The following is a 51,888-nucleotide window of genomic DNA, read 5'->3' on the forward strand; positions in this document are numbered from 1 at the left end:
CGCTGGCAACTCGCCCCGGCCACCGCATAGCGAACAGGGGCTGCCCGGCCTACGGCCGGACAGCCCCTCACCAAGATCTTCATCAGCCCTCTAGGGTGTGTTGCGGACCATCTCGGCGGTGATGGCCCAGCGTTCGTGGTCGCGCCAGGCCCCGTCGATGTAGATCATGTCCGGTGAGAAGCCCTCGAGGCGGAAGCCGCAGCGCCGGGCCAGGGCGATCGAGGCGGTGTTGCCGGGCTGCGCGTTGATCTCCAGTCGGTGCAGTCCCATCGGCCCGAACGCGTGCCGCACCACCAGGCCGAGGGCCTCCGCCATCAGTCCCCGGCCGGCCGCGTGCGCGAAGGCGCCGTAGCCGAGTGCTCCGCACAGGAAACCGCCCTCGACGATGTTGTTGATGTTGATGAACCCGGCGATGGCCCCGCTGTCCTTCTCGCACACCAGGAACCCGGCCTTCGCCGGGTCGTCGATCAGCCGGCCCGCGTAGGCCGCGTAGGCCCGTTCGGTGTCCGGCGGGAAGAGCCAAGGGTGGTGCAGGTCCTTGCTCTCCCGCGCCCTGGCGGTGAATTCGGCCTCGTCCTCAAGGCTGAAGGGGCGGATGCCCACACGGGGGCCCTCGGCGAGATAGGCACGGTTCACAGGCACACCACCACCCTATGTGACCCGCAGGCCGTCGCGCCGAGTACTGAGAACCCCAGGCCGGGGACCTACGCCAGCGCCGGCTCGTCCAGGGTCAGCGTCCCCGCCTCGGCGTCCAGCTCGGCCGCCACGCCGAACGGGATCGTCAGCGCGCCGTCGCAGTGCCCGAAGCCGAACTCCTCGACCACCGGTACCCCCAGTCCGCCGAGCCGGTCGGCGAGGACCCGCCGCAGCAGTGCGTAGGAGCCGCACTCCTTCCAGGACCCGAGCGCGATCCCGGCCACCCCGTCGAGCCCGCCGGAGCGCAGCAGCTGGGTGAGGGCCCGGTCGACGCGGTACGCCTCCTCGCCGATGTCCTCGATCATCAGCAGGCCGCCCCGGGCGCCGGACCGGGCGTGCGGGGTGCCCAGTTCGGCCCCGAGCAAGCTCAGACAGCCGCCGAGGGTGACCCCCCGCGCGCGCCCGGGCACGAGCGCCGTCCCGCCGCTCGCGCGGATCGTCGTCACGGACTCCGGCTCGAAGAGCGTGGCCCGCAGATGCTGCTGCGCCCGCTCGTTCTTCAGGAAGTCCAGAGCCGACACCATCGGCCCGTGCAGGGTCGCCAGGCCGAGGCGGACCGCGAAGGCCTCGTGCAGCGCGGTGATGTCGCTGAAGCCGACCAGCACCTTGGGCCCTGCGGCCCGCAGTGCGTCCCAGTCGAGCAGGTCCACCATGCGCTGTGCCCCGTATCCGCCGCGGGCGCACAGGACCGCGGCGATGTCCGGGTCGCACCACGCGGCCTGGAAGTCGGCGGCCCGGTCGGCGTCCGTGCCCGCGAGATAGGGGAAGTCGGGGTGCCGGTCGAGGACGTGCGGGCCCACGACCGGGTCCAGTCCCCAGGCGCGCAACAGGTCGAGCCCTGCGGCGAGCCGTTCCTCGACCACGGGCCCGCTGGGCGCGACAACGGCCACACGGGCACCGGGGGCGAGTCGGGACGGCCGTACGAGCGGCATCATTCGCTGAGCTCCAGGGTGGGTATGCCGGGCGGGTTCAGCCCGAAGACCTGCGCGTACAGCGACAGCTCGGCCTCCAGGGCACGCACCATGGTCTCAGCCCGCCGAAAGCCGTGACCCTCGCCCTCGAAGGTCAGGTAGGCGTGTGGGATGCGCCGCCCCGCCAGCCGGGCGAGGAACCGCTCGCACTGGGCGGGCAGGCAGATGGGGTCGTCGAGCCCCTGGAGCAGCAGGAAGGGGACCGTGATCCGGTCGGCATGCTCGACGGGCGAGCGCTCGGCGTACCGGTCGGGCACCTCGGAGTAGGGCCCCACCAGGGAGTCCAGATACCGCGACTCGAAGTCGTGGGTCTCCCCCGAGCCGAAGCTCTTCAGGTCGAGGACGGGGTAGCTGATCGTGCCGCAGGCGTAGACGTCCGTCGAGGTCAGGGACACCGCGGAGGTCCAGCCGCCCGCGCTGCCGCCCCGCACGGCGAGCCGCCCGTGGTCGGCGGTGCCCTCGTCGGCGAGGGCGGTGGCGACAGCCGCGCAGTCCTCGACGTCGACCACGCCCCACTGTCCGCGCAGCCGGTTGCGGTACTCGCGTCCGTAGCCGGTCGAGCCGCCGTAGTTCACCTCGACGACGCCGATGCCGCGCGAGGTGAAGTAGGCGATCTCCAGGTCGAGGACCAGCGGAACGCGGCTGGTGGGCCCGCCATGGGCCCACACCACATACGGTGGCCGCTCGCCGTCGGGCGCGGTGTGACCGGGGTGGTGCGGCGGATACAGATGGGCGTGGATCTCACGGCCGTCCGGCCCGGTGAAGGTTCGGATCTGCGGCTCGGGGTAGTAGGCGGGGTCCACCGCGTCCTCGTGGGCGGCGCCGATGACCCGGGCACGGCCGGTGCGGGCGTCCAGTTCGACCACCTCGTGGGCGGTGCGGGGGCTCGCGCCGACGGCGATGATCCGGCTGCCGTGCGTGGCGAGCGTGGCAACGAACTCGGTCCAGGGTCCGGCCGCGTCGACGACCTCGCCGCGGTCCGGGTCGAGGATCCCGAGCCGGCTCGCGCCCCGGCCGTGCAGAACCGCGATCAGCCCGCTCTCCAGCGGCGCGAACCACCGCATGCCGACCTTCCACAGCGGCCCGGCGAACTCCTCCTCGCGGGGGCACAGCGGCACGCCGTCCCGGTACAGATTCCACCAGCCGCTGCGGTCGCACGCGTACAGCAGGGAGCCGTCGGCCGCCCAGTCGGCCTGCGGGACCGACTCCTCCGGGCCACCGGCGACGGTGCGCGGCTCCCGGAGCGTCCCGTCGTCGCTCACCTCGGCGACGATCAGCTCGGTACCGTCCCACGGCATCCGCGGGTGGTCCCAGGCGATCCATGCCGCGCGCCGCCCGTCCGGGGAGAGACGGGGGCCGGTGACAAAGCGGTGCCGCGCCTCGATGAGCTCGCGCACGGCCTTCCGGTCCTGTGCCGCGGAGCCGTCCAAGGGTACGGCGACCGCCACCCGGCGCACGTCGCAGGGCCCCTCGCCGGTGAACTCCTCCAGCACGCACCAGACCTCGCCGCGCTCGATGTGCAGCTGCGGGTCGACCCAGCGCAGTCCGCCGCCCACCGGCGACAGGGGGGTGAGCGGGCGCGGCCCGTCGCCGGGCACCGCCGGCTCGTACACGTACAGCCGCTGGTCCGCGAAGTTGACGAAGACCAGCAGCGGGCCCTCGGGGCGCATGACACCGGCCCAGGGGTGTCCGCCGTACTCCACGACCCGGCTGCGCACGTTCCACGGCGGGGGCAGCACCGATTCCTCCGTGCCGTCCGCGGTGCGCCGTACCAGGGTGCGGCGGCCCCCTTCCAGGGGGCGCGGCTCGGTCCACCACGCCTCATCCCCCACGAAGTCCACCGACTCCGGCTGCCCGTCGTGCGCGGCGGCGAGCCCCGCGTCGATGGGCGAGGGCCATTCCCCGTAGGGCAGGGCCTGCTCCATCTCCCTCACTCCCCTCATTCCCCTCACTCCCCTTCGATCCCTCTCAGGCCGTCCGCAGAAAACGGTCGAGAACGCGGACGCCGAAGTGCAGGGCCTCGACGGGGACACGTTCGTCGACGCCGTGGAAGAGGGCCTGGTAGTCGAAGCCCTCCGGCAGCTTCAGCGGCGCGAAGCCGTAACCGGTGATGCCGAGACGGGAGAACTGCTTGGCGTCCGTGCCGCCCGACATGCAGTACGGCACCACATGCCCCTCCGGCGCGAACTCCTCCACCGCGGCACGCATCCGGGCGAACGTCGGCGCGTCCACCGGTGCCTGGAGGGCCACCTCACGATGGGCGAACTCCCAGTCCACGTCCGGCCCGGTCAGTTCGTCGAGGGTGGTGCGGAACTCGTCCTCGCCGCCGGGCAGATAGCGTCCGTCGACATGGGCGACGGCCTCGCCCGGGATCACATTGACCTTGTAACCGGCGTTCAGCATGGTCGGGTTGGCGCTGTTGCGCACGGTCGGCCGGACCAGCGCGGCGGCCGGGCCGAGCTTCTCCAGGAGACCGTCCACGGCGGCGGGGTCGTCCAGGCCGTCGAGGTCTGCGTCGAGGCCGTACAGGGCCGCGAGCTCGGTGAGCGCGGCCCGCACGGTCGGGGTGAGCCGCAGCGGCCACTCGTGGGCGCCGATCCGGGCCACGGCGGCGGCGAGCCGGGTGACGGCGTTGCTGCGGTTGGGCTTGGAGCCGTGGCCCGCGCGGCCGCGGGCGGTGAGCTTGAGCCAGGCGGTGCCGCGCTCTCCCGCCGCGACGGGGTAGATCCGCCGACCGCTGCCGTCGTGGAACGTGAACGCCCCGGACTCGCTGATTCCCTCGGTGCACCCCTCGAAGAGGTGCCCGTGGTGGTCCGCCAGGAACCCGGAGCCGTCCTGGGCGCTCGCCTCCTCGTCTGCGGTGAACGCGATGACGAGGTCGCGGCGGGGGCGCACGCCCGCGCGCGCCCAGGCCCCCAGAACCGCGAGGATCATCGCGTCCATGTTCTTCATGTCGACCGCGCCGCGACCCCAGACGACACCGTCGCGCACCTCACCGGAGAACGGGTGGACACTCCAGTCGGCGACCTCGGCGGGCACCACGTCGAGGTGACCGTGGACGAGCAGCGCGTCCGCGGACGGGTCGGTGCCCTCGATCCGGGCGACGACGTTCGTCCGGCCCTCGGTGCGCTCCAGGAGCGTGGGTTCCAGGCCCGCTTCGGCCAGTCGCGCCGCCGCGTACTCGGCGGCGGGCCGCTCCCGGCAGTCGCCGCCGCCGCGGTTGGTGGTGTCGATACGGATGAGGTCCGAGGTGAAGCGCACGACCTCGTCGAGTGCCTGCTGGTCAGCCATACTGCTCCTCCACCGCGGCCGAGACGATCGTGGTGACCGCCTTGAAGGTACGGATGCCCTCGTACATGGTGGCGCTCGTGTAGGCCACCTTCCGCTCACCGATACGGTCCACGCCCGGTACGACGGTGGCGGCCATCGCGAGGTGCTCGGCGTCGAATTCCAGCGCCACCGTGAACGGGCCGCCGTGGGCCGGCTCCTGACGCACCGCGAGAGCTGCCGCCTCCTTGGCGGCGGCGCGGATGTCGGCGGCGGTTCTGGCGGGGGTGCGGCACACGGCCGCGTACCGCGAGACGTGGTCCTTGACGGCGACCTTGAGCGCCTCGGGTGCGTATCCGAGAGCGTCCTCGCAGGCCACGTCGTCGCCGGTGACCAGGATCACGGGCACGCCGTACTCGGCGACGACATGAGCGTTCAGCAGGCCCTCGCTGGCGCGGACGTCGTTCAGCCAGACCCCGGTGACGGAGTTGGCGAGGTAGGTGTGCGCGAGCACGCCTTCCATCCCGGCGCCCGCGTGATAGCCGACGAACGCGATGCCGTCCACGTCGCCGTGCTGCACGCCCTCCACCATGGACAGGGACTTGTGACGGCCTGTGAGCATCTGCGCCCGGTCGTCGAGCCGCTCCAGGAGCAGATTGCGCATGGTCCAGTGCGCCTCGTTGATCAGCACCTCGTCGGCGCCGCCGTCCAGGAAGCCGAGCACCGCGGCGTTCACGTCCGAGGTGAACATCGCCCGGCACCGCTCCCATTGCGGCGTCCCGGGCAGCACGTCAGCCGGCCAGGTCACACCGGTGGCGCCCTCCATGTCGGCGCTGATGAGGATCTTCATGGCACGAAACCGTACGCGCTCGTGACGATGCGTGACCAGCCCTGTGGACAAGTGTCCGCGGCACGGCTGCCCGCACCGCGGCCCCCGGCCTGAGTCCGGCCGGGGGCCTGGGCTGTTCAGCGGTAGAGCGCCGGGCGTTCGACGAGTTCGACCTCGGCGCGGCAGCCCTCCCGCTGGGCGCGGACGCCCGCCTCGCAGACCGCCGCCGCGACGTAGCCGTCCCAGGTGCTCGGGCCGGTGACCTCGCCGCGCCGGGTGGCGTCGACCCACGTCTGCACCTCGTGGTCGTACGCCTGCGCGAAACGTTCCACGAAGTCCTGGGCGATGCCGCCGCCCCAGCGGCCCGCCTCGTTGAGGACCATGGCGTGCTCCTCGCCGATCCGGGCGGTGCCGCGCTCGCAGACCGCCTCGGCCTGCACCTGGTAGCCGAAGCCGCAGTTGACGAAGATCTCGACGTCGACGAGCGCGCCGCCGTCCGTCTCGAAGACGAGGAACTGGGGGTCCGCGAGGCCCTCCGGGGCGTTGGGGGACGGTGTGGGGCGCAGTGCCGTCACCGCCGTGATCTCCTGGCCGAGCAGCCAGCGCGTCACATCCATCTCGTGCACGACCGAGTCGTTGACGAGCATCGCGTCGGTGAAGCCGGGCGGGCTGGCCGCGTTGCGGTGCCGGTTGTGCAGCATCAGCGGCCGGCCCAGCCTGCCGCTGTCCAGCAGCGCCTTGAGCTTGAGGTACTCGGTGTCGTAGCGCCGCATGAAGCCGACCTGGACGCGCCGGTGGCCCAGCTTCTGCTCGGCCTCCAGGATCCGGAGCGCGGAGGCCGCGTCCGGGGTGAGGGGCTTCTCGCACAGCACCGGCAGGTCGCGCTCGAACGCCGTCAGGAGTGCGGCCTCGTGGGCGGCCCCAGGGGAGGCGATCAGTACGGCGTCGACGTCGTCCGCGGCCATGGCGGCGGCCGGGTCGGTGTAGGCGGTGCAGCCCTCGACCCCGGCCGCGACGGACTTGGCGCGCTCCGCGTCGACGTCCACGACGGCGCTCACCCGCGCCCCGCTCGTCACCTCGCTGAGGCGGCGCACATGGTCGGCCCCCATCCGCCCGGTGCCGATGACGGCGACACCGAGCGTTCCACGCTGGGTCATGGTGGTTGGTCGTCCCTTCCGGGGTCAGGCACCGCAGGAGCGGAGGAACGCACGGGTGCGGACGGCGATGGGCAGTGGCTTGTCCGGCGGGCAGGGATACATGTCCTGCTCGACGACGGCGAAGAGGTCGACGCCGAGGCCCTGGGCGGCGGCGAGGACCGGCTCCAGTGCGGGCACACCGGTCGGGGGTTCGCACATCACCCCGCGCTGCACGGCGGGCCCGAAGGGCACCCCGCCCCGCACGACGTCGGCGAGGATCTCCGGGTCGACCTGCTTGAGGTGCAGATAGCCGATGCGTTCGCCGTAGGTCTCGATGAGCTTGACGCTGTCGCCGCCGCAGTAGGCGTAGTGCCCGGTGTCCAGGCAGAGGTTGACGAGGTCCCGGTCGGTCGAGTCGAGGAAGCGCTCGACGTGCACGTCGGTGTCGATGTGGGTGTCGGCGTGCGGGTGGACGACGATGTCGAGGCCGTAGGTCTCCCTGACCTCGCGGCCGAGCCGCTCCATGCCCTGGGTGAGGTGCGTCCACTGCTCGGCGGTCAGCTCGGACGGTTCGATGATCTCAGCGGTCTTGTCGTCCCGCCAGAAGGAGGGGATGACGACCAGATGCCGGGCGCCCATCGCCTGGGTGAGCGCGGCGACCTGCCCGACGTGCTCCCAGGTGGACTCCCAGACGGCCGGACCGCGGTGCAGCGCGGTGAAGACGGTTCCCGCCGACACCTTCAGGTTCCGCTTGTCCACCTCGTCGGTGAGCCGCGCCGGGTCGGTCGGCAGATAGCCGTAGGGGCCGAGCTCGATCCAGGAGTAGCCGGCCTCGGCGACCTCGTCGAGGAAGCGTTCCCAGGGCACCTGCTGCGGGTCGTCGGGGAACCAGACGCCCCAGGAGTCCGGCGCCGAGCCGACCCGGATGCGGTCCAGGGCAGGGGTCATGTCAGGAGTTCCCTTCGGGAGTTGCCGTCACGGGCGCCTGGAGGTCCGCCGCCTCGGGGAGCCCCTCGACGTCGACGCCGCCCACCTGTGCCAGCTCGTGCTTGAGGGCGGCGAGTTCGGCGCCGCCGGCCATGTGGTTGGTCAGTTCCTCGAGGGTGACCTCGCTGCGGTCGGCGGACAGTTCCATGGTGCCGAGGCGCAGCACGCTGAAGTGGTCGCCGACCATATAGGCGTGGTGGGGGTTGTGGGTGATGAAGATGACGCCCAGGCCGCGTTCGCGGGCGGCGGCGATGTACTTCAGCACGACACCCGACTGCTTGACGCCGAGCGCGGCGGTGGGCTCGTCCAGGATGAGGACGCGGGCGCCGAAGTAGACGGCGCGGGCGATGGCCACGCACTGGCGCTGGCCGCCGGAGAGGGTGCCGATGGGCTGTTCCAGGTCGTCCAGGACGATGCCCATGTCGCGCAGTTCGTCGTCCGCGGTCTTCTTCATCCGGGCGATGTCCAGGCGGCGGATCGGCCAGGGGCCCTTGGTCATCTCGGAGCCGAGGAAGAAGTTCCGCCATACGGGCATCAGGGGGACGGTCGCCAGGTCCTGGTAGACCGTGGCGATGCCGCGGTCGAGTGCCTCGCGCGGGGTGGTGAAGCGCACCGGCTGCCCGTCGACGAGGAAGTCGCCCTCGGTGTGCTGGTGGAGGCCGGAGATGATTTTGATGAGGGTGGATTTGCCGGCGCCGTTGTCGCCGAGGACGCAGGTGACGGTTCCGGGGTGGACTGTGAGGTCGACGCCGTGCAGGGCGCGGATGTTCCCGTACGACTTGCCCGCGCCGCGCAGTTCGACGAGGGGGGCCCGGTCGGCCGGGGCCGGCGTGTCGTGCTGGTTGCCGAGTTCGGCTTGGGTCATGGGGATCACCTCCGGGTCGCCGACTGGCGGACCCACAGATTGATGAGGGTGGCGCCGAGGAGCATCACGCCGAGGAACGCCTTGAACCAGTCGGGGTTCCAGCCGGCGTAGACGATGCCCTGGCTGACCATGCCGAACATGAACGCGCCGAAGACCGGGCCGATCGCGGAGCCGTAGCCGCCGGTGAGGAGACAGCCGCCGATGACGGCCGCGGCGATGTAGATCAGTTCCTGGCCGACGCCCTCGCCGGACTGCACGGTGTTGAAGGCGAACAGCTGGTGCATGCCCACGAACCAGGAGCCGAAGCCGACCAGCATGAACAGGGTGATCTTGGTGAACTTCACGGGCACGCCGACGGCCCGTGCGCTGTCCTGGTCGCCGCCCACCGCGAAGATCCAGTTGCCGTACTTGGTGCGCAGCAGGACCCAGGTCGCGAGGGCCGCGAAGGCCAGCCACCACAGGACGGTGATTTTGAACTGGACTCCGCCGACGGTGAAGGAGGAGGCGAAGACCGCCTTGGCCTGCTGGAAGCCGTCCATGTCGCTGATGTCGTCGGTGGCGACGTTGCCGGTGACCAGCTTGGTGACCGCGAGGTTGATGCCCTGCAGACCGAGGAAGGTGCCGAGGGTGATCAGGAAGCTCGGCAGTCCGGTGCGCATCACCATCCAGCCGTTGAACGCCCCGATCGCGAGCGAGACCACGAGGGCGACGATCACGCCCACCCACACGTTCATGGTCAGTTGATAGCTCACCATGCTCGCGGTCAGCGCGGAGCTGATCACCGCCACGCCGGACGACAGGTCGAACTCGCCGCCGATCATCAGCAGCGCCACCGGGAGCGCCATGATCCCGATGGTCGACGACTGGTAGAGCACCGTGGCCATCGCACTGCCCGTGCGGAACGTCGGTGCCGCGACGAAGAAGAACACGAACACCGCGACGGCGCCGAGGAAGACGCCGACCTCGGGCCGGGCGAGCAGCCGGAGCACGAGGGATCGCCGTACGGTCCGGCCGTCACGCTCCTCGGGGCCGGAGGCCGGCGGTGCGGGCACCGCCGGCGCAGCCTGCTGACTCATGCTCATCACCTCGTGCCCTTCGCGGCGAACGCCGCGACGGCGCCGACGTTGGACTTGTCGACGAAGGCCGGGCCGGTCAGCACGGGCTGTTCGCCGCCACCGCTGTAGTTGCCGTTGTTCTTCTCGAGCCACAGGGAGTCGACCGCCAGATAGCCCTGGAGGTAGGGCTGCTGGTCGACGGCGAACTGGATGTCGCCCTTCTGGACGGCGTTGGTGAGGTCCTTGTTGAGGTCGAAGGTGGCGACCTTCGCCTTGCTGCCCGCGTCGCCCACCGACTGCACCGCGGTCAGGGCGTACGGCGCGCCGAGCGTGACCACGTAGTCGATGGAGCTGTCCTGCTTGAGCTTGGCGGTGATCGTCGACTTCACGGACGGCATGTCGGTGCCGTTGACGTAGAGGATCTGCGTCTTGCCGCTGAAGGTCTTCTTGACCCCGTCACAGCGCTGGGTGAGCCCGACGTTGCCCTGCTCCTGGATGACACAGACGGCGTTCTTCGCGCCGACCTCGTTCAGCTTCTTGCCGAACGCCTCTCCCGCCACGCCCTCGTCCTGCCCGAAGAACTCCAGCAGTCCCAGCTTCTTCCAGTCGCTCACCCCGGAGTTGAGGCCGACCACCGGTATGCCCGCCTGGGTCGCCTTGCCCACGACGTCCTTCATGGCGTCCGGCTTGGCGAGGGTGATCGCGATGCCGTCGACCTTCTGGTCGATGGCGTTCTGCACCAGGTTGGCCTGGTTGCCCGCGTTCGGGTCGCTGGAGTAGACGAGCTTGATGTTGTCCTTGGCCGCTGCCGCCTCGGCGCCCTTGCGGACGATGTCCCAGAAGGTGTCGCCCGGTGCCTGGTGGGTGACGAGCGCGACCGTCATCCGGGGAGTGGTGGCCTTGCCCGCGGCGGCTCCGGAACTCTTCTCCTCCGCCTTCTTGCCGCCCGAGCTGCTGGAGCAGCCGGCGACGAGCAGCGCGGACGCCGCGGCCAGCGCGACGAGGGGGGCGATTCTGCGGGAGCGGCGGGGGTGGAACGTGCGGTCCATCTGTCCTGCACCTCACTGTGCGGCCGGGGACGGGGAACGGAGAAGGAGAGGGACGGCGCCGGGCCAGGGCCCCACGCGGGCCCGGACAGGTGTCCGAGCCGGGTTTGCGGGTGAACCGGCGGTTTCGCTGGGACGGGATACAAACCCCTGCCGTACCCGCCTGTCAATACTTTGTTAAGACATTATTTCAGAAGCAGGTCCGAATGTAAGTACAAAGTATTGACAGCGGATCGGCCCGCGGCCTACACCTGAGAGGCGTCCGGGCCCGGGATGCTCCACCTTCCGGAGCTCGACGGCCCGCACCCCCCGCACGAGGAGCGACGCGCATGCCCGAGCCCGCCGACTGTTTCGATCTGATCACCATGGGACGCATCGGGGTCGATCTCTACCCACTGCAGACCGGTGTGCCGCTTCCCGAGGTCGAGTCGTTCGGAAAGTTTCTCGGCGGCTCGGCGGCCAACGTCGCGGTGGCGGCAGCCCGCCTCGGACGCAGCACCGCGGTGATCACCCGGACCGGCGACGATCCCTTCGGCACCTATCTGCACCAGCAGCTGAAGGAGTTCGGCGTCGACGACCGGTTCGTCACTCCCGTGGACGCCTATCCGACCCCGGTCACCTTCTGCGAGATCTTCCCGCCGGACGACTTCCCCCTCTACTTCTACCGCCGGCCCAAGGCCCCCGATCTGGAGATCCACGCCGACGAGCTGGACTTCTCGGCCATCCGCTCGGCCCGTATCTTCTGGATCACCGGCACGGGTCTGAGCGAGGAACCCAGCCGCTCGGCCACCCTCGCCGCCCTCAAGGCCCGCGACAAGGCCGGCACCACCGTCTTCGACCTCGACTGGCGCCCCATGTTCTGGGCCGACCCCGAGACCGCCCGTCCTTACTACGCCGAGGCCCTGCGGCACGCCACCGTCGCCGTCGGCAACCTCGACGAGTGCGAGATCGCCACCGGAGTGCGCGAACCACGGGCCTGCGCCCAGGCACTGCTGGCCGCCGGGGTGGAACTCGCGGTCGTCAAGCAGGGACCCGAGGGGGTGCTCGCCGTGCACCGGGACGGTAGGACGGCGGAGGTGCCGCCCGTACCCGTCGAGGTCGTCAACGGGCTCGGCGCCGGGGACGCCTTCGGCGGCTCGCTCTGCCACGGGATGCTCTCCGGCTGGCCGCTGGAGCGGACCGTCCGCCACGCCAACGCGGCCGGGGCGCTCGTCGCCTCCCGGCTCGCCTGCTCCTCCGCGATGCCCACCGAGCCGGAGGTCGCCGCCCTCCTCGCGGGTGGCTGACCGCCCTGCCGAGGGCCCCTCCCCACGGTCGGCCGCCGCGCCCGGGCCGCCCGCCCCGGCCGACCGCCGCCACCCCCCTGAACGGAGCCTGTCTTGACCATCAGCATCACCGACCTGGCCACGGTGCGCGCCCGGCACCCCGAGGCCATCGCCGAAGCCGCCGCACGCCGCGCCCGCCGCCCGCTGATCGGCGACGGCGGCCGCCTGATGATCGTGGCCGCCGACCACCCGGCCCGTGGCGCGCTCGGCGTCGGCGACCGCCCTCTGGCCATGGCGGACCGCGCGGATCTGCTGGAACGCCTGTGCATCGCGCTGTCCCGGCCCGGTGTGGACGGGGTGCTGGCCACTGCGGACATCCTGGAGGACCTGCTGCTCCTCGGCGTCCTCGACGGCAAGGTGGTCATGGGCTCCATGAACCGCGGCGGCCTCGCGGGAGCGTCCTTCGAGATGGACGACCGCTTCACCGGCCACCGCCCCGAGGACATCGAACGGCTCCACTTCGACGCCGGAAAGCTGCTGCTGCGCATCGACTACGACGACCCGGGCTCCCTCGCGACCCTGGAGTCCGCCGCCCGGGCCGTCGACGCCATGGCCGCGCGCCGACTGCCGCTGTTCATCGAGCCGTTCATGGCGCACCGCGTCGACGGCCGGGTGCGCAACGACCTGAGCACCGAGGCCGTCACCCGGTCCATCGCCATAGCCTCGGGCCTCGGCGGCACCTCCGCCTACACCTGGCTCAAGCTCCCCGTCACCGCCGACGCCGACGACATGGCCCAGGCCCTGGAGGCGTCCACGCTGCCCGCCGTGCTGCTCGGCGGCGAGGTCGGCAGGGACGGCAGGGACCAGGAGGCGGCGTACGAGAGATGGCGCAAAGCCCTGCGACTGCCCACCGTCCAGGGCCTGGTCGTCGGGCGGTCCCTGCTGTATCCCGCCGAGGGCGACGTGGAGAGCGCGGTGGACACCGCGGTCGGCCTGCTGTGACACCACCGCCGTACGGCCCCGGCGCCTGCCGTACCGCTCCCGCCCCGTGAAGCCCCCGCGAGAGAAACCCGTCCCTGTGAGGTCCCGTTGAGCCACAGCCACCCCACTCAGTCCGTGCGCCGCCTGACCGTCGCCCAGGCGCTGGTGCAGTTCCTGTCCGCGCAGTACACCGAGCGCGACGGCGCCCGGCACCGGCTGATCGCCGGCACCTGGGGCATCTTCGGGCACGGCAATGTCGCCGGCGTCGGCCAGGCGCTGCTGGAGGCCGGCGAGGACACGATGCCCTTCCACCAGGGCCGCAACGAACAGGCCATGGTGCACGCGGCCGTCGGCTTCGCCCGCCGGCGCAACCGGCTGTCCACGCAGGCGGTCACCACCTCCATCGGCCCCGGAGCCACGAACCTCGTCACCGGCGCCGCGCTGGCGACGATCAACCGCCTGCCGGTGCTGCTGCTCCCCGGCGACTACTTCGCCACCCACCCCGCCGACCCGCTGCTGCAACAGCTGGAGCACCCGGTGGAGGCGGACGTGTCCGTCAACGACTCCCTGCGCCCGGTCTCCCGCTACTTCGACCGGATCACGCGTCCGGAGATGCTGATCCCGTCCGCCCTCAACGCCATGCGGGTGCTGAGCGACCCGGCCGAGACCGGCGCGGTCACCCTCGCCCTGCCGCAGGACGTCCAGGCGGAGGCCCACGACTGGCCGGCGGAGTTCTTCGCCGAACGCGTGTGGCGCGTACGCCGTCCCGTGCCCGACCGGGTCGAACTCGCCGAGGCCGTAAGCGCGGTGCGCGCCGCCGGGCGTCCGCTGATCGTGGCGGGCGGCGGCGTCCACCACAGCGAGGCCGAGGGGGCGCTCAAGGCGCTCGCCGACGCCACGGGCATCCCGGTCGCGTCCACCCAGGCGGGCAAGGGCTCGCTGCGTCACGACCACCCCGCGGACCTCGGCGGCATCGGCCACACCGGCACCGCCGTCTGCGACGCCGTCGCCCGCACCGCCGACCTGGTCATCGGTGTCGGCACCCGCTACAGCGACTTCACCACCGCCTCCCACACGCTGTTCCAGCGCCCAGGCGTGCGGTTCGTCAATCTCAACATCACCGCCTTCGACGCCCACAAACTGGCGGCCCGCACCCTGGTGGCCGATGCGCGCAGCGGCCTGGAAGCGCTCGCGGATGGCCTGTCGGGCCATCGGGTGAGCGAGTCCTACGAGGCCGAGTACCGGGCGGGCAAGGAGCGCTGGGAGCGGGTGGTCGAGGCCGCCTACCGGGCGGACGACGAGAACGCCGTGCCGACGCAGACCCAGGTCCTCGGCGCGCTGGACTCCGTGGTCGGGGACGACGACGTGGTGATCAACGCGGCCGGCTCGCTCCCCGGCGATCTGCACAAGCTGTGGCGGGCCCGCTCGCCGCATCAGTACCACCTGGAGTACGGCTACTCCTGCATGGGCTACGAGATCCCGGCCGGGATCGGCGTCCAGCAGGCCGCGCCCGGCGTTCCGGTGTGGTCCCTGGTCGGTGACGGCACCTATCTGATGATGCCCACCGAGATCGTCACCGCGGTCCAGGAGGGCCTGCCCGTCAATCTGATCCTCGTCCAGAACCACGGCTACGCCTCCATCGGCGGCCTCTCCGAGGAGACCGGCGGCGAGCGCTTCGGCACCGCCTACCGCTACCGGTCCACCGACGGGACCTTCACCGGGGCCCCGCTTCCCGTGGACCTGGCCGGCAACGCCGCCAGCCTCGGCATGGACGTCCTGCGCGCCAAGACCGTACGGGAGCTGCGCGACGCCCTGGCCGCGGCACGCGCGTCCGACCGGCCCACCTGCGTCTATGTGGAGACCGATCCCGCACCGGCCGCCCCGCCCGCCGAGGCGTGGTGGGACGTGCCGGTCGCCGAGGTCGCCTCGCGCGAGGCCGCCCGAGCCGCCCGCGAGCGATACGACCGGCGGGCCGCCGACCGCCGCCACCACCTCTGACTCCCCCGCCACGCGTCAGGACAGGCCATGACAAAGGATTCCGTCAAGCAGCCGGGCGCGGCCCCCGCCTCGCCCACGGCCCTCGACTTCACCCTCGACCGCAGCAGTCCGGTTCCGCTCTACTACCAGCTGGCCCAGCAGTTGGAGGCGGCGATCGAGCACGGCGCGCTGGGTCCGGGCAGCCTGCTGGGCAACGAGGTGGACCTCGCCGCGCGGCTCGGCCTGTCCCGTCCGACGGTCCGTCAGGCCATCCAGTCCCTGGTCGACAAGGGGCTGATGGTCCGCCGCCGGGGCGTGGGCACCCAGGTGGTGCACAGCCAGGTCAAGCGGCCCCTGGAGCTGAGCAGCCTCTACGACGATCTGGAGGCCGCCGGTCAGAAGCCCGCGACGCGGGTGGTGCGCTCGGCGGTGGAACAGGCGTCCGCCGAGGTCGCGGCCGCCCTCAACATCGCGGAAGGCGCCGATGTGCACCATCTTCAGCGGCTCCGGCTCGCCCATGGCCAGCCGATGGCGTTCCTGTCCAACTACGTACCGACAGACATGATGGACTTCGACACCGACCGGCTGGAGGCGACGGGCCTGTACCGGATGATGCGCGGCGCCGGCATCATCCTGCGCAGCGCCCGGCAGTCCGTCGGCGCCCGCCGCGCCACCACCGGGGAGGCGGAACTGCTGGGCGAGCCGGAGGGGGCCGCCCTGCTGACCATGCGACGCACGGCCTACGACGACACGGGCCGCGCGGTCGAGTACGGCACCCACATCTACCGCGCCTCGCGCTACGCCTTCGACTTCCAGCTGCTCGTCCGCCCCTGAGCCGTCCGCGCTCGGCGCACTGCCCTCCCTCGGGTCAGCCCAACTCCACCCAGGTGCCCCGGCGCGCGGAGCGGCTCATGGCGTCCAGGGCGGCGGCGCCGCGTACGGCGTCGTCGAGGGTGGGGCCGTGCGCCGTGCCCTCGGCGACCGAGCGCAGGAAGTGGTACGCCTCGATGACCTTCAGGTCGTCGTAGCCCATGGCGTTGGCGGATCCCGGCTGGAAGGCGGCGTACTCGCCGTGGCCCGGGCCGACGTAGAGGGTACTGACGGGCTGGTCCTGGAAGGCCGTGCCGCGGCTGACGCCGAGTTCGCCCATGCGCCGGAAGTCCCAGAAGACCGCGCCCTCGGTGCCGTGCACCTCGAACCCGTAGCTGTTCTGCTCGCCGACGGCGACCCGGCTCGCCTCCAGGACGCCACGGGCTCCGGAGGCGAAGCGCAGCAGGCAGTTGACGTAGTCCTCGTTCTCCACCGGACCCGGCTCGCCGCCCGCCGCGCGCGTGTGGCCCGCGGTGGCGCCGGCGGGACGGGCCCGGTCGGGGATGAAGACGGCGGTGTCGGCGGTCAGCGACGCGATCTCGCCCAGCAGGAAGCGGGCCAGGTCCACACCGTGCGAGGCGAGGTCGCCGAGGACTCCGCTGCCGCCCCGCGCACGCTCGTACCGCCAGGTCAGCGCGGACTCGGGGTGGGCGGCGTAGTCGCTGAAGAGGCGGATGCGGACATGGGTGACGATGCCGATGCCGCCGGAGGCGATCAGCTCGCGGGCGGCCTCGACGGCCGGTGCGTTGCGGTAGTTGAAGCCGACCGTGCCCTGGACACCGGCCTTGGCGACGGCGTCCGCGACCGCGCGGGCGTCCTCGACGCCCAGTCCGACCGGCTTCTCGATCCAGATGTGCTTGCCCGCCTCGGCCATGGCGACGCCGATCTCCCGGTGCAGGAAGTTCGGCGCGGCGATGCTCACCGCCTGGACACGGGGGTCGGCGGCGATCTGCCGCCAGTCGCGCACCGCGCCGGCGAAGCCGTACCGCTCGGCGGCCTCCTCGGCGCGGCCCGGCACCTCGTCGGCCACGGCGATCAGTTCCGGCCGCAGGGACAGTTGCGGGAAGTGGTGCGGCAGACGGACGTACGCCTGGGTGTGCACCCGTCCCATCCAGCCGAACCCCACGACGGCGACACCGAGCGTACTCACCATGACTGCCCCTCTTTGGACCGGTCCAGAGCCTGCCGGGCCCACACTGCGACTCGTTCCGGCAGTTGTCAATCCTTTGACAAGGGTCTGGGCCGTATGGAACGGTCCAGACATGAGACCGCCGACGATCCGCGATGTGGCCGAGCGGGCCGGAGTGTCGAAATCGCTGGTCTCCCTGGTGCTGCGCGGCTCCGACCAGGTGCGTCCCGAGAAGCGGCAGGCCGTGCTGGCGGCCGTGGAGGAGCTGGGCTACCGGCCCAACGCCGCCGCGCGCAGCCTCAGTGAGCGGCGCACCCGCACGGTGGGCGTGCTGCTGAACGACATGCGCAACCCCTGGTTCGTGGAGCTGCTCGACGGTCTCAACTCCCGGCTGCACGACGCCGGGCTGCGCATGCTGATGGCGGACGTCCGACTCGGCCGGCGCCTCGGCGAGGACCTCCCCCGCACGTTCACGGACCTCGGGGTCGACGGTCTGATCGCCGTGGGCACCGAGACGCTGAGGACGGCGGCGGCGCGGATTCCCACCGTGGTCGCGGGGGCCCGCGAGCCCGAGCTGCCCGCGGTGGACATCGTCGCGGGCGACGACGAACACGGCGCCCGGCTCGCCACCGAGCACCTCGTCGGCCTCGGTCACCGGCGGATCGCGCACATCGCCGGGCAGGGGGTGGTCGGGGAACTGCGCCGGCGCGGCTTCGAGACGGTCATGCGCGAACACGGCCTGGCGGACACGGCGGTGGTGGAGCGGGGCGACCTCACGGAGGAGGGCGGCTACCGGGCCGCGGTCCGCGTACTGGCGGCCCGCGAACGCCCCACCGCCGTATTCGCGTTCAACGACATGGCGTGTGTCGGCGCCCTCTCGGCGGCCGAGCAGCTCGGCCTCCGGGTGCCCCGTGACCTGTCCGTCGTCGGCTACGACAACACCTATGTCTCCCGTCTCCGGCACCTGTGGCTGACCACGGTGGACAACGGCAGCCACGATGTCGGCCGCCGCGCCGCCCAATGTCTGCTCGACCGTCTCGCCGAGCCCGCCCGCCCCGCCGAACTGGTGCTCACCACACCCTCGTTGGAGATACGGGGGACCACGGCCGCACCGCACCGAGCGGTGCGGCCCTGAATCGCCCCGCAGGGGGAGACAGCCCGTCAGGCGGTCCGGCCCGCCACGATCCATTTCGACGGCACCTCGATACGGGAGCCGTCCGCCGTGTGCTCGGTGGTGACCAGGGGCAGTTCGCCACTCGCCAGCACCGTCAGACCCGCGGCGCGCAGATACTCCGGCACCACGGCATCGGCCACCTCACCGGGCGCGATGCCGTGCCGGAAGACGGGGGCCAGCTTGGCGGGCGGTCCCTCGGGCCCCTGTGCCAGGGCTTTCAGTGCGATCCCTGCCGCCTCGGCGAGTTCGACGAGGAAGACCCGGCCGCGCTCCCCCACCAGCGTCGCGATGCCGTCGACGAGTGGCTGCCGGTCGTCGGGCTCGCACTGGTGGAGCACGCCCCGCATATAGACGTTGGTGTCGCCGAGTTCGGCGTGCAGCGTCGCGGTCTCGCTCTTCTCGGTCGCGTCGAGCACGCGGTATCCGGCCGTCCCCGCGGGATCGGCGCGGCGGGCGTGGTCGAGGGCCGAGGCCGCCAGGTCCACGCCGACGACATGCGGGAAGCGGCCGGCCAGGAAGCGGGTCTGGGTGCCGTTCCCACACCCGAGGTCCAGAAGGGGCAGCCCAGGATCCGCCAGCAGCGGTGTGAACAGGGGGAGATGGACGGCCGCGGTCAGCGCCGGGTCCGCGTCCCAGAAGACGGCTTCCGCGTCATCCGGGGCCTCGCTCCAGAAGCCCTCCCAGGCCTGTCGGTACGGACTCGTCACGCTCATGCCCAACTCCCCAGGATGCGACCGCAGCCCGCCGGAGGTGACGGGCGAGATCGGTCTATCGCGCCCGGCGCGAGGCGACAAGCGCCGGGCGCGATCCTGTGTAAGAAGGCCACGCCCCTTCAGCGACGCGGCACGCGCGGCAGCGTCAGTTCGAACCACGCCGTCTTGCCCGCGCTCGTACGGCTGGTTCCCCACTCACGAGCCAGGGTGCTGACCACACGCAGCCCGCGCCCGAACTCGTCACCGGGGCCCGCGTGCAACAGCGTGGGCAGCGTGTGGTCGTCGTCGTCCACCTCGCACAACAGGGTGTCGCCGCGTACCAGGCGCAGTTCCACCCGACGGCCGTGCGCATGTCGTACGGAGTTGGTGACGAGCTCGCTGACCATCAGTTCCGCGTTGTCCGCGAGCGCGCCGAGCCCCCACTCATGGAGCTGTTCGCGGACCACCGACCGGGCCCGGCCGGCCTCGACCGGCTCGGGCGCGAGCCGCCACACCGCGACGTCGTCGGGCTCGATGCCGTTCAACCGGGCCATCAGCAGCGCCACGTCGTCCTTGCGGCCGCCGCGGGTGTTGAGGGAGCGGATGATCGTGTCGCAGGCGTCGTCCATCGAGGCCGCCGGGTGCGCGGCGGACTCGCACAGCGTCGCGAGGCCGACACCGATGTCCTCGCCGCGCATCTCGACCAGTCCGTCGGTGCACATCACCAGGCGGTCTCCGGGCGCCACCGGAACCCGTACGGACTCGAACGGCACCCCGCCGACGCCGATGGGGGCGCCGGTGGGCAGGTCGAGCAGCTCGCTGCGCCCGTCGTCGGCGCGCACGATCACAGGCGGGATGTGGCCGGCGTTGGCGAGGTGCAGCTCGCTCGCGATCGGGTCGTAGACGGCGTACAGACAGGTCGCGAGATAGGTGTCGCCGAGTCGCTGGGCGAGGTCGTCCAGGTTGCGCAGCAGTTGGGCGGGCGGCAGGTCGAGGGCGGCCATGGTCTGCACGGCCGTGCGCAACTGACCCATCATCGCGGCGGAGTTGAGTCCATGGCCCATGACGTCACCGACGACCAGGGCGGTGCGTGCGCCGGGCAGTTTCACGGAGTCGAACCAGTCGCCGCCGATCCGTCCGCGCAGGGTGCCCGGCAGATAGCGGGTGGCGATGTCGCAGCCCGCCATGCGGGGCGCTATGTGCGGGAGCATGCTGTCCTGGAGCGTCTCCGCGACGTTCTCCTGGTACGTGTACATGCGGGCGTTGTCGAGCACGAGCGCGGCCCGGGCGGCGAGTTCGGCGCCGGTGACCCGGTCCATGTCGTTGAACTCGGCACGCTCCGGGTGGCGCAGCAGGATCATGAAGCCCAGCACCACGTTGCGCGCCTTCAGGGGCACGACCAGCATGGACCGGTGGTTGATCAGGGGCCGGATGTCGCGCTTGTCGAACTGCGCGGCGATCGCGTGCCCCATCTCCTCGCTGATCCGGGGTACGAGGACGGGCTCGCCGCTGGTCATGCACTGGAAGAACGGTGTGTGCGCGGGGAACGGCATGGCCTCGCCTACCGGTACGACATCGTCCCAGCGGCCCGGCTCGTCGGTGTGCTCGACGGCGACACGGTGCCACATGGTGGTGGTGTCGGGGACACCGTCGGGGAACCCCTCGCCGGCGACGACCTGTTCGCGCAGATAGGTGCCGGCCACGTCCGTGAAGCGGGGCACGACGGCCTTGCTGACCTCGTTGATCGTCCGGGACAGGTCGAGCGAGGTGCCGATCTTGCCGCTGACCTCGTTGAGGAACTCCAGGCGCTCGCGCACCGCGACGTACTCCAGGTCCTCGCCCTCGTCCTGGAGTTCGTCCGGCACCGGCTCACCGGCCGCGACGGCCCGCGCCGCCCGCTCCCGGCGCGCCTTGCGCTCCGCGCGCCGGGCCACACCCCAGTCAGGGGTGACCGGCACCCGGTCGTTCTGGCTGAACTCCAGAATCGGGTAGCCCAGTTCGAGGACCTGCGCGACGATCCGGGCGCTCTCGCCGACGCTCATGCTGGGCAGGATCTCGGGCAGCCGCCGGGCGAGTTCCTCGGCGCCGGGGAAGTCGGTGTGCAGGGCGAAGCTGGGCGCGACCCGCTCGATCACCGTGCCGTCGCTCTCGTGGCGCAGGGCGTCCGCGTCGGCCGCCAGCACCAGCAGCCGTTCGTGGCCAGGGCCCACCAGGGGGTAGGCCCACCACAGCACATCGACCCTTCCCCGCCGCTCGGCCGAGGGGAGCTGTGCACTGCCCCGCTCGCGGTCCGGCGCGGTGAGGCGGGCGCGTCCCGCGGCCGGATAGGACAGCCGCCCGTCGAGGGAGGACTCCAGCCCGGGACCGACTCCGTCGTCCATCGCGTACGCCCCGTAGGGCGCGGTCTCGTGCTCCTCGGGGAGGGCTCCGGAGACCGGCAGCAGATCGACGGCGGACCTGCCGATCGCGTCCTCTCGGGATGCGCCGAACAGTATCCGGGCGCCCCGGCTCCAGTGTGAGACCAGCCCGTCGCGGTCGACCACGACCACGGCGAGGGGGATACGGCCGGCCGCGCCGTCCCCGGCCGGGTGGCCGGGAAGCGTGCGCGTCTCGGTGCCACGGTCCATGACCCAGGCCCTCTCTCCCCGCGTCCAAGATCTGTGCGCAGCACCACGGTACGGCGGCACCCGGGTACCGTGTGGGGTATTACGCGAATTGCCCCCGGGGCGCCTCCGGCGCTCAAGGGGGCGCGCCGGGCGGGCAGTTGACGCGGCTGGGCCGGGCGGGCGCGGGGACCCGTCAGTCCTCGTGGCCCAGCTGAAGGTCGCGTTCCGTCCGGCCGCCCCCGGCGACCTGCAGCACGGTGGCCACCGGGGGGTAACCCGCGGCGATCACGGTGTACTCCCCGGACGACAGATCGACGAACCGGAACGTTCCGTCGGCCCCCGTCGTCAGCGTGTCGACGACATTGCCCGCCGCGTCGAGGAGCGTGACCCGGGCGTCCTCGACCGGCCGTCCGCCGCCCGCGCGCACGGTCCCGCGCAGCACCGCACCCCCCGCGAGTTCGACGTCCTGCCGGGTCTCCCGCGAGGCCTGTACGGAGACGGGCAGCGCGGCCGGGCGGAACGCGGGCGCACTGGCGGCCAGGGTGTACTCCCCGGCCACCAACTCCGTGATGACATAGCCGCCTTCACGCCCGCTGCGGGTGCTCGCGACCACCTCGCCGTGCACATTGGTGAGCGTGACGTTGGCGTCGCGCACCGGCGTGCCGTCGGCCGTCAGCACACAGCCCGCCAGCCGGCCCGCGCCGCCGAGCACGACGTCCAGCTCCACCGGGCGCTCGCCCACGGTCACCGAGACCGCCTGCGGCTGGTGACCGCCGGCCGCGGCGATCAGGACGTAGGACCCGGATCCCGGCGTGGACAGGGCGTACCGCCCGTCCTCGCCGCTCGCACCGCGCCCGATCTGCTGTCCCGCGACATCGATGAGGGTGAGCGCCGCACGCGGCACGACCGTACCGTCGGGGTGCTGGACCGTGCCGCAGACGGGCACTCCCGCGGCGTACGGCGTACGGGCCGGCGGGACCTGCGTGGCGGGCGGGGACTCGACGGGGGCGTTGTGGGACACCAGCGGTTTCTCCTTGAGGAAGAAGGCGATGAGCAGGCCGAGGACGAGCACCGGCACGAAATAGAGGAAGACCCTCGGCATCGCGTCGGCGTACGCCTCGATGTACGTGTCCCGCAGTGCGGGCGGCAGCGCGTGGACGAGCTGTGGGGTGATGGACTCGGGGTCGGGCAGCCGGGTGCCCAGGTGCGGCGGGAGGCGTTGCGCCAGCGCGTCGGTGAGGCGGTTCGCGAACAGAGTGCCGAAGACGGCCGCCCCCACGCTTCCGCCGATCTGCCGGAAGTAGTTGTTGGCGCTGGTCGCGGTACCGAGGTCGGCGGGGCGCACCGAGTTCTGCACGGCGAGGACCAGCACCGGCATGACCATGCCGATGCCTGCCCCGAGGACCGCCATCCACACGCTGTACTGCAGCCGGGGCGTGTCCACGTCGAGCCGGGACAGCAGCCACATGCCGACGGCCGCCACGGCGGTGCCGAGGACCGGGAACACCTTGTACCGGCCGGTGTGGCTCACGAGTTGCCCGCCGATCACGGACGCGCCGACGATCCCCGCCATCATCGGCAGCATCAGCAGCCCGGACTCCGTGGCGCTCGCCCCGTCGACCATCTGGAGGAAGGTGGGCAGATAGCTGGCGGCGCCGAACAGCGCCACTCCGACCACCAGGCCCACCAGGGCGGTGATGTTGAAGACGGAGTCGCGGAACAGCCGCAGCGGGATGAGGGGTTCGCCGGCGAACCGCTCGGCGATCAGGAAGAGGGCGATCGCGACGACCGCTCCCGCGCCGAGTCCCAGGATGACGTGTGACCCCCACGCGTACTCGGTGCCGCCCCAACTGGTCAGCAGCACCAGGCAGGTGGAGGCGGACGCCAGCAGCAGGGTGCCGGGCACGTCGAGCCGGCGGCCCTTCGCCGCGGGCTTCGGCAGTTTCAGCACCACGGTGACCACGGCCAGGGTGATCAGACCGAAGGGCACGTTGATGTAGAAGCACCAGCGCCAGGAGAGATGGTCGGTGAAGTAACCGCCCAGCAGCGGTCCGGCGACCGAGGCGAGGCCGAAGACGGCGCCGATCAGGCCCATGAACCGGCCGCGTTCACGGGGCGGGACGATATCGGCGATGATCGCCTGCACACCGATCATCAGCCCGCCGGCCCCGATGCCCTGGACGGCGCGGAAGGCGATCAGCTGGTCCATGGTCCCGGCCCGGCCCGCGAGCGCGGATCCGAGGACGAACACGGCGATCGCGAACTGGAACACGCCCTTGCGGCCGAACAGGTCCCCGCCCTTGCCGTAGACCGGCAGTCCCACGGTGGAGGTCAGCAGATAGGCCGTGATGGCCCAGGACATCCGGTCCAGGCCGTGCAGTTCGCCGACGATCTTCGGAAGCGCGGTGGCCACGATCATCTGGTCGAGGGCCGCGAGCAGCAGCGCGAGCATCAGCCCGACGAAGACGAGGCGCACCCGGCCGGGTGCGAGCGCCACGGGGCGTTCGGCAGCGGCGGGCTCCTGAAGCGCGTCCAGGAGCCCGGGCGGCAGGGCCCGCTCGCTGTCCACGTCCATCACCGTCGTCCCGCCCACGTATCCGCTCCCCTCGTCGCCGCTGCGCCGCCCATTTCTCGCATTGCGCGACAACTGGTTCAAGCGCGGCGAGTTGCCGCGGAACGGAGCGGTCCGGAGGTATCCGCCGGTCGGAGCCCTACGGCGTACAAGCACGCCATGCGGAAAACCACTCGAAACGGTGAGCGTGAGATTCAGCCGGACGACTGACGGAGTGCGCTCCGGGGGCTCGGAATCGGGATTTGGCGCCCCGGAGCGCACAAGGGGTCACGACGAAGCAGACGGCTTACGCCGGTCGCGTACGGCGTCGCTTCACGCCGGGTTCACGGGGCCACCGGCGTCACGGGCGACACGCACCACCGGCGTCACCGGCGACACGCACCACCTGCGTCACCGGCGACACGCACCACCCGCGTCACGGGCATCACGCACCACCCGCGTCACGGGCATCACGCACCATCGGCGTCACGGGCGACACGCACCATCGGCGTCACGGGCGACACGCACCACCGGCGTCACGGGCGACACGCACCACCGGCCGTACGCACCACCGGCGTCACCGGCCGTACGCACCACCGGCGTCACCGGCGACACGCACCACCCGCGTCACGGGGCCGCCCGCGTCAGGCCGGCGTCTGGGTCACTTCTCCACCTCGGCGGCCAGCTTCGCGAGTTCCGCGTCGTAGATCCGGGCGAGGCCCTTGGGCGCGAACGTCTTCTCGAAGAAGCCGCCGATGCCGCCGGCGCCCTTCCAAGTGGTGGTCACGACGACCCGGGACTTGCCCTCTCCGGCCGGGGTGACCCGCCAGGTGGTCACCATGGAGGAGTTGCGGTCCTTCTCGACCAGCTCGCCGTCGGTCGGCTCGCTGACCTCGAGCAGGCAGTCACGGACGCGCTTGCTGGTGGCCTGGAGCTTCCAGTGCACGAGGGTGCCCTCGCCGTCGCCGCCCTCGCGCACCTCGTACTCGCTGAACTGCTCGGGCAGCAGTCGCGCGCGGGCGCCGCTGTAGTCGGCGAGGGTGTCGAACACCGTCTCCGCGTCCGCCGCGATGATCCGCTCCGTCGTGGCCTCGACCTGCGCCATGACCATCCTCTTCCTGTACGTCTGATGGGGTGTCCGCCATCCCATCACACCCCGGGCGCGGTGGCGGACGGGACCGCCGGTACCGGACGGTCGGTCGTGCCCGGACGGCGGCGCCGGGCCCGGAGCGTAGCGAGACACTCCTCGAAGAAGCCCAGGGCGCGCAGATGGTACGAGCGTGCCGCCCAGCCCAGGCTGATGTTGTGGCCGGCGTCCGGCTGGTGCTCGACCCGGAGCGCGGGGGCCCCGGTCAGCCGGGCGGTGATCTCCGCGACGTCCCGCTCCCCGTGCAGCCACCATGCCTCGTGCTCGGCGAAGGTCATGCGCACCGGGACCCGGACGCGGGCCGCGATGTCGTCGAAGATGCCCGGCCAGCGGGCGACTTCGTCCGCCTCACGCACCGGCATGGGGGCCACCAGAGCGCCGAGCGAGCGGAAGGTGTCCGGCGGATACAGCCGCAGCGGCCCCCAGTTGCGCCCCCAGGAGGATCGGCTGAGGACCCGGGGCAGCTCGGCCGGTTCGATGTCGTAGCGGTAGCCGCAGCCCGACACGTCCACGGCGAGCGGCCGGTGGGTGTGCGCGGCGGTGAGGAGGGCGAGTTTGCCGCCGTAGGAGTGGGCCAGCAGAAAGAACCCCGCGCCCGTGGCATGCCGCTGCGCGAACCCGTCCATGACCTCGTCCAGCACCTCGACCTGCTCGGCCAGCGTCTGGCCTGCGGGGAGTTGTCCGGCGGACAGTCCGTAGCCGGGCCGGTCGAGGGCGAGCACGGTGAAGCCGAGCCGGGCGCCGAGTGTCAGCAGGGACAGGTCGGGGTGGGCCTGTCCGTCGAAGTAGCCGGCCGTCATGCCACCGCCGTGCACGGCGATCACGGTGGCCCGCGGCTGTCCGTCCGGTGGCTCGGCGAGCAGACAGGACAGGGTGACGCCCGCGGCGTCCAGGGTAAGGGGGCGCACGCCCGCGGACAGGGGCTGCGACGGTTTCGACGTCTCCACCCGTCCGTTATGACGCAGATCCCGGCAGGGACGACGGTGGACGCGCCGACCACGCCCCAGCGCACTCACCTCTCTTGGCTGCCACCCAGGAAAAACAGCAGGTCAGAGACGATGCACCCAAAAAGTCAAACACGTGACCGAATCTCACCTGATCGAATCCACGCCGCGGCCGGCGACACCGCACCGCTTCGAGGCGGCGCCCTGCGGACGAAAGCCCTGAGCCCGCCGCCCGCCCGCTCGCTCACCGAATGAACGCGGTGATCTCCCGGGCCGCCTCCAACAGCAAGGGGGCCGGCTCGTCGACACGCGAAGGGGGAAGCCGGTCGTTGATCGCCGAGATGGTCATGGCCATGTACGGGTCCGTGGTCCTCGACGGGACCGGCGCGGCCATTCCCGAGAACGCCCCGCATCCCGGTGTCCTTGTCGAAGAAGTAGCCACGCTCATGCACCTGAGCGACCGCCCGGCGTACGGCGGTGAGGGGTGTCCTCGGCCCTCGTCGTGCGCCTCAGCCACTCGTTCGCCGGCAACCGGGGCTCGACCGCTTCCGGTTCGTGTCAGCTCGCGCGCCAGGTTCGGCCCCGAGAGCACCACGACCCGCTCCGCACCGACACCGGTGACGTCGGTGATGGTCCGGCCGGGCCGCAGCCACGTGCCACGCTCGATGCCTTTCATCAGCGTCACGTCAGTTCCGGCGTCGGCGAGGATCTCGGCCACGAACGCGGGCCGCGCGCCGGGGCGGCAGGCCGGGACGGCCATCCTATGGGCGGCGACCGGGCAGGCCGGGTAGGGCGAGAGGCGCCCCTGGCTCTCCGTCTCGGTATCGGTATCGGTATCGATATCGGCCCCGGCCTCGGTCGCTGGGCGGAGCGGAACGGGACCAGAGACCGATGGCGCCGGGCCGGGCGGTTGCTAGCGTGGACAGTGGTTCTGCCACACAGGGGGATGGAGGCCGACCGATGGCAGTCGAACTCAACCACACGATCGTCGCCGCGCACGACAAGCAGGCGTCCGCACGGTTCCTCGCGGATCTGCTGGGTCTGGAGGTGGCACCGGAGTACGGTCCGTTCGTCCCGGTGCAGATGCCGAACGGCGTGACGCTGGACTACATGGACACGGACGAGTCGATCACCCCGCAGCACTATGCGTTCCTCGTCTCCGAGGACGACTTCGACACGATCTTCACCCGTGTCCGCCAGGCGGGCCTGACCTACTGGGCCGACCCGCACCACCACCACCCCGGCGAGATCAACCACAACGACGGCGGCCGCGGGGCGTACTTCGACGACCCGAACGGACACAACCTGGAGATACTGACCAGGCCGTACGGCAGCGGTAAGGACTGACACGACCGAGCGGCGCCGGGAGCTTCTCGCAGCGACTCGCCGGGACGGGACAGGCGCCCCTCGGCGAGCGCAACGTAGTGCAGTCGCCGCCGAGGACCAGCCGCGCGGGTCGTCGGTCCAGACGGTGCGCCGTCGTGCCGCGTGAAGCGTTCGGGCGGCGCACTGATCCGTGAGGCGCGGGCGGGTCGGCCCGGCAGGTGGCCTGTGTAGCGGTAGATGTCGCCTGCCGCGTCGAGACCCCACACATTGGTCCTGGATCCCGAAGAGATCCGCACCGACGCCCCCTGATCTGCTTCCGGTCGGCCATTCCGCCGGCTCCTTCCGCTTGGGAACACCGCACGGAGACGCTCCCCCAGCGGAACGATTCGCCTTGTAAGCGCATTTCCCCTCCGCAATGCCGCAGATCGCGTCACGGGGGACGATGGACGCGCCGCCCCAGCCATCGCGCGGTCATCCGGTCCGGGGTGCCCGGAGAAGAACAGCAGGTCAGAGCCGACAGATCAGAGAATCGAACCTCCGATCGAATCCCCCTCGCGATCATGGGAACGTGTGTTCTATTCTGTGGCCAGTGCTACCTAGGAGGTGCCCATGCGCTGGGACCATCTGGCCGAGAACCCCGCCACGCCCCGTGACGCCGCGCTGTTCGACGCGGACACGGTCACGACTCGCACCTTCGACACCCCGGAGTTCCGCGGTATCACCTTCCACGAGGTCCGGGCCCGCTCGATCGTGAACCGGGTGCCGGGCGCCTCCCGTATGCCGTTCGAGTGGACGGTCAACCCGTATCGAGGGTGTACGCACGCGTGCGTGTACTGCTTCGCGCGCAAGACGCACAGCTATCTGGACCTCGACACGGGACTCGGCTTCGACTCCCAGATCGTGGTGAAGGTCAACGCCCCGGAGTTGCTGCGCACCCATCTCGGCTCGCGCCGCTGGCGCGGCGAGCACATCGCGATGGGCACCAACGTCGACTGCTACCAGCGTGCCGAGGGCCGCTACCGGCTGATGCCGGGCATCATCTCGGCCCTGCTCGACCATGCGAACCCTTTCTCCATCCTCACCAAGGGCACCCTGATCCTGCGCGACCTCGATCTGCTCAAGCAGGCGTCGGAGGTCACCGACGTCGGCATCTCCGTCTCCGTCGGCTTCGTGGACCAGGAGCTGTGGCGCACCGTCGAACCGGGCACCCCCGCCCCGGAGCGGCGTCTGGACGTGGTGCGCACCCTCAGCGAGCACGGCATCGGCTGCGGTGTGCTGATGGCCCCTGTGATCCCGTTCCTCGGCGACCATCCGGCCCAACTGCGCGCCACCGTGAAGGCGATCGCCGCCGCCGGGGCCACGTCGGTGACCCCGCTGGTGCTGCATCTGCGCCCGGGCGCCCGCGAGTGGTTCATGGCCTGGCTGCAGCAGCGGCACCCCTGGCTCGTACGCCGTTACGAGCGACTGTACGCGGAGGGCGCCTACGCCCCGAAGTGGTATCAGCGCCGGATCACCCGTCAGGTGCACGAACTGGCACGGGAGTACGGCATCGGACCCACGCCGCCGGGGATGCCGCGGCGGATCAGACGGCCCGAGCCCGTGGCGTCCGCCCATGCCGGGCCCGGCCCCACGCCGACCGAGCCGGCCGTCACCGGGCCCACCCAGCTCTCCCTCCTGTGACCGCGCCGCAGGGCATCCGAGCGCTTCCGGCTACCCGATTGGGTCAAGTGCCGTCAGAACACGCTCTTTCGGGCGGCTCTTTCCGGGACCATGCGGCGAGGACCTGACAGCCGTGGTCCACCCCCTCCGTCCTGGGAGGACTGAAATGAGAAAAGGCGCAGCCGCGCTGTGCGGTGCCGCCGTCATGGTCGCCGGGATGCTCACCGCGGTCCCGGCCGACGCGACCCCGCCGCGCCCCGCGGACACCGCGCAAGCGGCCGAACTCTCCTGGAAGAACTGCGGCACCGCCACGCATCCGACGCTCCAGTGCGGGTCCGTGACGATGCCGCTCGACTACGCCGATCCGCGCGGACGGCAGATCACGGTGGCGCTGTCGCGCGTCCCGCACACCGCGAAGACATCTCGGGGGCCGCTGCTGGTCAACCCGGGCGGGCCCGGCGGCAGCGGTCTGAAGCTCGCCGGATTCGTCGCGTCCGCGCTGCCCAAGGCAGTGGCGGCGCAGTACGACGTCATCGGCTTCGACCCGCGGGGCGTGGGCAAGAGCGAGCCGGCCCTGAACTGCCGTCCCGGCCACTTCGACCCGGTGCGCCCCGACTCGGTGCCCAGCACGCCCGCGCTGGAGCTGGCCAATCTCGACCGGGCCACGGGCTTCGCCCGGGACTGCGCCCTGAAGTACGCGAGCGTGCTGCCCTACATCAACACGATCAGTGCCGCCCGGGACCTGGACACGATCCGGCAGGCGCTCGGGGCCGACAAGGTGAGCTACTTCGGCTACTCCTACGGCACCTACCTGGGCGCGGTCTACGCCAGGCTGTTCCCGCAGCGGGTGCGCCGCCTGGTGCTCGACTCGATCGTCGATCCCACGGGCGTCTGGTACGACGACAACATCCAACAGGACTACGCGTTCAACGACCGTCATCTGGCCTTCCTGGCCTGGGTCGCCCGCAACGACACCACCTACCGGCTCGGCACCGACCCGGCCGTGGTCGAGGCCAAGTGGTACGCGATGCGGGCGGCGCTGGCCAAGAGCCCCGCACAGAACACGGTGGGCGCCTCCGAACTGGAGGACACCTACATGCCGGGCGGCTACTACAACGGCTACTGGCCGCGCCTGGCCACCGCGTTCGCAGCCTATGTGAACGACGGGAACTCCGGGCCGCTGGTCGACGCCTACCGCACCCTGGGCGCGGTCCCCGCCTCGGGCGACAACGGCTACAGCATCTACGCCGCGGTGCAGTGCCGTGACACCTACTGGCCGCGCGACTGGGCGCAGTGGCGCAAGGACAGCTGGGCGGTGTACGACAAGGCACCGTTCATGACCTGGAACAACACCTGGTACAACGCACCGTGCGCCTTCTGGCCGACGACCTCGCTACGGCCGGTGAACGTGGCCAACGACGCGCTGCCGCCGACACTGCTGTTCCAGGCGACCAACGACGCCGCCACCCCCTACCACGGCGGTGTGACGATGCATCAACTGCTGCGCGGCTCCAGCCTGGTGGTGGAGGAGGGCGGCGGCAACCACGGCATCTCGCTGAGCGGGAACGCCTGCCTCGACAAGTACCTCGCGACGTATCTCACCGCCGGCACCGTGCCGCGCGCGGCCGGCGGAATCGACGCGATGTGCCCGAAGCTGCCCGACCCCGAACCGAAGACCACCAAGGCGGCCGGTGCCTCCGAGCGCGGTTCGACGCTGCACGGCCTGCTGGGCTACCGCGGCTGAGCGGACCGCCCGGCACGTCGGGGGCGTTGTCAGACTCGTGGTCCACCATGGACCCATGAGTGAGCTGACCCGAATCCCCGCCCCCGACGGGGTCGCCCCTGCCGCCGCGTACACGCATGTAGTCATGGGCACCGGACGCTTCGTCGCGATCTCCGGCCAGCTGGCGCTGGACGAGGACGGAAAGCCCGTCGGCGAGGGAGATCCGGCGGCACAGGCCCGGCAGGTCTTCGAGAATCTGCGCCGCTGCCTGGCCGCAGCCGGGGCCACGTTCGACGACGTGGTCAAACTCACCTGCTTCGTCACGGACATGGCATATCTGCCGGCGATCCGCGCGGCCCGCGCCGCGCACATACCCGGGGACCGTCTGCCGGCCTCGTCGGCGGTGCAGGTGGCGGCGCTGGTGGGCCCCGAGTTCCTGATGGAGATCGAGGCGTTCGCGGTGCTGCCCGAATAACCCGTGGCGCTGCCGGGGCAGCCCGTGCCGCTGCCGGGATATCCCGTGGCCCGGCGCGGCCGTACCCGTCTACGGTTCCGTCATGGACGGCCGGCTGCGCATCCGCGACATGACGTTCGCCGACTGCCGACGCGTGAGCGAGATCCGTGTCGGCGGCTGGCGGACCGCCTACCGGGGGCTGGTCCCCCAGTCGTATCTCGACACACTCGACGTGGACGCCGACGCCGAACAGCGCCGCGCCCGTCTCGCGCAGGGGGACGGCCGGGCGGTGGACCTGGTGGCCGAACGCGGCGGCGAGACGGTCGGGTGGGCCGCGCACGGACCGTACCGGGAGGGCGAGGTCCGCACCGGGGACGCCGAGTTGTACGCGCTCTATGTGGCCCCCGGCCTGCTCGGGAGCGGTATCGGACGCGCCCTGCTCACGGAGGCGGCCCGCAGGTGCACGGCGGCCGGACACCCCCGAATGCATCTGTGGGTGCTCAAGGGCAACGTCCTCGCCCGGCACTTCTACGAGCGGGCCGGATTCCGGGCCGACGACGCCGAGGAGTCGTTCGAGGTTCACGGGGTGGCTGTGCCCGAGGTCCGGTACACGGCCGCGCTGCCGCTCCGGAGTTGAGGCTCAGCGCTCCGCGGGGATGCGTGCGAGCGCGTGCACCGCGGCCTGGGCAAGCGCCGGATGGGCGAGCGCCTCGCTCAGCACGGGTTTCACGGGGTGGCTGTGCCCGAGGTCCGGTACACGGCCGCGCTGCCGCTCCGGAGTTGAGGCTCAGCGCTCCGCGGGGATGCGTGCGAGCGCGTGCACCGCGGCCTGGGCGAGCGCCGGATGGGCGAGCGCCTCGCTCAGCACGGGTCTGGCACGGGCATCGCCCAGTTCGCCGAGCCCCTCCACACATGCGAGCGCCACTTTCCGGTACGGATCGTGCGGTCGCAGTCTGCGCTGCAGGGTGGTGATCAGCGCGGGCACGGACTCGGGGGCGCGCAGTGCGGCGAGCAGGCGTACGGGGTGGAGCGCGTAGGCGACGCGGAGTTCGTTGGTGGCGAGGGCGGCCGCAGCGCGGGCGGTGCGCGGATCGCCGAGCCGGGCCAGGGCGTGGGCGGCCGACGCACACCGCTGGGGATCACGATGGTTGAGCAGAAGAACCAGCGTCTCGAAAGCCCTGCGGTCCCCCGCGACACCCAGCCGGAAGGCCGCCAGCTCCCGGGCCCACAGCGGCTGTCCGGGCTCGGTCAGCACCGCGGCCAGCTCATCGAGCCCGTCCGTGGCGACGAGCCGTCCGTACCCGGGCGAGGAGCCGGCCTCGGCCCGTAAACGCTCCGTGAGCGATCGCAACGCTTCGTCCATGGACCAGAGAGTAGGGGCGCCGACCGAACCTCGGGACCTACATCACAAAGTCGAGGGGTGGCGCGCTCGTTACCCACGGGTTAAGCTCAATCGAGCGAGTCACCCACTCGCGGCTTGTGGTGGTTTGGTGACGCAGCCATCGCAAGAAGCACCTCCCACGCCGTCAGGCAGGGGAGGGCGGTCGGTTCGGTACATCGCGTACCTCAGTACGACCCGGCTCCGGGACAGGGCCGGTCGGATCACCGCTCCCGGACGTGTGCACGTCCGTGGACTCACCGGGCGTGTGCGCTCGTCAGCCCGGCAGACACCCGCGTTTTCCGCACTGTGTGCGCCTCTCGGCGTATCCAGCCGCGTCCCTCAGCCGTCACCTCATTCCTGGAGTCCCGCGATGGCCACTCCCCTGTCCGACACCCCTCTGTCCCCGCTCAAGACCATTGCCGTGGTCGGTCTCGGCACGATGGGCACCGGCATCGCCGAGGTGCTGGCCCGGGCCGGCCGCGAGGTCGTCGGCATCGACATCAGCGAGGCCGCGGCCACCAAGGCCGTCACCGCGCTGGACGCCGCCACCGCCCGCGCCGTGAGCCGGGGCCGCCTGACCGAGCAGGAGCGCGAGGACGCCCTCGCCCGCTTCCGCACCTTCACCGACCTGCGGGCGGCCGCGGAGGCCGACCTGGTCATCGAGGTGGTCCCGGAGTCGTACGAGATCAAGCAGCAGGTCCTCAGCGCCCTCGACGGCATCGTGCGCCCGGACGCCATCCTCGCCACCGGCACCAACGCCCTCTCCGTCACCCGGCTCGCGGCCGACTCGGCCCGTCCCGAGCGGGTCCTCGGACTGCACTTCTTCAATCCGGCACCGGCCATGAAGCTGGTCGAGGTCGTCTCCTCCGTGCTGACCGCGCCCGGCGCCGTCACCGCGGTCACCAACCTCGCCCTCGACCTGGGCAAGGAGCCCGTCGCGGTCGGCGACCGGCCCGGATTCGTCGCCGACGGCCTGCTGTTCGGCTACCTCAACCAGGCCGCCGCGATGTACGAGGCGAGGTACGCCTCCCGCGAGGACATCGACGCCGCGATGCGGCTGGGCTGCGGCCTGCCCATGGGCCCGCTCGCCCTGCTCGACCTGATCGGCGTCGACACCGCGCGCACCGTGCTGGAGGCCATGTACGCGGCCTCCCACGACCGGCTGCACGCGCCCGCGCCGATCCTCAAGCAGCTCAGCGAGGCGGGTCTGACCGGCCGCAAGTCGGGGCGCGGCTTCTACACCTACGAGGCGCCCGGCAGCCCGACCGTCGTGCGGGACGCGCTGACGCCCCTCACGGACGGCGCCCGGACCCCGGGCCGCCAGGTCCGCTCGGTCGGCGTCGCCGGTTCCGGCACCATGGCGTCCGGGATCGCCGAGGTCTTCGCCAAGGCCGGTCACGAAGTGGTCATCGCCGCCCGCACCGAGGAGAAGGCACAGGTCGCGAAGGCCCGGATCGGCAAGTCGCTGGCACGCTCCGTCGACAAGGGCCGGATGACGGCCGAGGCGGCCGCGCAGACGCTCGACCGGATCCGGCCGACGGGCAGCTACGACGACTTCGCCGACGTCGACCTGGCCCTGGAGGCCGTCGCCGAGGACCTGGAGATCAAGCAGCAGCTGTTCGCCACGTTCGACAAGGTCTGCAAGCCCGGCGCGATCCTCGCGACCACCACCTCCTCCCTGCCCGTCGTCGCCTGTGCCCGCGCCACCTCGCGTCCGCAGGACGTGATCGGCATGCACTTCTTCAACCCGGCGCCGGCCATGAAGCTGGTCGAGGTGGTCCGTACGGTGCTGACCGCGGACGATGTGCACTCGACGGTTCGCGAGCTGTGCGTGTCGATCAGGAAGCACCCGGTGGACTGCGGCGACCGCGCCGGATTCATCGTGAACGCGCTGCTGTTCCCGTACCTCAACAACGCGGTGAAGATGGTGCAGGAGCACTACGCGTCCCTCGACGACATCGACGCGGCGATGAAGCTGGGCGGCGGCTACCCGATGGGGCCGTTCGAACTGCTCGACGTGGTCGGTCTGGACGTCTCGCTCGCCATCGAGAAGGTCCTGCACCGCGAGTTCCGCGACCCGGGCCTCGCGCCCGCGCCGCTGCTGGAACACCTGGTGGCCGCGGGCTGCCTCGGCCGCAAGACCGGCCGCGGCTTCCGCGAATATGCCAAGCGCTGACCGGCCCGGCGAGTGGTTCCAAGGCGGCGCCGACTGGGGCGGACTGCTCGATCCCCAAGGTGACCCCCCGCCCGCGCGGGGCGGGGGGAACCCGGGACATGCGCGCCATCCTGCGCACATGCAGTACGTTCGGGTCATGTCCCAGCCCGCCAAGTCCTCACGTACACCAGCTACGCCCGACGCGCCGGAGAGTGCCGCAGGCAGCCGCGCCGCCGCCCAGCGGCTCAAGATGCGCCGAGAACTGGCGGCCGCGGCGATGGAGCTGTTCGCCACCAAAGGGTACGAAGCGACCACCGTCGACGAGATCGCGGCGGCAGCCGGGGTCGCCCGGCGCACCTTCTTCCGCCACTTCCGTTCCAAGGAAGAGGCCATCTTCCCCGACCACGACGACACTCTGGTCCGCGCCGAGGCGGTGCTCAACGCCGCGCCCGCGCACGAGCACCCGCTGGACACCGTGTGCCGCGGCATCAAGGAAGTGATGAAGATGTACGCGGCACGGCCGGAGATCTCCGTGCAGCGTTACAAGCTCACCCGCGAGGTGCCGACCCTGCGGGAGGCGGAGATCGCCTCGGTGGCCCGCTACGAGCGCCTGTTCACCCGCTATCTGCTGGGCCACTTCGACGAGCACGCGCACGACGACGACGCGAACGACGATCCGCTGCTGGCGGAGGTCGCCGCGTCGGCGGTCGTCACCGCCCACAACCATGTCCTGCGGCGCTGGCTGCGGGCCGGCGGCCAGGGGGACGTCGAGACCCAGCTCGACCATGCCTTCGCGATCGTGCGCAGGACGTTCGGCACCGGGATCGGGGCCGGCCGCGGGCCCGCCCCCCGGACCGCTCCGGCCACCGTGACCGCGCAGGGCGAGGTACTGGTGGCGGTGGCCAGGACCGACGCGCCGCTCGACGAGGTCATGCGGACCATCGAGCAGGCCCTCAAGGAGCGTTCCTAGGCGTATTTCAGCCCCGACAAGAGTCCTCCGGACCCACCACGGACCTGTGGCGGCCTGACGCCGCCACCGGTCCGTTCCTTTTGCCCGCCCTGCCCATACTCGTCAGTAACTTTGATCGATCATCGCTCATTTGTTACGTAAAGATTTCATCTGAGACAGATATCTGGCACGCAGTGCCTTGCGGGGTGACACGCCGTGCCATACGTTGGTGTTGTCCGGGCGGCCGGCGTGCAGAGACCTTTCGTACGCCGGCTGTCCCCGCAAGCCTCCCAGGCGAGCGCGCCCGGACGCCTGCGTCACAGGCACCTCTCGCGCCACAAAGCGCTGCCACAGCACCACCGGGCCGAACCGACGGCACCTCTCTCTTCAGCAGCAGCACACCGACGTAACCCTCAGCGTCTCCCCTCAAGACGCTCTTTCGCCGGAGGCAACACCGTGAAGGACATCCTGGACGCGATCCAGTCGGGGACGGCCACGTCCGCCGACTACGCCGCTCTCCCGCTCCCCGAGTCGTACCGCGCGGTCACCGTGCACAAGGACGAGACGGAGATGTTCGCCGGGCTCACCACCCGTGACAAGGACCCCCGCAAGTCACTGCATGTCGACGACGTCCCGCTGCCCGAGCTGGGCCCGGGCGAGGCCCTCGTGGCCGTGATGGCCTCCTCGGTCAACTACAACTCGGTGTGGACCTCGATCTTCGAGCCGCTGTCGACGTTCGGCTTCCTGGAGCGCTACGGCCGGCTGAGCGAGCTCACCAAGCGCCACGACCTCCCGTACCACATCATCGGCTCCGACCTCGCGGGCGTGGTCCTGCGCACCGGCCCGGGCGTCAACTCCTGGAAGCCGGGCGACGAGGTCGTCGCGCACTGCCTCTCGGTCGAACTGGAGTCCTCCGACGGCCACAACGACACGATGCTCGACCCGGAGCAGCGCATCTGGGGCTTCGAGACCAACTTCGGCGGCCTCGCCGAGATCGCGCTGGTGAAGTCGAACCAGCTGATGCCCAAGCCCGGCCACCTCAGCTGGGAGGAGGCCGCGGCGCCCGGTCTGGTCAACTCCACCGCCTACCGCCAGCTGGTCTCCCGCAACGGCGCCCAGATGAAGCAGGGCGACAACGTCCTGATCTGGGGCGCGAGCGGCGGCCTCGGCTCGTACGCGACCCAGTTCGCGCTCGCGGGCGGCGCGAACCCCATCTGTGTCGTCTCCTCGCCGGCCAAGGCGGAGATCTGCCGCTCGATGGGCGCCGAGGCGATCATCGACCGCACCGCCGAGGACTACAAGTTCTGGAAGGACGAGCACAACCAGGACCCCAAGGAGTGGAAGCGCTTCGGCAAGCGCATCCGCGAGCTGACCGGCGGTGAGGACGTCGACATCGTCTTCGAGCACCCCGGCCGCGAGACCTTCGGCGCCTCGGTCTACGTGACCCGCAAGGGCGGCACGATCGTCACCTGCGCCTCCACCTCGGGCTACAACCACGAGTACGACAACCGCTACCTGTGGATGTCCCTGAAGCGCATCATCGGCTCCCACTTCGCCAACTACCGCGAGGCCTGGGAGGCCAACCGCCTCATCGCCAAGGGCAAGATCCACCCGACGCTGTCGAAGGTGTACTCCCTGGAGGAGACCGGCCAGGCCGCCCACGACGTGCACCGCAACCTCCACCAGGGCAAGGTCGGCGTCCTGTGCCTCGCCCCGGAGGAAGGCCTCGGCGTGCGCGACCCGGAGATGCGCGCGCAGCACGTCGACGCGATCAACCGCTTCCGGAACATCTGAGGGCAGCGGAGGTAACAGATGACAGAGCGTCAGCCCTCTGGGTCCCGGAGGCAGAAGGACCGGCCGTGGCTCATGCGCACGTACGCCGGTCACTCCACGGCCGAGGCGTCCAACGAGCTGTACCGGCGCAACCTCGCCAAGGGCCAGACCGGCCTGTCGGTCGCGTTCGACCTGCCGACGCAGACCGGCTACGACTCCGACCACGTCCTCGCCCGCGGCGAGGTCGGCCGGGTCGGGGTCCCGGTCGCGCACCTCGGTGACATGCGCCGGCTGTTCCAGGACATACCCCTGGAGCAGATGAACACCTCGATGACCATCAACGCCACGGCCATGTGGCTGCTGGCGCTCTACCAGGTCGTCGCGGAGGAGCAGGGCGCGGACATCACCCAGCTCCAGGGCACGACCCAGAACGACATCGTCAAGGAGTACCTCTCGCGCGGTACGCACGTCTTCCCGCCGGGGCCCTCGCTCCGGCTGACGACGGACATGATCGCGTACACGGTCTCCCACATCCCCAAGTGGAACCCGATCAACATCTGCAGCTACCACCTGCAGGAGGCGGGCGCCACGCCGGTGCAGGAGATCGCGTACGCGATGTCCACGGCGATCGCCGTACTCGACGCGGTGCGCGACGGCGGCCAGGTGCCGCAGGAGCGCATGGGCGATGTCGTCGGCCGTATCTCCTTCTTCGTGAACGCGGGCGTCCGCTTCGTCGAGGAGATGTGCAAGATGCGGGCGTTCGGCCGTATCTGGGACAAGATCACGCGCGAGCGGTACGGCATCGAGAACCCCAAGCACCGTCGCTTCCGCTACGGCGTCCAGGTCAACTCCCTGGGGCTGACCGAGGCGCAGCCGGAGAACAACGTCCAGCGGATCGTGCTGGAGATGCTGGCCGTGACCCTCTCCAAGGACGCACGCGCCCGCGCCGTGCAGCTCCCCGCCTGGAACGAGGCGCTGGGCCTGCCCCGGCCCTGGGACCAGCAGTGGTCGCTGCGCATCCAGCAGGTGCTCGCGCACGAGAGCGATCTGCTGGAGTACGACGACATCTTCGAGGGCTCCACGGTCATCGAGACCAAGGTGAGGGGGCTGGTCGAGGAGTCGCTCGCCGAGATCGAGCGGATCCAGGAGATGGGCGGCGCCATGGCCGCCGTCGAGTCGGGCTACCTCAAGTCGCAGCTCGTGGCGTCGCACGCCGAGCGCCGGGCCCGGATCGAGTCCGGCGAAGAGAAGATCATCGGCGTCAACATCTTCGAGACCACGGAGCCGAACCCGCTCACGGCCGATCTGGACACCGCGATCCAGACGGTCGACCCGGCGGTCGAGGCCCGCGTCATCGCCTCGCTGCAGGCGTGGCGGGACACCCGTTACCAGCCGCCGTTCAACCACCCGCGCCCCTGCAAGGCGCTGGAGCGGCTGAAGGAGGCGGCCAAGGGCACCGAGAACCTCATGGAGGCCACCCTGGAGTGCGCCCGCGCCGGCGTCACGACCGGCGAGTGGGCCGGCGCCCTGCGCGAGGTGTTCGGCGAGTTCCGCGCCCCCACGGGCGTGTCCTCCGCGCCGGTCGCGGTGACCGCCGAGGAGGGCACGGCGATGGCCAAGGTGCGCCGCAAGGTGGAACTGACGGCCCGGGACCTCGCAGTCGGCAAGCTCCGCTTCCTGGTCGGCAAGCCGGGCCTGGACGGGCACTCCAACGGCGCCGAGCAGATCGCCGTACGGGCCCGTGACGCCGGGTTCGAGGTGGTCTACCAGGGCATCCGGCTGACGCCGGAGCAGATCGTGGACGCGGCCCTCGCGGAGGACGTGCACGCGGTCGGGCTGTCGATCCTCTCCGGCTCGCACGCGCAGCTGGTGCCCGACGTGCTGGAGCGGCTCCGGGAGGCCGGTGCGGCCGACATACCCGTCATCGCCGGCGGGATCATCCCCAACGCCGACGCCGAACAGCTCAGGGCCGCCGGAGTGGCGGCGGTCTTCACCCCGAAGGACTTCGACATCACCGGGATCATCGGCCGTATCGTCGACGAGATCCGGAAAGCGAACAAGCTCGACCCTCTGGAGGTCCCCGCATGAAGACCCCTGTCAACCGCCTTCGCCCGCGGCGCTCCTGCCTGGCCGTTCCGGGCTCGAACCCCCGCTTCCTGGAGAAGGCGCAGGGCCTCCCCGCCGACCAGGTCTTCCTGGACCTGGAGGACGCGTGCGCGCCGCTGGCCAAGCCCGAGGCGCGGCACACCGTCGTCAAGTTCCTCAACGAGGGCGACTGGACGGGCAAGACGCGGGTCGTACGGGTGAACGACTGGACGACCGAGTGGACGTACCGCGACGTCGTGACGGTGGTCGAGGGCGCGGGCCCGAACCTCGACTGCATCATGCTGCCGAAGGTGCAGAACGCCGAGCAGGTCGTCGCGCTCGACCTCCTGCTCACCCAGATCGAGAAGACGATGGGCTTCGAGGTCGGCCGCATCGGTATCGAGGCGCAGATCGAGAACGCGCAGGGCCTGAACAACGTCAACGCGATCGCGCAGGCCTCCCCGCGTGTCGAGACCATCATCTTCGGCCCCGCCGACTTCATGGCGTCGATCAACATGAAGTCGCTGGTCGTGGGCGAGCAGCCGCCCGGCTACCCGGCGGACGCCTACCACTACATCCTGATGAAGATCCTGATGGCCGCCCGCGCCAACAACCTCCAGGCGATCGACGGCCCCTACCTTCAGATCCGCAACGTCGACGGCTTCCGCGAGGTCGCCGGCCGCGCCGCCGCGCTCGGCTTCGACGGCAAGTGGGTGCTCCACCCGGGTCAGGTGGACGCCGCCAACGAGGTGTTCTCGCCCTCCCAGGAGGACTACGACCACGCCGAGCTGATCCTGGACGCGTACGACTACTACACGTCCGAGGCCGGCGGCAAGAAGGGCTCCGCGATGCTCGGCGACGAGATGATCGACGAGGCGAGCCGCAAGATGGCGCTGGTCATCGCGGGCAAGGGCCGGGCGGCCGGCATGCAGCGCACCAGCACGTTCGAGATCCCGGAGGCCTGAGCGTCATGCAGTTCGGACGGACCTACGAGGAGTTCGAGGTCGGGGCCACGTACAAGCACTGGCCCGGCAAGACGGTCACGGAGTACGACGACCACCTGTTCTGCCTTCTCACCATGAACCACCACCCCCTCCACATGGACACGAACTATGCGGAGAAGACGACGGACTTCGGCCGGAACGTCGTCGTGGGCAACTACGTCTACTCGCTGCTGCTCGGCATGTCCGTCCCGGACATCTCCGGCAAGGCGATCGCCAACCTGGAGATCGAGTCGCTCAAGCACGTGGCGCCGACCTTCCACGGCGACACCATCTACGGTGAGACGACCGTGCTCGACAAGTGGCCGTCGAAGTCGAAGAACGACCGCGGCATCGTCCATGTCGAGACCAAGGGCTACAAGCAGGACGGCACACTCGTGTGCGTCTTCCGCCGCAAGGTGATGGTGCCCACCGAGACGTACATCAAGGAGCGCGGCGGCGAGCAGCCCGGCCGCCCGGAGCTGAAGTCCCAGGAGAAGTGATGAGCCGTCTCGCCCAGACCCACGGTCTGACAGACGTCCAGCAGGAGATCCTCTCCACCGTCCGCGACTTCGTGGACAAGGAGATCATCCCGGTCGCGACCGAGCTGGAGCACCGCGACGAGTACCCGCAGCAGATCGTCGACGGCCTCAAGGAGCTGGGCCTGTTCGGTCTGATGATCCCCGAGGAGTACGGGGGCCTGGGCGAGTCGCTCCTGACGTACGCGCTGTGCGTGGAGGAGATCGCCCGCGGCTGGATGTCGGTCTCCGGCATCATCAACACGCACTTCATCGTGGCGTACATGCTCAAGCAGCACGGCACGCAGGAGCAGAAGGACCACTTCCTGCCGAAGATGGCCCTCGGCGAGATCCGCGGCGCCTTCTCGATGTCAGAGCCCGCGCTCGGCTCCGACGTGTCGGCGATCACGTCCAAGGCGGTCAGGGACGGCGACGAGTACGTGCTGACCGGCCAGAAGATGTGGCTGACGAACGGCGGCACGTCCTCGCTCGTCGCGGTGCTCGTCCGGAGTGACGAAGGCCACCCCGAGGGCACCGCGCCGCACAAGTCGATGACGACCTTCCTGGTCGAGAAGGAGCCCGGCTTCGGCGAGGTCCGCCCGGGCCTCACCATCCCCGGGAAGATCGACAAGATGGGTTACAAGGGTGTCGACACCACGGAACTCATCATGGACGGTCTGCGCATTCCGGCCGATCGGGTGCTCGGCGGGGTCACCGGCCGAGGGTTTTACCAAATGATGGACGGAGTCGAGGTCGGCCGGGTGAATGTCGCGGCGCGTGGCTGCGGTGTCGCTCAGCGTGCCTTCGAGCTGGGCGTTTCGTACGCGCAGCAGCGGCACACCTTCGGCAAGCCGATCGCCCAGCACCAGGCGATTCAGTTCAAGCTGGCGGAAATGGCCACCAAGGTGGAGGCCGCGCACGCCATGATGGTGAACGCGGCACGCAAAAAGGACTCCGGCCAGCGAAACGACCTCGAAGCGGGCATGGCGAAGTACCTCGCGTCGGAGTACTGCAAGGAAGTCGTAGAAGATGCGTTCCGGATCCACGGCGGCTACGGCTTCTCCAAGGAGTACGAGATCGAGCGCCTGTATCGTGAGGCTCCGATGCTGCTGATCGGTGAAGGCACCGCCGAAATCCAGAAAATGATCATCGGTCGCCGACTGCTCGAAGAGTATCGACTCCAGGGCTAGTTGTCCGTTTACGGGGTGTTTTCTTCGCGAAGAAGATCACACCCCGTCAAGACAGTTCGGCCGCCGACTCAGCTTCCTGGCTTGCCGAGTTGCGGTCCGCGCCCGGTACGATCGCCGGAAAGCCGCCGTCCCCCGTCGAAGCGCGGCATCATCCGCTACGAAGGTCATCCATGCCCCACAGCCAAACCTCTGCACCACGCGACAGCCTGGCCGGCGTACGCCTCGCGCGCGGAGCATCGCCGTGGCTTCTCCCGACCGTTGCCACCGCAGCCCTCAGCCTGGCCCGGGCGCGCCGCTCCGGCGCCGCCAAGGCCGTGGCCGTACCCGCCACGGCCCTCGCGGCCGGCATGCTGTGGTTCTTCCGCGACCCGGAGCGCGAGATCGCCCAGGGCCGCGTGATCTCGCCCGCCGACGGTGTGGTGCAGAGCATCATGCCGTGGAAGGACGGACGCACCCGCGTCGCGATCTTCATGAGCCCGCTCAACGTCCACGTGAACCGTGCGCCGCTCTCCGGCACGGTCACGTCGGTCGAGCACATCCCCGGTGGCTTTGTTCCCGCTTTCAACAAAGAGAGCGAGAACAACGAGCGCGTAGTCTGGCATTTCGACACCGAACTCGGCGACATCGAGATGATCCAGATCGCCGGCGCGGTGGCCCGTCGCATCGTGCCCTACCTCCCGCAGGGCACGAAGGTCGAGCAGGGCGACCGTATCGGTCTGATCCGCTTCGGCTCGCGTGTCGACCTCTATCTGCCCGAGGGCGTGGAGGTCGCGGTCGAGGTCGGCCAGAAGACCGTGGCTGGGGTGACTCGTCTTGACCGTGATTGATCCCGATACCAAGGCCGGCTGGGTGCCGGAGGCCGACGAGGTGGACGACGAGGAGGAGATGCCTCTCTCGCTCCGCCTCTCGATAGCGGACACCCTCACGCTCGGCAACGCCACCTGCGGCTTCATGGCGGTGTACTTCACCACCACCGGGATCCTGATCCCGCACCTGACGGGCAACGACGAGTCGACCGGCATGGCCCGGCACAGTGCCGCCACGGCGGTCATCCTGATGCTCTGCGCCGCGGTCTTCGACCTGTTCGACGGCCTGGTCGCCCGTAAGCTGCGCTCGTCGCCCATGGGCGCGGAGCTGGACAACCTCTCGGACCTGATCAGCTTCGGTCTGGCCCCGGCGTACTTCGTCCTGGTCTACGGCATGGTGGCGGACGACGCGCACCAGCGGGTGGCCGCGGTCGGAGCGATCGTGGTGCTGCTCGCGGTGGTGCTCAGACTCGCGAGGTTCTCCTGCGTGACGCTGAAGGACGGCATGTTCCAGGGCATGCCCTCTCCCTTCGGCGCGCTGACGGTGGTCTCGATCGTCCTCCTGGAGCTGCCGTTCTTCGCCACCCTGCTGGCGATCCTCGGCACCGCGTGGCTGATGGTGAGCCGGGTGGAGTACCCGAAGCCGCGGGGCCGTCTCGCGGGGGCGATGCTGTCCTGGATCGTCCTGTCGATGGGTCTCCTGGCGGCCTGGGCGTTCGACGCCCCGGGCGGCCAGCTGCTCCTGCAGACGGGCTGCGCGCTGCAGCTGGTCATGGGCGCGGTGATCCCGCTGTTCGCCACGGCGCGCCGGGTGAACAACTTCCGCGACAACCGCCGTGAGGCGCGCGCCGCGCAGCTGCCGTAACGGCCGCACGACCTCGAAGGGCCCCGAACCATCCGGTTCGGGGCCCTTCACGTATCACCGACGGGGTACGGGGCGGCGCCCCGGTGCGCAGGTTCAGACCAGGAAGTCCCGGGCGATCCGTTCCGCCACCCGCTCCAGGATCGGCCCCGCGTCCGTGAGGCACGTCGCGAGGTCCGGTTCCGTCTCCGTCAGCGGATACGCCCGGCGGATCCCGGCCCGCCCCAGTGCCTCCGGCGGCAGGGCCAGCCGCCCGCACACCGCGACGACCTCCTTGCCGGCCGCGCGCGCCGCCGCGGCGACCCCCGCCGGGGCCTTCCCGTGCAGCGTCTGCTCGTCCAGCGATCCCTCGCCCGTGATCACCAGCGAGGCCCGCGCCAGCGCCGGCTCGAAGCCCAAGACGTCCAGCATGACCTCGATGCCGGGCCGGAAACGCGCCCCGAGGACCAGCGCGCCGTACCCGAGGCCGCCCGCGGCGCCCGCGCCCGGCGCCACCGCGTACTCCACCGCCCGGGGACCGATCGCCCCCTGAAGCACCTCGGCGTAGTGCGCCAGCGCCGCGTCCAGGGCCGCCACGTCGTCCGGTGAGGCCCCCTTCTGCGGGCCGTAGACCGCGGGTGCCCCCTTCGGGCCGGTCAGCGGGTTGTCGACGTCGCTTGCGAGCACCAGGTCCACGGAGGAGAGCCGGGGATCGAGGCCCGAGAGGTCGGCGCGGGCGAGCCGGCCCAGTCCCCCGCCGCCCGGCGCCGGCGGCTCTCCCTCCTCGTCCAGGAACCGCGCCCCGAGCGCGGACAGCATCCCCGCGCCCCCGTCCGTGGTCGCGCTCCCGCCGACCCCGAACACGATCGTCCGCGCCCCGGCGTCCAGCGCGGCCCGCAGCAGCTCCCCGGAGCCGTACGTGGACGCGGTCAGCGGTGCGAAGACCCCGGCGGGCAGCCGCTGGAGTCCGCTCGCCTCCGCCATCTCCACGACGGCGGTGTCGCCGCGCAGCGCGAAGGCCGCCGCCACCTCCTGGCCGAGCGGGCCCGCGACCCGCGTCTCGCGCCGCTGGAAACCGGCCGCCACGGCCGCGTCCACGGTTCCGTCGCCGCCGTCGGCCACGGGCAGCGCCTCGACGTCGAGATCCGGCACGACTCTGCGCAGCCCCGCGGTGACCCGTGCCGCGACCTGCACGGCCGTCAGCGACCCCTTGAACTTGTCAGCGGCGATGAGCACCCGCCGGGCCTGCCCTGTCCGCCGGGTGTCGTTCACTGCAGCGTCCGCCACCTGCACTCCCCTTGCTCTCCAGGCCTTGCGCATGTCAAGGCAGTCGCGCCGCTGCGACCCTAGCCGCAGCCCCCCGCCACCGCCACGCCCGTCCGGCTCCCGAACACGGCACAACCGCCGCGGAATCGGGTAGACCGGACCCATGACCCATGCGGGCACCGAACTCGCCGACCGGATCCTCGGGGGCTGGCTGGGCCGGATCTCGGGCAACATGCTCGGCAAGCCGGTCGAGCGCGGCGACCTGTGGACACGCGAGCGCATCGACCACTATCTGCGGCAGGCCTCCGCCCTGCCGCTCACCGACTATCTGCCCGAGCCCGCCACCGAGACCGACCGCCGTGAGCTGCGCCCCGAATGGCGCCAGTGCGTACGCGGCCGCATCCACGGCAGTTGCCGCGACGACGACGTCGACTACGCGATCCTCGGCCTCGACCTGCTGGAGACGCACGGCTTCGGCTTCAGCACCGAGCAGGTGGGCGACCTGTGGCTGCTGCGGCTGCCGTATCTGCAGACGTTCACCGCCGAGCGGGCCGCGTACCGCAATCTCGCGAACGGTCTCAGGCCACCGCTCACGGCCACGTACGACAACCCCTACCAGGAGTGGATCGGCGCGCTGATCCGCGCCGACATCCACGGCTGGACCAGCCCGGGTGCCCCCCAGCGGGCCGCCGCGCTGGCCCGCCGGGACGCGGTCCTGTCGCACAGCGGCAACGGGGTCTACGGTGCGATGTTCGCGGCCGCGCTGATCGCGGCGGCGTTCAGCGCGCCCACGGTCCGGCACGCCCTGGACACGGCACTGGCGCTGATCCCGGCGAGCAGTCGCCTCGCCCGGACCGTACGCCGGGTGATCTCCCTGCACGAGACCCGGCTGAGCTGGGAGGAGACGCTCGACACGGTGGTCGCGGAGACGGGCGGGCTCGGCTGGATCCACACGGTCCCGAACGCGGCGGTCCTCACCGCGGGACTCCTCTACGGCGACGGCGACTTCACCCGGACCATCGCACTGACCGTCCGCGGCGGCCTGGACACCGACTCCAACGGCGCCACCGCGGGCTCGGTCGCGGGCGTCCTCAACGGTGCGCAGGCGATCCCGGCGCAGTGGAAGGACCCGCTGGAGGACACGGTCCGCAGCGCTGTCTTCGGTTTCGACGGCATGCGCATCAGCGAACTGGCGGACCGGACGCTACGGCTGGCAGAGACCGAAGCCCGATGAGCCGCGGAAGCACCGGTGGCGGCTGGCTACCCTTCCAGAATGACCACTCCAGACTTCGCCACGTACATCGCGGGCCTGCCCCGCGTCCTCGCCGGAGCCGCCGTCCTGTTCCGCGACACCGCCGGACGGATCCTGCTCGTCGAGCCCAACTACCGTGACGGCTGGGCGCTGCCGGGCGGCACGATCGAGTCGGACGACGGCGAGACCCCCCGCCAGGGCGCGCGTCGCGAGACGCTGGAGGAGATCGGCCTCGACGTGGAGCCGGGCCGGCTGCTCGCGGTCGACTGGGTCCACGGGTCGGCACGGCCGCCGCTCGTGGCGTACCTCTACGACGGCGGGGTCCTCGGCGAGGACGACCTCAAGGCGATCCGGCTCCAGGAGGAGGAGCTGCTGTCGTGGCGCCTCGTCCCGCGCGAGGAGATCACCGGCCATCTGCCGGGCGCCCTGGGCCGCCGCGTCCTGACCGCCCTCGACGTACTCGCCGAGGGCGCGAGCACGGCGGAACTGGAGAACGGCCACCGCGTCGGCTGACCCGGGCACGGCACCGATATCCGTTGGCCGCGACGCGACGGCCCGGCCTACCCTCGGTGACATGACCAAGCCCCTCGTCGCTCTTCTCAGCGGCGCCGGTATCTCCGCCGAGCAGAGCATTGGTGGAAGTAACCTCGCGCCATGACCGATGACCTGGTACAGCGGGCGCACTGGGGTGACTTAGACGGGCAGAACTGGGGAGGGTTGGTCCGGCTGTCCCTCGAACCGGACGCCGACGAGTCATTCGCATCAGCTCCGGGCAGGACGCTAGACCACCCCGCCGGCTACAGCCCGAGATGGCGCCCGGCCATGGGCGGCGACATCAGGAGCCGGGAGGAGCAGGAGAACGACGCCCGTCGGTTCGTCGAGAGCCGGGGTCTGTCAAACGAACGGTGTAAACGGGGTGGTTGGGTTACTGGCGGGCCACTGAGAGCCGGCCGTCGAAGGTGATGTCGAAGGCGTTCAGCGCGGTCTTCCAGCGCATGGTCCAGCGGGCCTGGCCCTTGCCGGTGGGGTCGAGCGACATGATGGCCATGTAGACGCACTTCAAGGCGGCCTGCTCGTTCGGGAAGTGTCCGCGGGCTTTGACCGCTCGCCGGATCCGGGCGTTGACCGACTCGATCGCGTTGGTGGTGCAGACGATGCGGCGGATCTCCGTGTCGAACCGCAGGAACGGAGTGAACCCCTCCCACGCGCTCTCCCATAGCTTCACGATCGCCGGATACTTCCTTCCCCAGGCATCGGCGAACTCGGCGAACCGCTCCAGGGCGGCTCATCGACCACCTCGGGCCGTCGCTCGGGCTCCAGCCGCGCAAGCGGTTCCGCAAGGACGCCGTGCTGATCGTGGACGGAACCCTGGTGCCCACACGCGACCACACCGTCGCCGAGCGGTCGAAGAACTACAGGTACTCGACCAACCACCAGGTCGTCATCGACGCCGACACCCGGCTCGTGGTTGCCGTCGGCCGGCCGGTGCCCGGCAACCGCAACGACTGCAAGGCGTGGGAGCTGTCCGGTGCGAAGGACGCCGTCGGCCGCACCACGGTCATCGCGGACGGTGGCTACCGGGGCACCGGTCTGATCATCCCCCACCGGCGTGAACGGCCAGGCCGAACTTCCGGCCTGGAAAGAGGAACACAACGCGTCTCACCGCAAAATCCGTGCCCGCGTCGAGCACGCCTTCGCCCGGATGAAGGGTTGGAAGATCCTGCGCGACTGCCGCCTGAAAGGTGACGGTGTTCACCACGCCATGCTCGGCATCGCCCGCCTGTACAACCTCACCCTGGCCGGATAACGGAGAAACAAGCTGGTCAACCAGCAACCGTAGATCTTTTACGGGACACTCCTTAGTCAGTGCGCCACTTTCCAGGATGCAACCGAGCGCCGCTGCAGCGGCGATGACCTCTTATCGATCCTCCGCCCTTAGGGGTGAAAAGAGTCGAGCCTCCCCGGTCGGGCCTCCTCGGACACGGCGAGAGCGTTGACCAGCTCTTCCAGGTCGGCCCCAAGCGGGGTGTCACAATCCCAGACGGCCTCATAGGCGATGTCGACAGGTGCCCCGGCCAGGAGAAGAGGGCGGCAACTTGCGTGCTCATGCGTGATCTTGGAGCGGGGCAATAGCGCCGCCCCCAGGCCTATCGCAGCCCACTCGTCCACGGCCCTGAAGCTGGCCGCCTCGCCGGGATAGGTACGCAATGCCAGGTCGTTGCTGTCAAAGAGCTCTGTCGTGAAGGTGGTCAGGCCACAGGTGCTGGGGCCGAGGATGTAGGCAGCGTCCGCTACGTCCTTGAGCTCAACCGGGCCTTCGTCGCCGGATGCGGCGGGGTCGACCACGACCACCGGCTCACGGGCGATCACGCGGTGACGGAACGTGGGCAGACCAGGCACGGCCGGGACAAGGATGATGTCCAGGCGGCCTGTCTGAAGGTCGTTGCTCAGGGGCTTCTGGTCCGCCTCCCGTAGGACCACGTCGCACGGACGTTTCAGCGTGCGGGCCGCCTGGAACGCCCGCCCAACCAGTTCGGCACCGATCAGGGGTGACACGCCCATACGAATCGGCTCGGTGGCCGGACGCGCCAGCCGCTGAGTCTCGGCAAGAAGCGTGTCGAGGCCGTCGAGGACGCGGTCGATCAGCGGCAGAATCCGTGCGCCATGCGGCGTGGGCTTGACTCCCCGCGGAGAGCGGTCGAAGAGCTTGATGCCGAACTCCTCCTCCAGTCGGGCAACGCCGTTCGACAGGGCCGGCTGCGTGACACCGTAAGCCCGCGCGGCGGCACTGAAGGAGTTCGTTCGGGACACGGCTTGGGCGTAGCGCAAAGTCTCGATGTTCACGATGCAGCTCTCTCCTCTAGGGCATAGCGACCCGTTATACCCGCATTCGCCCTGATCCTCTACCGCCTCCCCCTGGGGCGTCCTACAGTCGAGACGTCCCCCGGGATCCATGGGAGCGGGCTGGCGCCACGAGGCCCAGACCGCCACCTCCAGGCGACGCTCTCTACGTAGACGCCCATGGCTCGGCGTCGACTCTTTACTTGCATTTAGCAAGTAAAGAGTTTACTCCCACGCTCAGGAGGGGCGGCTGCCACTCCCGAGCGAAGGCCATATCGTCATGTCCCTTTTATTCAAATATCACACTAAACGCGAACCCGTACGGTTCATGCGGACCGGCGCGGGCAGCGCTCAAGGAGCACACAGCATGTCCACCAACGCTCTCGACTTCACCGGACGGAAGGTCGTCGTCATCGGCGGCACCAGCGGTATGGGGCTGGCTTCTGCTCGCCGCGTACTCGAGGGCGGCGGCAGTGCCGTCGTCACCGGCCGGAGCCAGAAAAGCGCTGACAAGGCCGCGGCCGAGCTCGCCGAATTCGGAAAGGCCGTAGGTCTGGTCGCCGACCTCTTCGACCGAGCCGCAGTGGATCACCTGCGCGACGAGCTGACTAAGCAGCACCCCGACACAACCCTGCTCGTCAACGCCGCTGGCGTCTTCGAGCCCAAGTCATTCCTGGAGCACAGCCAGGAGGACTACGACCGCTACCAGGCCATCACGAGGGCCTTCTACTTCGTGACCCAGACCGTCGCCGGCAACATGATCGCCCGCGGCAACAAGGGAGCCATCGTCAACATCGGAGGCATGCTGGCGCACCAGGCCATGGCCGCGACCCCGTCCTCGGCGTACTCGGTGGCCAAGGCCGGGCTGCACTCCCTCACCCAGCACCTGGCCATGGAGCTGGCTCCGCACGGAATCCGGGTCAACACCGTGGCTCCCGCTGTGGTGCGCACCTCCATCTACGAGGCGTTCACCCCCAAGGACGAGATCGACGCCATGCTCGACGGGCTCAACAGCTTCCACCCTCTCGGCCGGGTCGGAACCCCGGACGACGTCGCTCCCACCGTGGCTTTCCTCCTGTCCGACCAGACCGATTGGGTCACCGGCGCCACCTGGGACGTCGACGGCGGCGTCAGGGCCGGACGCAACATCTACTGACCCAGCGATCACCCCCGACTCCCCCACACACCAACCGGCTGCGGAACCACCGCGTCCCGCACGGCCGACATCACAGGAGCGTTGTGTCTTACCACGAGCACACCGACCACCAGTACGCCAAGCACATCCGTGCGGGCGCCCCCGATGCCTTCAAGGCGTTCATGGCCTGGGACAGCCAGGTCCTGCGGGGCAGCAACAACGTCATCCCGCCCAAATACACTGAGCTCATGGCCGTGGCCGTGGCACTGACCACCCAGTGCGCGTACTGCATCGAGGCACACACCAAGGCCGCACACGCCGCGGGTGCAACCCAGCAGGAACTCGCCGAGACCATCATGACCGCCGCAGCCTTGCGCGCCGGCGGCAGCTACGCACACGGGTTCATGGCCATGAAGTTCTTCGACCAGGCCGACAAAACCACCACCCCGTGACCTGACACGAGAGCCGACACAGCCGGCCACCTTTGTCGGCCTGCAGTGAGCGCCGCGCCCAGACCCGAGCCTTGCACCGCGGTTGCAAGGCCGGCGCTCGCTCTCAATCCCCCCACTCCGTAGGAGACCACACCGATGTCCGTCATCAATGAAATCGACGTCCGCGCACTACAGGCCAGCGCCGACGCCATTCGGACCGAACCTAGGCTGGCCCGAGCCACATTCACCGTCGATGGTTCATGGCAGGGCGGCTACCGGATCACAACGCGGACCGGCGTCCTGACCCAGGGCGGTGAACGCGATGAGACGCGCGTGGCGAAGTTCGAGATGTCCAGCGACGAGCCCACGGCGTCGCTGGGCTCTGACACTGCACCCACACCGGCCGAGTACGTGCTGCACGCGCTGGCCGGCTGCTACACCGTCACCATCACCACCCACGCCGCCCTACAAGGCATCGAGCTGAAGGCAATCCGTCTGGAACTCGAAGCCGACATCGACATGCGCGGGTTCCTCGGGATAGACCCCTCGGTCCGTCCGGGCCTCCAGCAGATCCGCGTGCGCGTAGATCTCGACGCCCCCAGCGCAACTCGTGGGCAGCTCGAAGAACTGATCTCCCTCGTCCAGAGGCGTTCGGCCATCCGCGACACCCTTGCCAACCCGGTCGACGTCCTCACCACGCTTGCCTGAGCAAGCAGTGCCACACTGACCGCCCCGATGACGGCTCCGCCCTCGTGCGCAGCGGATTCGTTCCTGGCTTCGTATCCCATCGATGCGCTCCGGGGGCCAGACGACGTTACTCGTAGCCTCCGCACGTCGCGGCGGGTCTGTACGGTGAGCGGTGTAACTCCCGAGCTGGAAGCGACAGTTGATGACTGACGTGACGAGTGACACCAAGGCCGGGAAGGCCGCTCTGA

General features: G+C 70.6%; 44 protein-coding genes and 2 pseudogenes. 25 read left to right on the forward strand and 21 right to left on the reverse strand.

The genetic code is table 11. The features are described 5' to 3' along the window. Positions 1–90: 90 nt before the first annotated feature. The 10 genes from ACFY2Z_RS37310 to ACFY2Z_RS37355 form a co-directional block, all read right to left on the reverse strand. Positions 91–642 carry a GNAT family N-acetyltransferase gene (locus ACFY2Z_RS37310; protein WP_390748439.1) on the reverse strand — a complete coding sequence of 184 codons (552 nt, stop codon included), beginning with the start codon at positions 640–642 and terminating at the stop codon, positions 91–93. Between the two features lie 62 nt (positions 643–704). Next, positions 705–1,631, reverse strand: coding sequence for an LD-carboxypeptidase (locus ACFY2Z_RS37315; protein WP_390748440.1), 927 nt, complete (start codon positions 1,629–1,631; stop codon positions 705–707). Further along, positions 1,628–3,610 carry an LpqB family beta-propeller domain-containing protein gene (locus tag ACFY2Z_RS37320; RefSeq protein WP_390748441.1) on the reverse strand — a complete coding sequence of 661 codons (1,983 nt, stop codon included), beginning with the start codon at positions 3,608–3,610 and terminating at the stop codon, positions 1,628–1,630. The genes ACFY2Z_RS37315 and ACFY2Z_RS37320 overlap by 4 nt, the downstream gene beginning before the upstream one ends. 25 nt (positions 3,611–3,635) lie before the next feature. Beyond that, entirely contained in the window at positions 3,636–4,958 is a 1,323-nt protein-coding gene (locus ACFY2Z_RS37325; RefSeq protein ID WP_390748442.1) for a M20/M25/M40 family metallo-hydrolase, read from the reverse strand. Further along, a complete protein-coding gene (locus tag ACFY2Z_RS37330; protein ID WP_390748443.1) occupies positions 4,951–5,784 on the reverse strand; it encodes a M55 family metallopeptidase in 834 nt (277 codons plus the stop codon). The genes ACFY2Z_RS37325 and ACFY2Z_RS37330 overlap by 8 nt, the downstream gene beginning before the upstream one ends. 116 nt (positions 5,785–5,900) lie before the next feature. Continuing rightward, positions 5,901–6,920, reverse strand: coding sequence for a Gfo/Idh/MocA family protein (locus tag ACFY2Z_RS37335; RefSeq protein WP_390748444.1), 1,020 nt, complete (start codon positions 6,918–6,920; stop codon positions 5,901–5,903). Between the two features lie 24 nt (positions 6,921–6,944). Then, complete coding sequence (locus ACFY2Z_RS37340; protein ID WP_390748445.1) at positions 6,945–7,847, reverse strand: sugar phosphate isomerase/epimerase family protein; 903 nt, start codon at positions 7,845–7,847, stop codon at positions 6,945–6,947. A gap of 1 nt (position 7,848) precedes the next feature. Next, the gene (locus tag ACFY2Z_RS37345) at positions 7,849–8,751 is read right to left on the reverse strand and encodes an ATP-binding cassette domain-containing protein (RefSeq protein WP_390748446.1); all 903 of its coding nucleotides are present in this window, start codon (positions 8,749–8,751) and stop codon (positions 7,849–7,851) included. Between the two features lie 5 nt (positions 8,752–8,756). Further along, entirely contained in the window at positions 8,757–9,833 is a 1,077-nt protein-coding gene (locus ACFY2Z_RS37350) for an ABC transporter permease (protein ID WP_390748447.1), read from the reverse strand. Then, complete coding sequence (locus tag ACFY2Z_RS37355) at positions 9,833–10,855, reverse strand: sugar ABC transporter substrate-binding protein (RefSeq protein WP_390748448.1); 1,023 nt, start codon at positions 10,853–10,855, stop codon at positions 9,833–9,835. The genes ACFY2Z_RS37350 and ACFY2Z_RS37355 overlap by 1 nt, the downstream gene beginning before the upstream one ends. Positions 10,856–11,181: 326 nt before the next feature. Between ACFY2Z_RS37355 and iolC the strand changes: the two genes are divergently transcribed. The 4 genes from iolC (at position 11,182) to ACFY2Z_RS37375 (ending at position 15,909) form a co-directional block, all read left to right on the forward strand. Continuing rightward, a complete protein-coding gene (iolC, locus tag ACFY2Z_RS37360) occupies positions 11,182–12,138 on the forward strand; it encodes a 5-dehydro-2-deoxygluconokinase (RefSeq protein WP_390748449.1) in 957 nt (318 codons plus the stop codon). A gap of 93 nt (positions 12,139–12,231) precedes the next feature. Then, positions 12,232–13,119, forward strand: a complete 888-nt coding sequence (locus tag ACFY2Z_RS37365; RefSeq protein ID WP_390748450.1) for a deoxyribose-phosphate aldolase — start codon at positions 12,232–12,234, stop codon at positions 13,117–13,119. 114 nt (positions 13,120–13,233) lie between these two features. Further along, positions 13,234–15,096, forward strand: coding sequence for a 3D-(3,5/4)-trihydroxycyclohexane-1,2-dione acylhydrolase (decyclizing) (gene iolD / locus ACFY2Z_RS37370; RefSeq protein ID WP_390748451.1), 1,863 nt, complete (start codon positions 13,234–13,236; stop codon positions 15,094–15,096). Between the two features lie 27 nt (positions 15,097–15,123). Next, positions 15,124–15,909 carry a GntR family transcriptional regulator gene (locus ACFY2Z_RS37375; RefSeq protein WP_390748452.1) on the forward strand — a complete coding sequence of 262 codons (786 nt, stop codon included), beginning with the start codon at positions 15,124–15,126 and terminating at the stop codon, positions 15,907–15,909. Between the two features lie 34 nt (positions 15,910–15,943). Here the strand turns inward: ACFY2Z_RS37375 and ACFY2Z_RS37380 are convergent, their stop codons facing one another. Beyond that, positions 15,944–17,098: a Gfo/Idh/MocA family protein gene (locus tag ACFY2Z_RS37380; protein ID WP_390748453.1), complete on the reverse strand. Its 1,155-nt coding sequence runs from the start codon at positions 17,096–17,098 to the stop codon at positions 15,944–15,946. A 109-nt stretch (positions 17,099–17,207) separates the two neighbouring features. Here ACFY2Z_RS37380 and ACFY2Z_RS37385 point away from each other — a divergent pair, with 109 nt between their 5' ends. Further along, on the forward strand, positions 17,208–18,209 hold the full coding sequence (locus ACFY2Z_RS37385; protein ID WP_390748454.1) for a LacI family DNA-binding transcriptional regulator: 1,002 nt from the start codon (positions 17,208–17,210) through the stop codon (positions 18,207–18,209). Between the two features lie 26 nt (positions 18,210–18,235). On the opposite strand, the gene ACFY2Z_RS37390 is transcribed toward ACFY2Z_RS37385, so the two are convergent. The 6 genes from ACFY2Z_RS37390 to ACFY2Z_RS37415 form a co-directional block, all read right to left on the reverse strand. Then, positions 18,236–18,961: a class I SAM-dependent methyltransferase gene (locus ACFY2Z_RS37390; RefSeq protein ID WP_390748455.1), complete on the reverse strand. Its 726-nt coding sequence runs from the start codon at positions 18,959–18,961 to the stop codon at positions 18,236–18,238. Positions 18,962–19,080: 119 nt separating this feature from the next. Then, positions 19,081–21,567 carry a SpoIIE family protein phosphatase gene (locus ACFY2Z_RS37395; RefSeq protein WP_390748456.1) on the reverse strand — a complete coding sequence of 829 codons (2,487 nt, stop codon included), beginning with the start codon at positions 21,565–21,567 and terminating at the stop codon, positions 19,081–19,083. 172 nt (positions 21,568–21,739) lie between these two features. Continuing rightward, on the reverse strand, positions 21,740–24,139 hold the full coding sequence (locus ACFY2Z_RS37400; RefSeq protein WP_390748457.1) for an MFS transporter: 2,400 nt from the start codon (positions 24,137–24,139) through the stop codon (positions 21,740–21,742). A gap of 619 nt (positions 24,140–24,758) precedes the next feature. Continuing rightward, positions 24,759–25,202 (reverse strand): SRPBCC family protein, encoded by a 444-nt coding sequence (locus tag ACFY2Z_RS37405; RefSeq protein WP_311693480.1) that lies wholly within the window; start codon positions 25,200–25,202, stop codon positions 24,759–24,761. A gap of 44 nt (positions 25,203–25,246) precedes the next feature. Then, positions 25,247–26,191, reverse strand: coding sequence for an alpha/beta hydrolase (locus ACFY2Z_RS37410; RefSeq protein ID WP_390748458.1), 945 nt, complete (start codon positions 26,189–26,191; stop codon positions 25,247–25,249). Positions 26,192–26,432: 241 nt separating this feature from the next. Continuing rightward, entirely contained in the window at positions 26,433–26,906 is a 474-nt protein-coding gene (locus ACFY2Z_RS37415; protein WP_390748459.1) for a hypothetical protein, read from the reverse strand. Between the two features lie 242 nt (positions 26,907–27,148). Here ACFY2Z_RS37415 and ACFY2Z_RS37420 point away from each other — a divergent pair, with 242 nt between their 5' ends. The 5 genes from ACFY2Z_RS37420 to ACFY2Z_RS37440 all read left to right on the forward strand — a co-directional run bounded on the left by ACFY2Z_RS37420 (position 27,149) and on the right by ACFY2Z_RS37440 (position 31,987). After that, positions 27,149–27,535, forward strand: coding sequence for a VOC family protein (locus ACFY2Z_RS37420; RefSeq protein WP_390748460.1), 387 nt, complete (start codon positions 27,149–27,151; stop codon positions 27,533–27,535). A gap of 588 nt (positions 27,536–28,123) precedes the next feature. Beyond that, positions 28,124–29,194: an Rv2578c family radical SAM protein gene (locus ACFY2Z_RS37425; RefSeq protein ID WP_390748461.1), complete on the forward strand. Its 1,071-nt coding sequence runs from the start codon at positions 28,124–28,126 to the stop codon at positions 29,192–29,194. Positions 29,195–29,339: 145 nt separating this feature from the next. Further along, positions 29,340–30,917, forward strand: a complete 1,578-nt coding sequence (locus ACFY2Z_RS37430) for an alpha/beta hydrolase (RefSeq protein WP_390748462.1) — start codon at positions 29,340–29,342, stop codon at positions 30,915–30,917. 55 nt (positions 30,918–30,972) lie between these two features. Then, on the forward strand, positions 30,973–31,371 hold the full coding sequence (locus ACFY2Z_RS37435; RefSeq protein WP_390748463.1) for a RidA family protein: 399 nt from the start codon (positions 30,973–30,975) through the stop codon (positions 31,369–31,371). 82 nt (positions 31,372–31,453) lie between these two features. Continuing rightward, positions 31,454–31,987, forward strand: a complete 534-nt coding sequence (locus ACFY2Z_RS37440) for a GNAT family N-acetyltransferase (RefSeq protein ID WP_390748464.1) — start codon at positions 31,454–31,456, stop codon at positions 31,985–31,987. A gap of 150 nt (positions 31,988–32,137) precedes the next feature. Here ACFY2Z_RS37440 and ACFY2Z_RS37445 read toward each other — a convergent pair whose 3' ends face one another. Beyond that, positions 32,138–32,713: an adenylosuccinate lyase gene (locus ACFY2Z_RS37445; protein WP_390748465.1), complete on the reverse strand. Its 576-nt coding sequence runs from the start codon at positions 32,711–32,713 to the stop codon at positions 32,138–32,140. 388 nt (positions 32,714–33,101) lie between these two features. Between ACFY2Z_RS37445 and ACFY2Z_RS37450 the strand changes: the two genes are divergently transcribed. The 9 genes from ACFY2Z_RS37450 (at position 33,102) to pssA (ending at position 44,052) form a co-directional block, all read left to right on the forward strand. Then, positions 33,102–34,907, forward strand: coding sequence for a 3-hydroxyacyl-CoA dehydrogenase family protein (locus ACFY2Z_RS37450; protein ID WP_390748466.1), 1,806 nt, complete (start codon positions 33,102–33,104; stop codon positions 34,905–34,907). A gap of 136 nt (positions 34,908–35,043) precedes the next feature. Continuing rightward, complete coding sequence (locus tag ACFY2Z_RS37455) at positions 35,044–35,856, forward strand: TetR family transcriptional regulator (RefSeq protein ID WP_390748467.1); 813 nt, start codon at positions 35,044–35,046, stop codon at positions 35,854–35,856. Positions 35,857–36,291: 435 nt separating this feature from the next. Further along, the gene (gene ccrA / locus ACFY2Z_RS37460; RefSeq protein ID WP_390748468.1) at positions 36,292–37,629 is read left to right on the forward strand and encodes a crotonyl-CoA carboxylase/reductase; all 1,338 of its coding nucleotides are present in this window, start codon (positions 36,292–36,294) and stop codon (positions 37,627–37,629) included. A gap of 18 nt (positions 37,630–37,647) precedes the next feature. Continuing rightward, complete coding sequence (locus ACFY2Z_RS37465; RefSeq protein WP_390748469.1) at positions 37,648–39,696, forward strand: protein meaA; 2,049 nt, start codon at positions 37,648–37,650, stop codon at positions 39,694–39,696. Further along, a complete protein-coding gene (locus ACFY2Z_RS37470; protein WP_390748470.1) occupies positions 39,693–40,658 on the forward strand; it encodes an HpcH/HpaI aldolase/citrate lyase family protein in 966 nt (321 codons plus the stop codon). The genes ACFY2Z_RS37465 and ACFY2Z_RS37470 overlap by 4 nt, the downstream gene beginning before the upstream one ends. Positions 40,659–40,663: 5 nt before the next feature. Next, entirely contained in the window at positions 40,664–41,176 is a 513-nt protein-coding gene (locus tag ACFY2Z_RS37475; RefSeq protein WP_390748471.1) for a MaoC family dehydratase, read from the forward strand. Then, the gene (locus ACFY2Z_RS37480) at positions 41,176–42,381 is read left to right on the forward strand and encodes an acyl-CoA dehydrogenase family protein (RefSeq protein ID WP_390748472.1); all 1,206 of its coding nucleotides are present in this window, start codon (positions 41,176–41,178) and stop codon (positions 42,379–42,381) included. Before ACFY2Z_RS37475 ends, ACFY2Z_RS37480 begins: the two co-directional genes overlap by 1 nt. Positions 42,382–42,551: 170 nt before the next feature. Further along, on the forward strand, positions 42,552–43,208 hold the full coding sequence (locus ACFY2Z_RS37485; protein ID WP_390748479.1) for a phosphatidylserine decarboxylase: 657 nt from the start codon (positions 42,552–42,554) through the stop codon (positions 43,206–43,208). A gap of 22 nt (positions 43,209–43,230) precedes the next feature. Beyond that, a complete protein-coding gene (gene pssA, locus ACFY2Z_RS37490) occupies positions 43,231–44,052 on the forward strand; it encodes a CDP-diacylglycerol--serine O-phosphatidyltransferase (protein ID WP_390748480.1) in 822 nt (273 codons plus the stop codon). Between the two features lie 93 nt (positions 44,053–44,145). On the opposite strand, the gene ACFY2Z_RS37495 is transcribed toward pssA, so the two are convergent. Continuing rightward, positions 44,146–45,264, reverse strand: a complete 1,119-nt coding sequence (locus tag ACFY2Z_RS37495; RefSeq protein WP_390748481.1) for a glycerate kinase — start codon at positions 45,262–45,264, stop codon at positions 44,146–44,148. Between the two features lie 193 nt (positions 45,265–45,457). Here ACFY2Z_RS37495 and ACFY2Z_RS37500 point away from each other — a divergent pair, with 193 nt between their 5' ends. Further along, positions 45,458–46,528 (forward strand): ADP-ribosylglycohydrolase family protein, encoded by a 1,071-nt coding sequence (locus tag ACFY2Z_RS37500; protein ID WP_390748473.1) that lies wholly within the window; start codon positions 45,458–45,460, stop codon positions 46,526–46,528. 39 nt (positions 46,529–46,567) lie between these two features. Beyond that, complete coding sequence (locus tag ACFY2Z_RS37505; RefSeq protein WP_390748474.1) at positions 46,568–47,059, forward strand: NUDIX domain-containing protein; 492 nt, start codon at positions 46,568–46,570, stop codon at positions 47,057–47,059. Between the two features lie 412 nt (positions 47,060–47,471). Here the strand turns inward: ACFY2Z_RS37505 and ACFY2Z_RS37510 are convergent. Beyond that, positions 47,472–47,804: pseudogene (locus ACFY2Z_RS37510) on the reverse strand (transposase); the annotation flags it as partial. Positions 47,805–47,824: 20 nt separating this feature from the next. Between ACFY2Z_RS37510 and ACFY2Z_RS37515 the strand changes: the two are divergent. Next, positions 47,825–48,353 (forward strand): annotated as a pseudogene (locus ACFY2Z_RS37515) (transposase); the annotation flags it as partial. 128 nt (positions 48,354–48,481) lie between these two features. Here the strand turns inward: ACFY2Z_RS37515 and ACFY2Z_RS37520 are convergent. Continuing rightward, positions 48,482–49,390, reverse strand: coding sequence for a LysR family transcriptional regulator (locus ACFY2Z_RS37520; protein WP_390748475.1), 909 nt, complete (start codon positions 49,388–49,390; stop codon positions 48,482–48,484). Positions 49,391–49,754: 364 nt separating this feature from the next. Between ACFY2Z_RS37520 and ACFY2Z_RS37525 the strand changes: the two genes are divergently transcribed. The 3 genes from ACFY2Z_RS37525 (at position 49,755) to ACFY2Z_RS37535 (ending at position 51,661) form a co-directional block, all read left to right on the forward strand. Continuing rightward, entirely contained in the window at positions 49,755–50,543 is a 789-nt protein-coding gene (locus ACFY2Z_RS37525; RefSeq protein ID WP_390748476.1) for an SDR family NAD(P)-dependent oxidoreductase, read from the forward strand. Between the two features lie 83 nt (positions 50,544–50,626). After that, a complete protein-coding gene (locus ACFY2Z_RS37530) occupies positions 50,627–50,974 on the forward strand; it encodes a carboxymuconolactone decarboxylase family protein (RefSeq protein ID WP_390748477.1) in 348 nt (115 codons plus the stop codon). Positions 50,975–51,109: 135 nt separating this feature from the next. Further along, the gene (locus ACFY2Z_RS37535) at positions 51,110–51,661 is read left to right on the forward strand and encodes an OsmC family protein (protein WP_390748478.1); all 552 of its coding nucleotides are present in this window, start codon (positions 51,110–51,112) and stop codon (positions 51,659–51,661) included. Positions 51,662–51,888: the final 227 nt, after the last annotated feature.

The sequence above is a fragment of the Streptomyces sp. NPDC001222 genome, assembly GCF_042896945.1.
GTDB lineage: Bacteria > Actinomycetota > Actinomycetes > Streptomycetales > Streptomycetaceae > Streptomyces > Streptomyces gibsoniae.

What these genes read in the sequence shown, in the direction of transcription:
- ACFY2Z_RS37330 (WP_390748443.1), bottom strand. Translation starts at nt 5,784, where the DNA reads ATGAAGATCCTCATCAGCGCCGACATGGAGGGCGCCACCGGTGTGACC.
- ACFY2Z_RS37325 (WP_390748442.1), bottom strand. Translation starts at nt 4,958, where the DNA reads ATGGCTGACCAGCAGGCACTCGACGAGGTCGTGCGCTTCACCTCGGAC.
- ACFY2Z_RS37345 (WP_390748446.1), bottom strand. Translation starts at nt 8,751, where the DNA reads ATGACCCAAGCCGAACTCGGCAACCAGCACGACACGCCGGCCCCGGCC.
- ACFY2Z_RS37425 (WP_390748461.1), top strand. Translation starts at nt 28,124, where the DNA reads ATGCGCTGGGACCATCTGGCCGAGAACCCCGCCACGCCCCGTGACGCC.
- ACFY2Z_RS37390 (WP_390748455.1), bottom strand. Translation starts at nt 18,961, where the DNA reads ATGAGCGTGACGAGTCCGTACCGACAGGCCTGGGAGGGCTTCTGGAGC.
- ACFY2Z_RS37485 (WP_390748479.1), top strand. Translation starts at nt 42,552, where the DNA reads ATGCCCCACAGCCAAACCTCTGCACCACGCGACAGCCTGGCCGGCGTA.
- ACFY2Z_RS37420 (WP_390748460.1), top strand. Translation starts at nt 27,149, where the DNA reads ATGGCAGTCGAACTCAACCACACGATCGTCGCCGCGCACGACAAGCAG.
- ACFY2Z_RS37535 (WP_390748478.1), top strand. Translation starts at nt 51,110, where the DNA reads ATGTCCGTCATCAATGAAATCGACGTCCGCGCACTACAGGCCAGCGCC.
- ACFY2Z_RS37340 (WP_390748445.1), bottom strand. Translation starts at nt 7,847, where the DNA reads ATGACCCCTGCCCTGGACCGCATCCGGGTCGGCTCGGCGCCGGACTCC.
- ACFY2Z_RS37405 (WP_311693480.1), bottom strand. Translation starts at nt 25,202, where the DNA reads ATGGCGCAGGTCGAGGCCACGACGGAGCGGATCATCGCGGCGGACGCG.
- ACFY2Z_RS37440 (WP_390748464.1), top strand. Translation starts at nt 31,454, where the DNA reads ATGGACGGCCGGCTGCGCATCCGCGACATGACGTTCGCCGACTGCCGA.
- ACFY2Z_RS37455 (WP_390748467.1), top strand. Translation starts at nt 35,044, where the DNA reads ATGTCCCAGCCCGCCAAGTCCTCACGTACACCAGCTACGCCCGACGCG.
- ACFY2Z_RS37320 (WP_390748441.1), bottom strand. Translation starts at nt 3,610, where the DNA reads ATGAGGGGAGTGAGGGAGATGGAGCAGGCCCTGCCCTACGGGGAATGG.
- ACFY2Z_RS37500 (WP_390748473.1), top strand. Translation starts at nt 45,458, where the DNA reads ATGACCCATGCGGGCACCGAACTCGCCGACCGGATCCTCGGGGGCTGG.
- ACFY2Z_RS37475 (WP_390748471.1), top strand. Translation starts at nt 40,664, where the DNA reads ATGCAGTTCGGACGGACCTACGAGGAGTTCGAGGTCGGGGCCACGTAC.
- ACFY2Z_RS37505 (WP_390748474.1), top strand. Translation starts at nt 46,568, where the DNA reads ATGACCACTCCAGACTTCGCCACGTACATCGCGGGCCTGCCCCGCGTC.
- ACFY2Z_RS37375 (WP_390748452.1), top strand. Translation starts at nt 15,124, where the DNA reads ATGACAAAGGATTCCGTCAAGCAGCCGGGCGCGGCCCCCGCCTCGCCC.
- iolC (WP_390748449.1), top strand. Translation starts at nt 11,182, where the DNA reads ATGCCCGAGCCCGCCGACTGTTTCGATCTGATCACCATGGGACGCATC.
- ACFY2Z_RS37470 (WP_390748470.1), top strand. Translation starts at nt 39,693, where the DNA reads ATGAAGACCCCTGTCAACCGCCTTCGCCCGCGGCGCTCCTGCCTGGCC.
- ACFY2Z_RS37315 (WP_390748440.1), bottom strand. Translation starts at nt 1,631, where the DNA reads ATGATGCCGCTCGTACGGCCGTCCCGACTCGCCCCCGGTGCCCGTGTG.
- ACFY2Z_RS37450 (WP_390748466.1), top strand. Translation starts at nt 33,102, where the DNA reads ATGGCCACTCCCCTGTCCGACACCCCTCTGTCCCCGCTCAAGACCATT.
- ACFY2Z_RS37430 (WP_390748462.1), top strand. Translation starts at nt 29,340, where the DNA reads ATGAGAAAAGGCGCAGCCGCGCTGTGCGGTGCCGCCGTCATGGTCGCC.
- ACFY2Z_RS37385 (WP_390748454.1), top strand. Translation starts at nt 17,208, where the DNA reads ATGAGACCGCCGACGATCCGCGATGTGGCCGAGCGGGCCGGAGTGTCG.
- ACFY2Z_RS37395 (WP_390748456.1), bottom strand. Translation starts at nt 21,567, where the DNA reads ATGGACCGTGGCACCGAGACGCGCACGCTTCCCGGCCACCCGGCCGGG.
- ACFY2Z_RS37350 (WP_390748447.1), bottom strand. Translation starts at nt 9,833, where the DNA reads ATGAGCATGAGTCAGCAGGCTGCGCCGGCGGTGCCCGCACCGCCGGCC.
- ACFY2Z_RS37435 (WP_390748463.1), top strand. Translation starts at nt 30,973, where the DNA reads ATGAGTGAGCTGACCCGAATCCCCGCCCCCGACGGGGTCGCCCCTGCC.
- ACFY2Z_RS37465 (WP_390748469.1), top strand. Translation starts at nt 37,648, where the DNA reads ATGACAGAGCGTCAGCCCTCTGGGTCCCGGAGGCAGAAGGACCGGCCG.
- ACFY2Z_RS37335 (WP_390748444.1), bottom strand. Translation starts at nt 6,920, where the DNA reads ATGACCCAGCGTGGAACGCTCGGTGTCGCCGTCATCGGCACCGGGCGG.
- ACFY2Z_RS37445 (WP_390748465.1), bottom strand. Translation starts at nt 32,713, where the DNA reads ATGGACGAAGCGTTGCGATCGCTCACGGAGCGTTTACGGGCCGAGGCC.
- ACFY2Z_RS37525 (WP_390748476.1), top strand. Translation starts at nt 49,755, where the DNA reads ATGTCCACCAACGCTCTCGACTTCACCGGACGGAAGGTCGTCGTCATC.
- ACFY2Z_RS37355 (WP_390748448.1), bottom strand. Translation starts at nt 10,855, where the DNA reads ATGGACCGCACGTTCCACCCCCGCCGCTCCCGCAGAATCGCCCCCCTC.
- ACFY2Z_RS37380 (WP_390748453.1), bottom strand. Translation starts at nt 17,098, where the DNA reads ATGGTGAGTACGCTCGGTGTCGCCGTCGTGGGGTTCGGCTGGATGGGA.
- ACFY2Z_RS37480 (WP_390748472.1), top strand. Translation starts at nt 41,176, where the DNA reads ATGAGCCGTCTCGCCCAGACCCACGGTCTGACAGACGTCCAGCAGGAG.